This window comes from Pirellulales bacterium (assembly GCA_019694435.1).
GTDB lineage: Bacteria > Planctomycetota > Planctomycetia > Pirellulales > JAEUIK01 > JAIBBZ01.
In genome coordinates this window covers 1-57,671 of record JAIBBZ010000009.1, presented here as the reverse complement: position 1 = coordinate 57,671, position 57,671 = coordinate 1, and the positions used below count along the sequence as shown (strand labels likewise).

Below are 57,671 nucleotides of genomic sequence, written 5' to 3'. Positions count from 1 at the left end.
CGTAACCACGCCAGCGAGGATTTTCATCAGCGTGCTCTTGCCTGCGCCGTTCTCGCCGACGATCGCATGCAGGCTGCCGCGGCGCACGGAGAGCGAAACGTCGTCGAGCGCAACGACGCCGGGATACCGCTTCGTGACGTGCTCGATCTGCAGATGCGGCTCGGCGGTCATGCAACAATTGCCTATCGGGCCGTGCGCGTCAACCGGCGTTCGAGCACCTGCAACCCGACCAGCAGCGCCAGCGCCGCGAGCCCCGCGCCGACGCCCACTTGCAGGCGAAACACGATCGTCGCCACGGCGCCGATGAGCAGCACCAGCGCCACGGTGGCCACGATGCCCAACGCCCCCGGGAACAGACGCTGCCGGGCAGCGATCATCGCCCGCCAGTTGTTGAATGCGACGGCGACCACTACGAGCAGGCCGACGATCAGGCCCTCGTACACCTCGGCGCCGCTGTTGATGATCTTGGCGATGCTATCGACCACGACGCGTAAGAACACGCAGCCCAACACCACACCGAACACGGTGCCTACGCCGCCCTGCAGGCTGCAGCCGCCGACGACGGCCGCGGCGATCGCGTTGAGTTCGTACGCGCGTCCCAGGGTTTGGGGGTCGGCGACGCTCTGGTCGGCGATATAAAGTACCCCGGCCAGCGACGAACAAAGCGCGCCGATGCAGTAGGCCAGCCACTTCAACTGGTCGGTGCGAATGCCGCTGAGCCGCGCGGCCTCTTCATTGCCGCCCAACGCATAGAGGTGGCGGCCCACCACCGTGCGGCTCAGCAGCAGCGCCGCGAGCACGGCCAGCACGGCAAAAATCGCCACTGGAATCCAGACGTTCGTAGCCAACGACCGGAACTGCGGATCGAAAATCTGGATCTGCGTGCTGCGCGCGCCGGCAAACGACTCGGTGACTTTTTCGGCCAACGCCCGGCCCAGGCTGCGCAGCCCCACCAGCGTGGCCAACGTCGCCACAAAGGGCGGCAATCCGACGGCCGAAATGAGCCACGCGTGGAGACTGCCGATCAGAAAACCCACGATCAGCGTGCCCAGCACCGCGACGATGATCACCGCAGGGCCAACCGGCTCGGCCCGCTGCATTTGCTCGGGAGCCATCGCCAGCATCAGAGCGCCGCAGATCGTACCGCTAAAGGCGATCACCGAACCGGCCGACAAGTCGATGCCGCCCGAGATGATGACGATGGCACTGCCCAGGGCAAAGATGCCCAGCAACGACGCGTGACGCGAAACGTCGTGTAGGCTCGAGAGCGGCTCGTGCCAATACACGCGCTCTGAATCGAGCAGCACCGTCCCCAGCAACACGGCCAGGATCGCCACGATCAGGCCCGATTCATGGGCCTTGAACAGTCTGGCCAAAGTACGCATGGGCTCTAAACCGGAAGCGCGATCGGAGCATGCAAGGGGCCGAGCGTCACGATCCCTTCAGGTTGTACTTGTCGAGCCAGGCGCGAAACTCCGACAGCTTGAGAAACTGTGTCTTCGCACCGAACAGCTCGGCTTTGAGCGGTGAGCCCTCGTCGGGCACCACGACCTTCAAGCCCGTGTCGTACAAGTCGCCGTCCGGCTGGCCATGCTGCGGGAGCATGGCCTTGATCGTTTCCTGGTCGTCTTTCACCAAGGCATTCAGCAGCCGCACGCCCTGGTAGCCCATCTCGTACGGGTTCTGTACGACCATCGCGTCGATGTCCCCTGCGGACATCTGCTGGATCGCCAGCGGCTCGGCGTCGAACACGACGACGTTGTATTTCGACCTCGATTGCGTTTCGCGGACGACGTCGACGATGGCGGGGGCGTTGTACGACCAGATACCGACGAGCGTCGTCAGGCCGGGATGGTTGCGGATCGCGTTGCGCACGTTTTCCCGGGCACGCGTGCGGTCATTCTCATCGCCCATCTTGTCGAGTTCTTGAAACTTGTCCCCGGCACCCTCGCAGAAACCGCCGATCCGCTCGATGGCGTTTTGGGCGCCGGTGCGGCCGACGAAGGTGACGAATTGCCCGCCGTCGGGACGGAGATTGCGGGCCGTGATACCGAGTTGCCGGCCGCCTTCCAGATTGTCGGTGCCGATGAAAGCGAACCGCGCGTCGCGATACTTGCTCCGATCGACGTCGGAGTCGATCGTGACAACCTTCACACCCCGGGTCTGGAGCTTCTTGAGCTCGTCGGCGATGGCGGCATTGGCCGCATCAGTCACCGAAACCGCCACGCCCAGGATGTCGTTCTGCGTGTTGTACTGCCGCAGCCGATTGATCTGGCCGCCGGGGGTCGCGTCGTTGTTGTCGAGCGCGGCGTTGACACCGAGTTCCTTTGCCGCGGCTTGAATGCCCACGCGCACGGCGTCCCAAAACGGCGAGTCGCCGTTCATCAGCAGGACGATCCGCCCGCCGGCAGCGGGTGTCGAGGACGCGGAACCCGAATTGGAACCGGTCTCCGACGAACAGCCGGCGCTGGCCAGGCAACCGGCCAGCAACATCAATCCCAGCGTCTGGGCGCGCAACATCACCGGTAGCTCTCCCGTGCGAAGCATGTCACACCAGCGCCGCCGGCGGCTGCTCCCCATGCAGCACGCCTGCCGGGCAGCAACTTATTCCGCGGCGGTCGTGGCCGGCGAAGCAGCAGCCGGAGTCGTGCTCGCGGCGTCGCCCGTCGCGGCCGGGGCCGGCTCTTCGTGCTTGCAGCCCGCTGCGACACACATCCCCGCCAGTACCATCAACGCCAGCAATCCGCGTAGCGATTTCATCGTCTTCTCACCTTTCCGTCGGAGTTCGATCCAAGCTCTGGTGTTTGAGGTAAGCCCCGGATTTTAAAAGCCTTCCAGCCGATTCGCAAGTTGCCCGTAGCTGCAAAGGTGCTCGCCGTTGCTTGCTGGGCGATTGGTACCGGTCAGGCAATTTGTACCCGCTGCGGAACCCATGACAGGGCCCGCGCGCTTCGCCGAAGTCAGTTGACCGAGGTTCCGATAGGTGGAATGACCTCGTCGTGATCCTCACTTCCGGCAAACTCCGCCATGAAACGCAACCGGGCCGGTCGCTCGCCAACGACCAGCGCCGCCGAGGCCGCAGCTTCGCGCAGCCAGCCCTTGCAGGTAGGGAACTGGCTGCTCGAACAACCGCTCGGTGCCGGCGCCTTGGCAACCGTCTACGCGGCACGGCCGTCACAAAGCCCGGGTGCCCCGTTGGCCTATGCGGTCAAGCTGCTGTCGCCGCGCTGGCAAGACGAACCGCGCGCCGTAGCGCTGTTGCGCCGCGAGGCGCTCGTCGGCCGAACGGTGAGCCATCCGAATCTGGTGCCGGTGCTCGCGGCGCACACGCAAGAGCCGCCCCATTTCCTGGTCATGCCGCTGCTGGAAGGCCAATCTCTCGCCGCGCGGATGCGCTCGGATTGGTCGCCGCCCTTGGCGGTGGCGTTGTGGATCGGCCGCCAATTGGCCGAGGCGATTGCCGCGTTGGCCGAGGCCGGTTGGATTCATGGCGACATCAAACCGGCCAACGTGCTGCTATCGCCCCGCGGTCACGCCACACTGATCGATCTGGGATTTGCACGCCGGCCCGACGAAGAACGTTGTGCCGCCGATCGGCCTGTACTGGGCACGACTTCGTACATGGCGCCCGAGGTGTTCAGCTCAAGGCTCCAGGCGGATGAACGCAGCGATCTCTACAGCCTGGGTGTGACACTCTACGAGCTGTTGGCGGGCCGGTTGCCATTTCCGGGCGAATCGGCCGAACAGGTCGTCGCTTGCCAGCGTGGGGTCGCACCGACTTCGTTGCGATCGATCGCCTCGAATGTTCCTGCGGCGGCAGCGGAATTGATTCACGCCTTGCTTGCAAAGGAACCACTGCGGCGACCGCAAACCGCGCGCGAAGTGGCAGACCGGCTGGCTTCCCTGGAAATCGAAACCTTGCTCGACGGCCGACTGAGTTCGAGCCCGACTACGGCGACGCCCCGCGCGACGTCCGGAGCGGTTCGCGGTCCTCATCTGCAGGAAGCCGCCAACCTTGCCGGTTACGATGGCAGCTTCGCGCCCCGGTAGCTCATGTCGAGCACGTCCATCGGATGCAACACCCTCAGCGGGCGACGCTGTGTCCGGGCCTCGCGGGCAATCTGCAATAAGCACCCGGCGTTCGCGGTAATCACCCATTCAGCGCCGGTCGCGTCGATATTGGCCAGTTTGCGGCGTGCCAGGCGCCCGGCCATCTCGGGTTGCGTGAGGTTGTAGGTCCCCGCGGCACCGCAGCACAGCTCGCTCTCGACCAGCTCGCGTAGTTGCAGCCCCGGCACTTGGGCCAGCAGGCGGCGCGGAGCCTCGCGAATCTTCTGGGCATGGGCCAGGTGGCAGGCGTCGTGATAGGTCGCCACCGCGGCGATCTCACCCCGCGGCGCGATCAGACCCAGGCCGTCGAGAAACTCGTTGACGTCCTTGACCTTGGCCGCGAGCTGCTCGCGTCGCGCGGCCTGAGCGTCGTCCCAGGCGTGGCCGTAATCCTTCAACATCGAGCTGCACCCGGCCACATTGACGATCACGGCGTCGACCTCCGGGGCAGCGAAGGCGGCGACGTTGTCATCGGCCAGGGCCCGCGCCGGTTCGGCACTGCCGGCGTGGTAGTAAATCGCGCCGCAGCATTTTTGAGCGCGCGGCACGACCACGTCGCAGCCGTTCTGCTGCAACACCCGGGCCGTGGCCCAGTTCGTACCACGAAACATCACGTCGGCCACGCAGCCTGTGAACAGCGCCACACGCGCGCGGCGCGGGCCGATCGCCGGCAGAAACTCGGGCAGCTCCGGCTCGCTCGCGCCGAGCGGCGGCAGCATCTGCACGAGTTGCCGCAGACGGGGTGGCAACAGCCCGATGAGTCCCAAGCTCTCGGCCAGGCGCATCAGTCCCAGCCGCTGCGCGAGGCGCGCCGGCCAGAGCGCCGCGCGCATCCGCGCCGGATGCGGAAACATGCCGAACAAGATCCAGCGATGGAACCAGTCGGACGACTTGGGCGGCAGGTCACCGCCTTGTTCCATCGCGGCCCGAAACGGCTCGATCAAGCGGCCATATTGCACGCCCGATGGGCAGGCCGTCTCGCAATTGCGGCAATCGAGACACAGGTCCAAGTGGCCGCGCACCTCGGGAGACAATTCGAGGCGTCCATCGGTCACGGCCCGCATCAGATAGATGCGTCCGCGCGGGCTGTCGTTCTCGTTGCCCGTCTCGAGAAACGTCGGGCACGACGCGGTGCACAAGCCGCAATGCACGCAATCGAGGAAGTACTCGTAGTCGATTCCCGCGCCGGGATTCTTGCACGGTGCCGGGGATGCGAATTGCGGTGCGGTCATCGCTGCAGGGGCATGTGGGGCGTGACGTCGTTCATGAATTAGTACACAAATCGTCCCGGGTTGAGCAGACCCCGAGGGTCGAACTGTTGCTTGACGGCGGTCATCAAGTGCCGCGCCGCGTCCGGTGGCCCCCAAACCAGCTCGGGCGTGCGCAAATGATCGTCGGCCGATGCGAGCACGACCGCGTGCCCGGAGGCGCGCTGCACTTGTGGCCAGAGGAATTCGCGCCACAAGGCCGGCCCTGGGGCCAGCGCAGTCTGCGGCAGCCGCACGACGCAGATGCCGTTGCCCGCGTGGGCCTGGATCGAAGCATCCGGCATGCGCCCGCGAATCGCCGCCACGAGTTCGACGAGTCGGCTGGGTAAGACGGACAGTTTGACGACGGCTGCCGCGCCGCGGTCCAGCGCGCTAGCGGCCTCGGGAAAATCGGTCAGGCGCTGCCAGCATCCCGGCACCTGCTGCTCGGCAACGACAGTCGCCGCCCCGACGCCAGCGGAACGCCACTCACGATCGATCTGCTCGAGCTGCCAGGCAACCTCGACGTGGGTACCCTCGAAGCCGAGCACGACGCGTGCCGGTAGAGTCGCGTCGAGCCCCGCCAGCGCCGGATCGTCCAGCCAGTCGGGTCCGGCCAGGAGTTCGACAGCCACAGGCGTAGTCTGCGAAGTGGTCAGCCCGCCTAGCACGCGCTCGGCCTGCTGCCAATCGGCCACGCAGCAAGCGGCCAGCGCCGAGGCCTCTACCTGCGGACGGACCTTGAACGTGACCTGAGTGATGATGCCCAGTGTCCCCAGCGAGCCGGTCAACAATTTACAGAAGTCATAGCCGGCGACATTCTTGACCACGCGGCCGCCGCCCTTGAACGCCACGCCCCGGCCGTCGACCGCCGAGATTCCGATTACATAATCGCGTAGCGTGCCGTAACCGAATCGCCGCGGCCCGGCAGTATTCGTCGCGATCGCACCGCCGAGCGTGGCCTGCTCCGAGCGCGGTACGTCGATCGGCAGCCGCTGCCCCTGGGCCGCCAATGTCGTCGCCAGCGTGGCACAGGAAATCCCCGCCTCGACGGTGATCGTCATGTCCCGGGCGGGGTAATCGACGATGCGTTGCAAACGGTCGAGCCGCAGCCCGAGCCCCGGACGACCCGCCTTTGCGCCAAACTCTAGGCTCGTGCCGCCACCGATCGGGTAGATCGCCGTATCGTCGTGATAGGCGCGCTCGACGATCGCGGTCACCTCGGCCGTGTCGGCCGGGTGCAGCGTCGAAGTCAGCGGTATATGTCCAGCGGTGTCGTGCAAGGTAAGGCTGGCGAAAGATTGGAAGCAGATCAGTGTAGCTACCCAAGTCGCCGTGGACAGCGACCCCAGGCAGGAGAGGGTAGTAATCGCAGCCCGACCCAGCGCTCGATTAAACGGCCGCGCGCCGGCCTGGATGCATCTGCTCCATGCCACATGCTCCGGCCGTGGGCAGCATCTTCTTGGGGCTCAGGCGGCCGAGCGGATTGAAGGCCTGGCGCAGTCGCTCCATCGTCGCCAGGTCATCGGCCGTGAACAATTTGGGCATGAAATTGAGCTTTTCGACGCCGATGCCGTGCTCGCCGGTGACGCTGCCACCACAGGCGATGCAAGCCTCGAGGATTTCCTCGCTGGCCGCGAGCACGCGGCGCACCTGGTCCTCGTCGCGCTCGTCGAACAACAAGATGGGATGCAAGTTGCCGTCGCCCGCGTGGAACACGTTGACGATCCGGATGGCGTGGCGGCGGCCGATTTCGCTGATCGTGGCCAGGATTTCCGGCAGCTTCGTCCGCGGCACGACGCCGTCTTGCGTGCAATAGCTCGGGCTCAGCCGACCAACGGCTCCGAAGGCCTGTTTCCGCGATTTCCACAGCAGTTGGCGCTGTTGGATCGTTTCGGCCTGGCGTACTTCGCGCGCGCCGTTGCTCATGCACAGCGAGCTGATCCGGTCGCGCTGCTGGTCGAGGCCCGCTTCGAGCCCGTCGACCTCGATCAGCAAAATCGCCTGGGCATCGAGCGGAAACCCGAAATGAAACGCGGCCTCGACCGCTTCGAGGATGCCCTGGTCCATCATTTCGAGTGCCGCCGGAATGATCCCCGCCGCGATGATCGCGCTAATGGCGTTTGTCGCGTCGGTCACGCTGTCGAACACGCCAAGCATCGTGCGATAGCCTTGCGGATCGCGGGTCAAGCGCACCCAGACCCGGGTCGCGATGGCCAAGGTGCCTTCGCTGCCGACCATGATGCCTGGCATGTCGAGTCCCGCGGCGTCTTCGGCTGGCCCGCCCAACTGGACGATCGATCCGTCGGCCAGCACGCATTCGACCCCCAGCACGTGATTGACGGTCACGCCGTATTTGAGCGTGTGCGGTCCGCCGGAGTTCGTGGCGACATTACCGCCGATCGTGCAGGCACCCTGGCTCGAGGGATCGGGGGCATAGTGGTAGCCCGTGCCCTTGAGCTTCTGCGTCAGCCATACGTTGACCACGCCGGGTTCGACGATTGCGTACCGGTCGCGCAGTTGAATGTCGAGGATGCGGTTCATCTTCGTGAGCACGATCATCACCCCGCCGTCGACCGGCAGACAGCCTCCGGCGAGGCTGGTGCCGGCGCCCCGGGGCAGAAACGGCACGTCGTATTCGTTGCAAAGCTTCACAATCGCAGAGACTTCCGCGGTGCTGGCCGGAAACACCACGGCGTCCGGGCAATTCTTTTCGATCACGAAGCCGTCGCACTCGTAGACCAACAGCTCGGCATGGTTCGCCAGCACGCGCTCGCGGCCCAACAATTCACGCAACTCGTCGATCAGCTTCGGCAGACGCAGGGCAATCATCGGCAACCGGTTTTGACAGGTAATTCTCGAGTCGAACCAGGCAAGGCGGATTGTAAATGCCAACCTGCTAGCAGGCCAGTTGCCGAGGTTCGTACCCCGGCGGCAGCAATGCCAGCAACCTGGCGTGCTTGCAGAAGCACGCGATTTCGTCTGGGGTCCGCGGGCGGCCCTGGAGTAAACTCCGCGAACCATTGGGGGAACCGCCCTGCCTGCCCCGTCCGCGCGTCATCGCCCGATCATGTTCGCTACCAGGACACTCCTGCTGATCGTGGCCTGCGCGGGAATCGCCGCAGCGGCCAACGCATCGCCGCCGCCGGATGCGTTGAACGTCGCCGCGGGCGAGTTGACGGTCGAAGAGCCGCTGGTGATCGATGGCGATGCCTACCGGGTACCTGGCTACGGCGAGCCGCAGCAGCATTTCTGGCCTGGCCCCTATTTCCCGCAGGGATTTGCCGGGCCCACGCCCGCGGTGCGCAGCCCCTGGCAGTGGACGTTGCTGCCCGACGGACTGTTGTACCGGTCGTACCTGGCCGGCCCGAACGAGCCTCGCTTTGGCGGCGTGTTTCAGCACACCGAGGGCGTGGGCAATTTTTGGGACATCACCCTGGGCGGCCGCGCGGGCATCGTGCGTTACGGCAACAACAGCCTCGAAGCTCCGGAAGGCTGGCAATTGGATATCGAGGGCGCCGCCTTGCCGCGGCTCGATCTGACCAGCGAGCGCGATCTGCAGTCGGTCGACTTTCGCTTCGGCGTGCCGATCACCTATGCGGTGGGCGCCTATCAAGCCAAGGTGGCCTACTATCACCTCAGCTCGCACTTGGGCGACGAGCTGCTCGAGGACGACCCGACGTTGGTGCGAGACAATTACAGCCGCGACGTGCTTGTACTCGGTCAGGGCTACTTCCTGACGCCCGATGTGCGGCTCTACGGCGAAGTCGGCTATGCGTTCTACACCTCGGGCACTGCCGAAGCCTGGGAGACGCAGTTCGGGGCCGAATTCAGCCCCGCCTGGCCCACCGGCATCGCCGGGGCGCCGTTTGCGGCCGTTAACGGCTACCTCCACCAGGAGTTAGACTGGGGAGGCAGCTTTGTCGCCCAGGTGGGCTGGCAATGGAGGGGCGACTATAACCGGCATTTGTTCCGGCTCGGTTTCCAGTATTTCTACGGGCACAGCAATCAATTCCAGTTCCTGACGCGTATAGAACAGCAATACGGATTCGGGATCTGGTACGACTACTGAGCGGTGGCTCCCGGCCTGCCGGGGTTGAACTGCAAGGAACGCACACGCATGCGGCGAGCATGGGCCAACCACCGGGTATTCTTCCAGGAATTCCGCAGAAACTTTCACACTACCGGGGCCGTGCTGCCGAGCGGCAAGAAACTTGCCCAGGCGTTGACGCGGCATTTGCACCCCGGCGCCGACCAGCACGCCACAGCTCCTGCGCGCCGGCTGCTCGAAGTGGGGCCCGGCACAGGCGCCGTGACCGAAACGATCATCGGGCAAATGGGCCAGGCCGACACCTTGCACCTGGTCGAATTGAACGAGGCGTTCGTCGAGCGGTTGCACCACCGCTTCGAACACGAACCGCATTTTCGCCGCGTGGCGCCGCGCGCCCAGGTGTTCCACTGCGCGGTCGAACATTTGCCTACTGAGCCGACGTACGACGCGATCGTCTCGGGATTGCCCTTCAACAACTTCGAGCCGGAACTGGTCGAACAGTTGCTGGCCAGTATGTGTTCGTTGCTGCGTCCGGGCGGAACGCTGTCATTCTTTCAATACGTCGGCGTCCGTCCCGCACGCTCGTTCGTAAGCAATGCTCGCCAGCGTGCGCGGCTCGCCGGTATTGGCCGGGCTTTGGAGCGCGCGCTCGACCAGCACGAAGTTCAGCGCGAGCTGGTCTGGTCGAACGTACCGCCGGCATGGGTGCATCACATGCGCGTCGAATCGGCGCTGCGGAGCTAGCCGCGCCGTCGCCGGCGAGCCAGGCTCGCCCAGCCCAACAGGGCCATGCCCGTGGACAGCAGCGTCAGGCTCGTGGGCTCGGGCACGATCTCGTTCGTCAAGTTGAACGCCAACGATTTGTTCGACTGAAAGAAGCTGCCGTTGGCGACCGAGTATTGATGCGCATTGCCGCCGGAATTGGCGCTTTGTGCCCAGGCCCAGTCGTTGCCCCCTGAATTATTCGAGATGCCCAACCAATAGGTGGTGCTGGCCGTCAGGGCCACGTCGGCGACAACCGCGTCGTACAAGTACAGCATGCGGCCGGAAAATGTCGTGCCGGTGGCGGTCCGCGTCAGGTTGAGAAGATTGAGCGTCGTGTTGACCGTGCCGGGGGCGGCAGCGTTGTTGTTGTAGACCTGGATCGTAAATGCGTCGGCCGCGGGGACCGTGCCGGTGTTGTAGATGCCCCACCAGTGCACATCGCGAATCACGTTCTGACCTGCGCCGAGGCTGAAATTCTCAGCGGCCTCAGTGAAGCTCACGTGGTTGGCGTCGGCGAACAACGCCCCCTGGGCTGGGGTCGGCACCAGTTGCGGTGTGCCGTTATTGAAAATCACTGCGCCTCGCGCCGCGGGCAGAACCATGACCAGGAATCCCAGCACCAGGAGCGCCGGGCCGCACTGGACGAAGCCGTCGTGACAAATCGAACTCATTCGCAAGGGAGCCAGCATCCGTTGATTCCTCTCTTAGCAGTGGTTCGTGAAACACCAAGCCCGACGAGCAGGACGAGCAGAATGAAACAACCGACTGGCGCTACTCGCGCACAGGCCTGCGCCAACGAATCGGTCGGCAAGATGAACGAGAGAGTGAGCCCGGCGAATTACCGTGTTGCCCGGAGCAACAGGGGCGATCGCGCGATTCCGAACCGGCGCGACCGAAGACTCACTTGTTCCGACGCACTAGCGATACTCGAAGTCCTGCGAAAATCACCGTGCAATGAGCGTTATCTTCTCGATTGCGCCTGCCGATGCAAGTCAAATCGAGACCCAGGCAAGACGCGCAGCCCGCCCCGGAGCGCGAGGGTTGATTGTCTGGTGCGGAATGCGAGGACAAAGCTTGTTTGACCGCGACGCGAGGCCTATACTTCATCGATAACTCGTGTCATGGTTGACAGTTGCGCCGAGGCTTGGCGGACCACGGCGCCGGCGTGCCCGGCAATCGCCCGGCCCCGCGGCGTTTCAAGACGGAGGCATATCGTGCGGAAGCGACTCGTAAGCTGCGTCGTGTTGGCGGGCCTGTTGCTCGGATTCTCGCTGCCGTCCGGCGTTCTGGCCGATCCTGCGGCGGCCCCCGCGGCCGATGCGGCCGCCGCCTCGCAGGATGAGTACTACGAGCTCTACAAAGTGCTCGTCGACACGATGGATCAAGTCGAACGGAACTATGTCCAGGACATCAGCCGCCGCGAGCTGATCGAAGCCGCGATCCAAGGTGTGCTCCAAAAGCTCGACCCGTATTCGAGCTATATCAGCCGCGAGGAGATGAGCAGGTTTCGCGACAGCGTCGAAAGTCGTTTCGGCGGCATCGGCATTCAAGTCGGCATCGAAGACGGACACCTGATCATCCACACCCCGTTGGTCGGCACGCCGGCCTACCGCGCGGGCCTCCGCTCGGGCGATCGAATTACGGCCATCGAGGGTGAAAGCACCGAAGGCATCACGATCGATCAGGCGGTCCAGCGGCTCAAGGGCGAGGCCGGCACCGAGGTGCACATCACCGTGCTGCATCCCGGCGATGAAGAGACCGAAGAGGTTGCGCTCAAACGCGAAGTGATCGAGGTCGAGACCGTGCTCGGCGATCACCGCAACGAAGACGACTCGTGGAACTTCCTGCTGGATGAAGAACGGAAGATCGGCTACGTCCGCATCACAGCCTTCAGCCGCGAAACGGCCGACGAATTGCACCAGGCCATGGACAGCTTAACCAAGCAGGGACTGCGCGGCTTGATCCTCGACTTGCGGTTTAATCCCGGCGGACTGCTCACTTCCGCCATCGAGGTCAGCGATATGTTCATTGCCGATGGCCGGATCGTCAGCACCAAGGGACGCAACACCGACGAGCGCGTCTGGGACGCGGAAAAACCCGGAACTTACGAAGGTTTTCCCATGGTCGTGCTCGTCAACCAATATAGCGCGAGCGCCAGCGAGATCGTCTCGGCCTGCCTGCAAGACCACGGCCGGGCCATCATCGTCGGCCAGCGCACCTGGGGTAAAGGCAGCGTACAGAACGTCGTCGAGCTCGAAGGCGGACTCAGCGCCTTGAAGCTCACCACGGCGAGCTACCAGCGCCCTAACGGACATAACATTCACCGCTTCCCGGATGCCAAGGAATCGGACGAATGGGGCGTGAAGCCGAATGACGGATTCGAAGTCAAGCTCGACGACGAGCAATTGCTGGCCATGGTCGAGCACCGGCGGCAGCGCGACGTCGTCCAGAGACACGGCAAACCCGGCCAGGACGCCACCCAGCAAGCGGGCGACGAGGCCGGCAAGACGGAGGCCGACGATCCGGCCTCGGCCGATCCGCAATTGCGAAAGGCGCTCGAGTATCTCCGCAGTCAGATGAGCGCCGACCAGTCGTGACACGCCGTTTGCTGGCGCTGGAATCGACCTGCGACGAAACGGCCGCCGCGGTGGTGGCCGAAGATCTGGCCGTCCTGGGCGCGGCCGTCGCCACCCAACACGAGTTACATGCCCGCTTTACCGGCGTCGTGCCCGAAATCGCCTCGCGGGCACACGTCGAGTCGATGCTCCCGGTGATCGATCAGGCGCTGCGGCAAGCACAGTGCACGCTGGCCGAGATCGATGCCGTGGCCGTGGCGACGACCCCCGGTCTGGCCGGTTCGCTGGTCGTAGGACTGGCGGCAGCCAAGGCGCTGTGCGTGGCGCTCGATGTGCCCCTGCTGGCCGTCGATCACTTGCAGGCTCACATCTACGCCTGCCGCATCGCCGCCGGGCGCGAGGTCTTTCCCTGCGTGGGTCTGATTGTCAGCGGCGGTCACACGAGCCTGTATCGCTGCGACGGGCCGCTCGATTTTCACTTGCTGGGCTCAACCATCGACGATGCCGCAGGCGAAGCGTTCGACAAGGTGGCCAGCATGCTCGGGCTCGGATTTCCGGGCGGGCCGGCCATCGAACGGGCAGCGACAAACGGCGACCCGCGCGCTTACGACCTGCCTCGACCGATGCTCCACGAGCCCCATCTGCAATTCAGCTTTAGCGGGCTGAAGACCGCGGTGCGTTACGCCATCGCCGGCCCGGGACGGATTGATTTTTCCGCGTTGCGCCTGCCCTCGGAAGACGTGGCCAACCTGGCGGCCAGCTTTCAAGCCGCGGTCGTCGAAGTGCTGGTGGGCAAAGCGCTCGCCGCACTGCGCAAAACTGGTCACGGGCGGCTCTGCGTGGGCGGCGGCGTGGCGGCGAATCGCTTGTTCCGCGAACAGCTTCGTGACGCGTGCAATCGGCAGCAAGTCGAGCTGCATATCGCGCCGCCCGAGCTGTGCACGGACAACGCCGTGATGGGCGCGATTGCTTTCGAGCGCCTGCGGGCCGGGCTCGTCGAGCCACTCGACATCGACATCCAGCCGGGCCTGCTGCGCCCGACCGTTTCCAACTGATGCGGTGCACATGCCGTCGAACGAAAACGCCGCCGACATTGGCTGCCGGCGGCGTCGAGTTGTCGTGCCACTGCGGGTGCGCTGCGCGGACTAGAAGGTGCCGCCGCCGGTACCGCCCCCCGAGCTGCCGGTGCCGCCACCAAAGCCACCCCCACTGAAGCCCTGCCCGCCGGTGCCGCCCGAGCCCGAGGAGGTCTGCCCCGTGGCAAAGTTGAACACGTTCACCTCGCCGACGCCGGAGAAGATTGGCGCCCCGCTGAAACGCACATACCGGCGATCCGCGGAAATGACGGCCCGAGCAAACAACCGCGCGCCTTCGGGCAAGGTCACGATCACCGGTTGATAGCCTACGGCACTGTTGCCGATGTTTCGGGCGGCCAGGTTGCGAGCCACGGCCAGGTCGCGCAGCGACGAAGAGTTTTGAGAACCCAGGGCGTTAATCTGCTGGTTCAACAGTTCTTGCCGAATCTGCAACTGCTCGCCGGCCGCGGTGGCCACAATCTGATCAGACAGCGACTCGGTGCGCCGTCCATCGGCAACCTGAAACTTCACGACGGCGTCCGACTCGTCGACCGGAATCTGTTCGCGGTGGACCGTCTGATTCTTGGCGCCATAGTGATTGTAGACCTCGACGGTCACCTTGCCGGCAGTGACCTTGCCCCAGACGCGCCGCAACAACATCCGGTATTCGCCCGGGAAAGCCTTGGCGCAAATGTAGACTTCGCGGAGCGATCCCTGCGTCGTATCGCCTTGTTGTGGAATCGCGTCACCCAGCAGGGTGCCACCCGCGGTCGTCCGCGGATTGCGGAACGAGCAGACCGTGCCGGCCGGCTCTTCGACCATCACATCGACGTCGGCATCGCCAGTCCAAGAGACGACGACGACGACGTCGCGTGACACGGCATCGTCGAGCTGGGCCAGATAGGCGTCGGCCGCCTCCTTCTTCCCGTCGTTCTCGAGCTTGTCGAGCGTGGCGGCCGCAACGCGGTGGGCTTCGTCCCACAAGGGCGCGTCGGCGCCCGTCAGCACCATACCCAGCAGATTGGTCGTGGCCCATTCGATCGCATCGACGTCGTTCAGACGTTGAGCCAATTGCAGTCCCAGTGCATAGGGTTCGTGCCGGCCCGGCAGCGATTCGGCTGCCTTGCGGAACAGGGCCAAGGCGCGAGCTTCGTGTCCGGTGCGGCCGAGGTAGGATGCCACGTACAGCAGGTCCATGGCGTTGTCGCTGAAATCAACCGCCGACATGAGCGACCGTTCGATATCGGCCGCGGGCTTGCCGGCGGCCTCCATCGCGATCCCCAAAGCTTCGTACATCCATGGTTGCGGATGGCCGTGCGTGAGCGCCGAGTTGATCAGGGCCACGACGTGCTCGAAGCGTTGAGCCTTCATCAAGCGCCGCGCCGCGTCGCGCACGGCGAAGTCGGTCGGATTGTGCTGGCCGAAGTATTCATTCCACGCGACCGCCGGATCGGCACCCTCGGCAACGGTCAATTCAATCTTGGGAACGCGCTGCTCGCCCGGCTCGCCGGCAGCCGGCTGCGCGTCGGCGCGCGTGGCCGGCGCGGTCGCGCTCGCGGCGTCCGAAGCCGTCTCGTCGCTGGTCCCGGCTGCATTGGCCGCGGCCGGTCTGTCGCCCGATAGGCGCAACTCGTCCTCGACGGCAAACGCCTGGAAGCCGTTGCCGTTGGCAGGCAGCAAATTGCGGAGGGCGTTGTTGCGCAGCAGGTTGTTGCCGACGTTGAACTGACCGCCGCCGCCAAAACCGCCACCACCACCACCGAAACCACCGCCACCGCCGCCGAAGCCGCCGCCACCGCCACCGAAGCCACCACCGCCGCCGCCACCGCCGAAACCGCCGCTGGCACCGCCACCGAAACCGCCGGCGCCGCCGACGTTGATCGGCCTCACGGGCACCACCAGATCGGCCACCGGATAGACCTTGGTCACCAGCCGCGTTTCGGCGTCTTCCTTGCTCGTGATCAGCAACACCTCGTTGTCGATCACGTAGGTCAGCTCGAGGTCGGTGAGAATCAGTTTCAGGGCGTTGCGCAACGTAACCCCCTGCAGCGAACGATTGATCGGCGTATCGGACCCGATGGCCGCGTCGTCGAGGGCCCGTTGGTTGATTTCAATCTCGATCTCATGTCGATCGCCGAGGTAGTTGAGCACGTCGGTCAGCGGCGTATCGACGAATTCCAACTCGGTCGGCGAATCCAGCTCGCGCTGAATCTTCTTCTCGGCCTCATTGGTGCTCGACAAGTCGACCGAGGCGAACTGCTTGCGCCGCTCGGTCAGCAGCCGCCAGACTTCCGGATCGGGATAGACAATCGGCGGTTCATCGGATGTTGGCACGTGCGATCGTTCGACTGCTTCCAGGGCGTCGACCACCGCGTACCAGCGCTGCACGCGCAGCTTGTAAGCAATATCGATCGCACCGCCCATCGCGGCAAAATGCGCCGCCTGGGCCGCGATCCGCCCGCGAGTATCGATATCGCGGGCCTGCAACGCCACGGCGCGGGCATCCTTGAATCGCTCCTCATCCATCAAGGCATTGAATCGGGCGATCATCTGGGTGAGCTGCTGTTCCCGGACGTACAGCGCCTGGTTGATGCGTTCGCGCTCACGGGCTGCCGCTTCGAGGGCCTGCTGATTGATCACCTGTTCGGTGCTGACGACTTGTTGTGCGGCCGCCTGGCGCAGGCCCGTTTCGATCAGCGCCAGCAACTGCTCGCGGAGCTCCGGATCGAGTGCCGGCGCCTGCCGGACTTGTTCCTGCATCAGCGTGAGGCTGCTCTTGGCCACGTCGGGCTCTCGAGCCATGATCGCGCGGGCGTTGTTCAAGGCCTGTTGCACCTGGGCCTGAACGGCCTCGTTCAAGATGCGATTTTCCTCTTCGACTTCATTGAGGAACTCGCCGCTGTCGTCGGCCAAACCAGGATCTTCCGTGACGACATCGCCTTCGCGCACGGTGCCGGGCACGACTTCTTCGACCGGCGCCGGCGGTGCCTGCCGCGCGAGCCGCAGGTCACCCGGCTGCCCGGCGGCGGGCTGGGCCGCGGTTCGATTGCCACGCTGCATCGAGGTCCCTTGCTTGCGGGCGCGCGTCACGGCTCCCACCAGGGCCATGGTCTCGGGATCCGTCGGCGAAATCCGCTTCGCCTCGGCGGCCAATTGCTCGGCCTGATCCAAATCGCCGGTGGCGATCGCCTGCTGGCCGAGTTCACGCAGATCGCTGACCTGCCGATTCATCATCTGACGCACTTCGGCCAACCCGGCGACACCCAGGGTCGGAACGCTCAGCCCGCCATCGTGCGAGGCACGCTCCACCAGCTTGGGAAGAAACGACATATCGTCATTGGCCGGCGTCGGAGTCACCGTCCAGTTCAGGGCATGCGCTTCGCCGCGCTGTTCGCCGGCGATCTCCAGTTCAAATGGCTCGCTCGCGCCGCCGACACCGTACAGCACGGTTTCGCGATCAGCTCGCAACGGCAGTATCTCCGCCGGATAAACGGTCTGGAACGATTCGGGCAGTCGCACACTGCCGGGCCACATGACCGGCTCGGTCGTTGCAGCCGCGAGGAACTGGCCCGCTTCGGCGGCGGTCGTCTGAGGCACGTCGATCGAGAGCATGCCGCCGGTTAGATTCGCGAGCACGGCCAGCAATTGATTGTCGGTCTTGGGGCCAATCGCCAGGCTCGACACCGGAGCACGTTGCGCGACGAATTCGCGCGTCAGCCGCTGCATTTCGTCGGTGCCGACGAAAGTCCCCACGCTCATGCCATCGCCGATGTAAACCACCGCGCGATCATGTTCGGCTTGTTGTGCCGCGGATACCGCTTTCGCAAGCACCACGCCCATGTCGGTCGAACCCAGCGGCGCGCGGCCGGCGAGCTTGTTCAGCGCGGCGGTCATCTCGTCGCCCGCAGCCGGTACGAACCCTTCGCAAAGCGGCACCGCATCAAGATCGACCGCCATCAGGTGCACGCGGTCTTCCGGCCCTAGCGCCGCAAGGTAGGCACGCAATGCGGCCAAGGCCTTGTCGCGGACGACGCCGGTCTGACTGGCCGACGTGTCGAACAGCACGACCACATCGTGCGCTGCAGCCGCCGCCGGGCGCTCTTGCGGACGCAAGGCAAGCACGAAATACGATTGGCCATCGTCGTTGACGAATTGACCCAAGCGAGCCGCCTCTTGGCTCGCGGGCGCAGGCTCAGCGGCCTGGGCCGTGGCCCACGCGCAGCAAGCCGCGAGGCCCAAGAAGAATGCAGAATTGCGAATGACTTGCGCCATGACTGGAGAACTCCGTGTGAGATCTCGCCCGGGGCGCGCCGTCGTGTTCCGCGCGACGACGCAGTCGGCTGGGTGTGCGAGCTGATCAACAGCCGGGCTAAGCGAACTTCGCCTATTCTATTCAGCCGTAAAGCTTTCCACCAAGGAAAATCCACCCCAGACCGCGGTTCCGCAGCGGTCCCGGAGCCCGTCTGGCCGCTACGATCGGCGCGGCTGCTCTAACAAGGCCCAGCGACGGGTCCGGCCGTAGGCCGCAGCCGCCGTGCCATGGCCGCCGGCCGGGGCCAAGAATTCGGCTACCTGCGGGGAACCGTCCGTTGAATTGCCTTGGCAATGGCGACAATTCCGCGGGAAGGCAGGGGCGGTACCCACGATCAACGAAAAACAGGGTGAGCGAACCGCTGCAGCGGCCCGCCCACCCTGTCGAGGATGAGGTCGGTTCGTTGATTGGTGGTCCCGTCGGCCGGGTGCCAGCGGCCGACGACGACCGGCGTGTTACAGTCCCAGGTGCAGGTCTTCGGGCATCACCGCTGCCTGCTGAGCGGCCTCAACCGCGTCAGGGGCCGGACGATGAGGCTTCAGAACCCGCGCCAGATCAACCAGGCTACCCCCCAGGTGCTCGAGAATGACTGCCGTGGCATCGAGCAACTGCTGCGCACCTCGCGCGGCCAGCGCACGCTGCTCTTCAACGGAGAGCGGCGGTCGAGCGGGGGCGGCCACGGTGCGAGGGAAGCTGGCGGTTTCCCGCGCGACGAGACCAAGATCGGCCGCATCGAAGGCCGCTGCCGGGGCCGGACGGACCCAGACGCCCGTCACCGGCATGCCTAAACCGCCGCAATCACTTGGCACGACGCCATTGAGCCAGGAATTGGCGTAGAAATCGCCGATCGGCGCGAATCGATCTGTCGCGGGCTGAGCAACGCTTGTGCTGCCCTCGCGATGGTTGATTGCCAGGCAATCGTCATTTCCCAGGCTGTGCCGGGGATCGGCCGCGAGCTCCACCGAGTCGCCCACGCGCGGTTCGTCAGCAGCGACAGGAGCCTCGTTGTCGCCGCGCGAATAGCCGTAGGCAAATCCAAAGTCCATGCTCCAGGCCGCCGATTCCATCGCAGCCACATAGTCGGCATAAAACCGCTGAACGAGCTGCCCCCCCACCGTGTCGGCCGCCAGCGCCAGAATCACTTCGAGCGGGCTGCCAAACGCCGTGCAGCCGAGCGTGTCACGCGGCGCGGGGGTTTGGTCCTCGAACTCGGCCGAGGGGATGAATTGGGCCGCCACCTCGGGTTCGGCCGCAACAGGTTCGCCAACGTGCCAGTTGGCCTGGCCGCTCAACAGCACAATCGTTCCGAGGGCCTGCACCTCGCTCCACTCGAGCGGGTACATGACTTGACCGGCCGTCACCGGAATTGCCGTCATGACCTGTGCACTTGCGGGCACGGCCTGTGCTCCCAGGCAAAGGAGCACCGCCGCGACCGGAGCACCAATCAATCTCGACCACCGCATTGCCTCATCCTCCCTTGGTCGGTTTCGTTTGGCGTTCGGACGCAAGCGGCCGGGGCCGTGTAGCTCACGCTGTGCCACTCGACGCCCTGGCTGCTAGCAAAAAATATCGGAGCACCAAAGCTGGGGGCATTAGGCAAACAGCAGCCATTGCGCAAACCTGACCGCTCGCGAAAAGCGTGCGTTGCGCGCCGATTTTTTCTCAACTCGCCGCAAGCACGGCGCACCAGCTTCCTGGCGCCGCATCGGCTTTGCACGAATCGCGATGAGCGAGCTATCGCTCTCCGCGCGGCCGCGCGGTTTGCATATGTTTGGCTACGTAGACGCGAATTTGCGGAATTGCTGGGAGCCGACGCGATGACTCAAAAGACACTAATGGCCTGCGGCGCATCGGCATGTGCCGGTGCGCTCGTCGTGCTGCTGTTGGGCGGGCAGATCGATTGGCGATCGGAAGTCCGCGCACAGGCCCCGCAAGCGGCGCGTCCGCAGCAAGGACGCTTTGCGCCGCCCCCCTCGGCGCCGCTGGAAGCGATTCGCTCGGACGAACTGGCGGCGATCGACGCCGACCCGAACTTGACCTCGGAAGAGCGCATCTTCGTCCGCGTGTATGAGATGGCCAATCGCAGTGTGGTGAACATCAACACCCGGGTCACCAAGACCGACGCGTTCTTGCTGTTTGATATCCCGGCCGAAGGCGCCGGCTCGGGCATCGTGATCGACAAGCAGGGCCATGTGCTGACGAACTTTCACGTTGTCGACGAGGCCGAAACCATCCAGGTAACGCTCTTCGACGGCCACGAGTATGAAGCCAAACGCGTTGGCGGCGATGCGGCGAGCGACATCGCCGTGCTGAAGATCGAAGCCCCGCCGGAGTCGCTTTTTCCCGTGGTTTTTGCCGATGCCTCGAACCTTCGCGTCGGCCAACGGGTGTTCGCGATCGGCAACCCCTTCGGACTGGAAAGGACTTTTACGACGGGCGTGATCTCGAGCCTCAATCGCACGCTACCCACGCGCAGCGGCCGGACGCTCAAGTCGATCATTCAGCTCGACGCGGCCATCAACCCGGGCAACTCGGGAGGACCGCTGCTCAACACGCAAGGCCGGCTAATCGGCATGAACACGGCCATCGCCAGCAAGACCGGCCAGAACACCGGCGTGGGCTTTGCGATCCCGACGACGATCATCGAGCGGATCGTGCCGCAACTGATCGCGCGGGGCCGCGTGATCCGCCCCGACGTGGGTATTGCCCGCGTGTTCGAAACGGAGAAGGGCCTGCTAATCGCCGCGTTGACGCCGGGCGGCCCCGCCGAGCGTGCCGGCCTGCGCGGCCCCAAGGTCGAGCGCAAGCAGCGCGGCCCGTTCGTGTACGAACGCATCGATCGCGGCGCGGCCGACCTGATCGTGCAAGTCGACGAGACTCCCGTGACTTCGGCCGACGAATTCCTGACGGCCGTCGAACGGCACGAGCCGGGCGAAGAGGTTCTGTTGCTCTTCATGCGTGACGGCCAGCGCATGCAAGTGCGAATTCGGCTGGCGTCGAGCGAGAACTAACGGGTGCCGAACTGCGTAGAATTCGGTGCTTTCTGGCTGCAAGTAGGCGGTCGCGCAGCCGGGCAAAAAAGTTTTTCGAGTTCTCGCAAAAGCGTGCTTGACGGCTAACGCGCGATCGATATACTTCAGGGCTCGCCAGTGAGGTTATGTGCTAGCGGGAATCGCGGCAACGCGAGGACCAACAGCACCTCAGCTCACGGGCGAGACCGGCGGCTCAGCCGTCGGTTCTGCTCTTTGGCAATTCGGTAGTGGCCCCAAGAAAAATCAGCCAAGACGGCGATGGTTCTGTGCTGGGCGGGCGTCAGCCTGCTTGGCCTGGACCGCAAAGTCGGGGAGCTATGGGCGCGTACACGACGTGCTCCAGAGCGGCCCCAACAAACCTTTCGGTGGCTCATAACCTCAACCCGCCCTTTCGGGGGAGGGTTGAGATGCAGTCAAATTTTTGAAGGGTTTGATCCTGGCTCAGAATGAATGTTGGCGGCGTGGATTAGGCATGCAAGTCGCGCGAGAAGCCCGCAAGGGTGGAAAGCGGCGAAAGGGAGAGTAACGCGTGGATATCTGCCCCCCGGACCGGGATAGCTGCGGGAAACTGCAGGTAATACCGGATGATGTCTCCGGACCAAAGGTGTGACTCCGCCAGGGGATGAGTCCGCGTCCTATTAGCTTGTTGGTGGGGTAACGGCCTACCAAGGCGATGATGGGTACTGGGTGTGAGAGCACGACCCAGCTCACTGGGACTGAGACACTGCCCAGACACCTACGGGTGGCTGCAGTCGAGAATCTTCGGCAATGGGCGCAAGCCTGACCGAGCGACGCCGCGTGCGGGATGAAGGCCCTCGGGTTGTAAACCGCTGTCAGAGGGGATGAAATGCGCGGAGGTACTCCTCCGTGTTTGACATATCCTCAGAGGAAGTACGGGCTAAGTTCGTGCCAGCAGCCGCGGTAATACGAACCGTACAAACATTATTCGGAATCACTGGGCTTAAAGGGTGCGTAGGCGGCGCGGAAAGTTGGGTGTGAAATCCCTCGGCTCAACCGAGGAACTGCGCCCAAAACTACCGTGCTTGAGGGAGACAGAGGTGAGCGGAACTTAGGGTGGAGCGGTGAAATGCGTTGATATCCTAAGGAACACCGGTGGCGAAAGCGGCTCACTGGGTCTTTTCTGACGCTGAGGCACGAAAGCTAGGGGAGCGAACGGGATTAGATACCCCGGTAGTCCTAGCTGTAAACGCTGAGCACTGGATTGGAGAGTCTTCCATAACTTTCCGATCGTAGCGAAAGTGTTAAGTGCTCCGCCTGGGGAGTATGGTCGCAAGGCTGAAACTCAAAGGAATTGACGGGGGCTCACACAAGCGGTGGAGGATGTGGCTTAATTCGAGGCTACGCGAAGAACCTTATCCTAGTCTTGACATGCACGGATTAACCCTGTGAAAGCAGGGCCACGCCTTCGGGTGGAACGTGCACAGGTGCTGCATGGCTGTCGTCAGCTCGTGTCGTGAGATGTCGGGTTAAGTCCCTTAACGAGCGAAACCCTTGTCACTAGTTACCAGCGGGTCATGCCGGGGACTCTAGTGAGACTGCCGGTGTTAAACCGGAGGAAGGTGGGGATGACGTCAAGTCCTCATGGCCTTTATGACTAGGGCTGCACACGTCCTACAATGGCATGCACAAAGGGACGCAAAGTCGCGAGACCAAGCAAATCCCAAAAAACATGCCCCAGTTCGGATTGCAGGCTGCAACTCGCCTGCATGAAGCCGGAATCGCTAGTAATCGCGGGTCAGCATACCGCGGTGAATGTGTTCCTGAGCCTTGTACACACCGCCCGTCAAGCCACGAAAGTGGTGGGTATCCGAAGTCGCTGAGGTAACCGCAAGGAGCTAAGCGCCGAAGATAAACGCCGCGATTGGGACTAAGTCGTAACAAGGTAGCCGTAGGGGAACCTGCGGCTGGATCACCTCCTTTCTAAGGATGATTACCGCTTCGATGGTGACATCGTTGCGGAACCATGGACGCTGTTCTTGGCAAACTTGTGGCCCGTCACTCACCAACCTCGGTTGGGCCGTGACAAACTACCGAATCAACCAAAAAAAGGCCCCCGGGAGGCTAGCCAGCTCCCGGGGGTTCTTTTTTTCTCCGCTACCGGCCTAGGCCGTTCGCCCGGATCGAAGAAATCTTCGTCAACTGACCGCGCAGCAATCGCCAGGCGCGGGTAGGTTTGTGACGCTGTGCCCCGCGCGACGCGATTTTTCGGCTTTCCGGACCAATCGGACGTTGCAAGCGGACGCCTCTTGCGCCTATCGGCTAGGGCCGACCGAACGCCGGCCCAAAAGCTAGCCGGAGGGATTCACTCATGTGCCGTCGTCGATTGCGATTGCTGCCGGGTTTTGAAGCGGTTGTGCTGACCGTTGCGCTCGTACTCTTGGCCGGGACCCCGGGCCGGGCCGAAGACCTGGCTGCCCGGCGGCTGCGCCTCAAGGCAGAACTGAGCTCTGCGCTCGACGCCCAGGACGACTATCTCTCGGTGGGGCCGCACGGTCCCGGCTGGAAGGCCTGGCTCGAAACTGAGGAGCTGCGAGCCCAGCTTGCTTCGCCGGCCGGCCCCGACCTGATCACGCTTTACGAGCATGACTCGCGTTACCACGAGCGGCTGCCGGTCTTGTGGCATCCGCCCATTTCCCGGGTTCGCGGCTCGCTCGCCGGCTTGTTACAAAATTCGCCCGAACCGACCGCCGGCGAACTGGCGGCCCGAATCACCGAAACGGCCAGCGCAACGCCCTTGCCACCGCTGCCGCTCGACGCGCAGCATCTGCAGCTCGAAGCCGCGCTTGCTGCCCTGGATCGCCACCTCGCTGGATTAGCGCGACCGGGTGCCGATTGGCGCACGTATCTCGAGCTCGATGCTCTACACGCGGAACTGCAGCGCGGCACCGAAGCGCGGCTCGAAGTGCTGGAGGAAGCCCTCGGCCGGTTCACAGCCGGCCACGCGGGGCTGGAGCGCAGCCAACTCGCGGCGGTGCGCGTCGCGCTGGCCGACTACTGCCGCTCGCTGCGTGCGTTCAACCTGCCCGACCGTGAATTGCAGGTGCGCAGTCAGCTTGCCAGGCTCGCCAAGTATCTCGAACGGGCCGAAGCCCGCCGGCGCGGCAATCCGCAGCGCGATATCGGCGAATGCCTCGCCTGGCTCGATCGGCACGGCGTGCGCACCGCGGAGATGCGTGCCGTCGAACGCCGGTTCTTGCGGCCGAACGTCTATGTGCAAATCGCCGACGAAGTATTTCTCAGCCGATTCGAACGCCAGTTGAGCGAACAGATTCCGCTCCGCGAATCGAGCGGCGGCGCAGTCATCACGGGCCAAGGACACCTGGCCGGCCGCGTGGCCATGCAATTGGTGCCCAATGACAGCGTCGCGGCGTTCCGGATGCAGTTCACCGGCACGCTCGACACCAGCCTCGACGGCCGTAGCGGTCCGGTCGGGTTCTCCGGGCACGGCCGCACCCAACTCACTGGCGAAACGCAGTTGATCGCCGACGGCGAAGTCGTCCGTGCCTTGCCGACGCAAACACATGCCGACACGCAACTGGCGATCGACGGTGTGTGGTCGAGTTTCCGCGGCCCCTTGCGCGACCGAATCGCGCGGCGAATCGGGTGGCAGCGGTTGGTCGAAAGCCGCCCCGGCAGCGAGCAGCGCACGTCGCGGAAAGCCGCCGACGATCTCCGCCGACGATTCACCGAGGAAGGCACCCGGCTCGTGGCGGGCATGAACGAGCAACTGGCCCGCGATCTGCGCGCACCGCTGACCAAGGAACGGATCTACCCGCGCGACGTGCGGCTGTCGACCACCGCCGCGCATTTGTGTATGCAAGGAACACTCGCCTCGCCCGCGCAGTTGGCCGCCGATAGCTGGCCCCCGGCATTCGACGACACGGCGGCGCTGTGCCTGGCGATGCATGAATCGGCGGTCAACAACCTCTGCAATACGACGCTGGCCGACCGTACGATCCAATCGCACGAACTGTCCGGCGTGCTCGACCAGGTCTTGGGCGAATCGCCTCAGGGCTTCGAAAACGTCGCAGGCGTACCGTGGTCGCTGACCGCGGCTCCGGCCGACCCGCTCGAGGTGGACGTCGCCGCGGACGGCGTGAAAATCACGGTCCGCTGCGTCAAGATCACGGCCGGTGCGGAAGAGATGAACATCCCATTGGCGGTTTCGGCCCGCTATCGACTCCAACTCGACGGCGACGCGGTCCTGATGCAGCGGCAGGGGCCGCTGGAATTCCGCGGGCCGGGCATCGCCTTCGGCGACCGCAATGCGGAACTCACCGACTCGGAAACCGCGGTCATCGAGCGGTTCGAGATGCTGTTCCAGGAACAGTTGCGATTCACCATGGCGCAACTGCCCATCGATCGGAAGCTGACCGAGAACTTCGTGCCCAAGTCACTCGACTATGGCGACGGCTGGGTCGTGCTGTCGTTCGATTACCGCGAGGGCGCACCGGTACAGCCCCCGGCGAGCACGACGACTGCCGCGGTGCGCTAAGCTTCTGCCCTACCCGGCCGCAAACGGCCGCTCCTTCAGCCGGACGACGACGGGTGCCGTGTCCGGCGGCGGAACGTGACCAGCGACACAAGCCCCAGCGCCGCCAGTACAAACGTCGACGGTTCGGGGCAGAGTTCGCAGTCGACGAGCGTCACGTTGTAACGGTCGAGGTCTTCCGCACCGTAAACCTTGTCCAGCGAATCGATCCAGCCTTGCGTCGGCGCGCTCAGCCAGTTGAACGTCGACTTGGTAATGTCGAAGTCGTTGAGCGTGTCGCCCGGCGGCGGCAGATCGCTCAAGTACGAGCCGGTGTAGCCCCAAGTGAAGCCCAGCAGCGGGGCCACGACATAGCTGTCGTCCGAGGCCAAGGTGTCGTTCGCACCGAGATTCTCTTCGCAGACGCAGACGAGCCAGGTCTCGAACTCGACGCTGACGATCTCGTTGTCTTTGATCGTGAACAGGCTGGTCGACGGCTGATCGAAGAACGTGGGGAATTCGCCTTCGTCGTAGTAGACCAGGTAGTCGAACGCATTGTTCGGCCCGACGTAGCCTCCTGGAGGCGTATCGACGTACGGCGCATCGACGATCGTGATGCCGTCGCCCCGCCAGGCCAAAGGATCGTCGTCAAACACGATCGCCTGGATCCAATGCAGCTTCCAGCCGTCGGCCGCGCCGGCGAACTGGCCGTCGATCTGCACGCCCCCCGTCGCGTTCGCGGCATCCTTGTACGAACGGTAGTGATCGATCTCGATGCGGCCGAGATGGCGCGTATCGCAAAACACATTGGCCGCGTACGAATCGTCCGTGCCGAAGATCGGCGCCGCGACCGATTCCTGGAGCAACCAAGAGCCGAGCAACCCCACGCACAGCACCGCCCACACGCAGCGTTTCATGAGCTCACTCCTTGGCCGGGGAGTCAGGGCGCGCTACATACCGTTCGGCGTCCGGCGACGTTCGAGCCAGAATCCCTGCGCCAAGCGGAAAGCGCCCGTATTTCTACGGCTTGTACCACTACCGAGGGGCGTCCGCAAGAAAAATCTGTCAACGAGAATACCCACACAACGGGTGGGGCGACTGCGTGCGGCAGAGTTGCCGCCTGCGCCTCCGGCGATCAACCGGCCCGATCCCAGGCCGTGGCCAGCTCGGCGTAGTTTGCCGCCAGCGGTTGTCGCCGCGTGTAGAGCCCTAGATGCTGCTCGAGGATCGCCGCAACCGGTGCCCTGCCGGCTCGGCGCGCCAAGTCGGCGCCGTCGCGGGCCGTGCGAATGGCGTCGTCGAACCGGGCAGTCGCGGCTAGGGCCATGGCCAAGGCGTCGAGTGCCGCCGGGTCGCGCTGGCCGGTCATTCGCGCAAGCCGCTCGGCCAGGGCCAGCGCCTGTTCCGGGTTGCGCACCTCTGGCCGGGGATCGGCCGCAAAAATCCACACCAGGCGCATCAACATCGCCGGTGGCAACGCCCCGAGCTGGCTGGCGCGTCCGAAGTCGGCCACCGCCTCGGGCGCCTTGCCCTGGCGCGCCAATGCATCGGCGCGTAGCGCATAGCTCTCGCCAAACTTTGCATCGCGCGCGAGGACCTCGGTCGTCACGGTAATCGCGCCGTCCAGATCACCCTGCGCAAGCATGGTGCGGGCCAGGTTGCCGCGGTCGAGCAAGTTGTCGGGCTCAATGGTCAGAATCGAGCGAAACATCGCCACCGCTTCCTCGAAGCGGCGTTGCTGAGCAAAGAACACGGCAAAGTTTCGTCGCACCGGGACATTGTCGGGATCTGCATCGACGGCCGCGCGGAACTCCGCTTCGGCCTCCGCCATCTGGTCGCGACCGGCCAGCCCCAGGGCGAGATTCATGCGATTGATCGCTGCCTGCGGAGCCAGTTCGACCGCCTTGCGCAGCCAACTGAGCGCCTCGTCGTGTTCGCCCACGCGATCCAGCGCCAGCCCCAAGTTCGACGCGGCCGCGGCATTGTAAGGGTGAATCGCCAGGGCCCGCCGGCAATCGGCAATCGCGTCGGTGAACCGTTGTTCGTCCATGGCGCGCCGCGCCCGGTTGGTCAGCGCCACGTAGTTGTCCGGATCGACGGCCAGCGCGTGTTCGATCAATCGCTCGTCGTCGTGCCAGTAGGAGGCTTGCTGATAACTGACCGCACCTAGTGCGCCGAACACGGCCACGCACGCGGCAACCACCGGCTCGCGCGCGGCGGGGACGCGCGCAACCAACTCGGCCAGCGCATAGGCCAACAGCGCGTAGATGCCGATCATCGGGACATCGGCATAGCGGTCGGCCATACGGTGCCCGCCAATCTGGACGAGGCCAATCACCGGGAGCAACGTACCAAGAAACCACAACCAGCCCACAAGCGCAAAGGGCCGGCGGCGAACCTGGAGCACGCAGACCACCGTCACGGCGAGCAACGCCATCGCCGCCACGGCAGCCGCGACGGGCGAGACTGCATTGCCGGGATGGCGATAGAAGAACGACAGTCCCGCAGGCAGCACGAATTTGGCCAGGTAGAGCCAGTAGACGATGACCGCGTTTTCAACGCGGCTGGCGAGCGTCAGCTGGGGAATCCAATCGAGCGCGCCGAACTCCTGCTCGGCCAATACGGCCACACCGCTGGCGGCGGCGACGATGGCAAACAGCGGCAGTTTCTCCAACAGCAGCGCCGGCAACGAACGCTGGGCCAGCGGCGGATCGGCGACGAGGTACGGACCGCGCGCACTCAAATCCGGCGGCGTCCAGGGCTTCCAGCGGCCCAGCGGCCAGAGGTCTAAGAGCAACAACGCGCAAGGAAACGTCACGAGCGTGGGTTTGCAAAGCAAGCCTGCGGCCATGCAACCGGCGACCAGCGCATAGCGCGCCCACGACGGCCGGCGAGCATACTCCGCATAGGCCCAGAGCCCCAGCATCCAGAACAACGTGGCCAACAGGCCCTTGCGCTCGGCGACCCAGGCCACGCTTTCGGCGCGCAACGGATGTACGAGCAACAGCCCGGCAATGAGCGCGGCCGGCCAGACTTTTCCCGTCAGCCGGTACCAGGCCATCAGTGCCGCGAGAATTCCGGCCAGGTGATAGATCACGTTGCTGACGTGGTGGCCAGCGGGTCGGTTGCCGTAGAGCTGCCAATCCAATTGATGCGACATCCAAGTCAGCGGATGCCAGAACGCCCGGACGCTGGTCCAAGCCCAGGCGAGGCCTGACCAGCTCAGCCCTTCGTGGACGTGGCGATTGTTGACGACGTAGAACGGATCGTCGTAGCCGAGAAAGCGGAACGTTGCGGTTTGGCCATAGATGGCCGTTGCGACCGCGAGGAACAGGACAGCAATCGCCGCCAGGCGGCGGAGGTCAGCGCTGCGGGACGACTCGTGCTGACGCGACGCGCGGGGCAAGGTTTGCTGCCGGTTATTTCGCCAAAAGTGCTGCGTTTCGAACCATGAGCGGGGCATTCTAGCCCCCCGCGCCGGGACCCTCAATTGGCGACGTGCTAGCGGCGACTCGTCCGGCGCGCGTGTTGCCTGGTCAAGTCGCTCAGGCAGCACTTCCGATGAGGGAAAAGTGCCGGTGACGAGGGCGGCGGGCCCTCTGCAATCACCTCTCGGAAAGCGGACGCCGGATGAGCGACGACGAAACGCTGCTGATCAAGGAGCTGGCCAAGGCCGGCGCCCAAGGAGCGAAACTGGGCGGCGCCCTCGCCGGCGCGCCGGCCCTCGACAAGATCTCCGAAGCGGCCATGACCTGGGCGATGCGTCACACGGCCCGGTTCATGCCCACCGAGCGTCTCGAGCGGGAATTGGTGTTGCAGGCGTCGGCCGCCGCCCTTCTGGCCAAGGCCCGCAATGTGCTCAAGGCCGACGGCCGTCTTTACGACGGCGAGGTCATCGACCCGGGCGCACGCCAACTGGTGCGCGGTGTGCTGATGGTGGGCCTGCTCAACATGACGCCCGCCGTAGTCACCGTGGAAGTGTTGGAAATGCAGGGCTACACGTCGCGCGTCCAGATTCGGACGTTGGCCAAGGAAGGGCTGTGGTTCAAACAGCGCATCGCCGCCAAGGCCCTGACGCGGATGGAGCAGGAACTGCACGACGCGTTTGCGTTCGGCGTGCTGTTGGCCGAAGCCGCGTAGCCGCGGCGCGGCAGGCGGCCGGTACTCACTGCGGGACGATCACGAAGTCGCTAAACATGACTTCGTCGAGGACCGGCTTCGAAAAGCACGAATTCAGCGCCTCGAGCGTCTGGCCCTTCAGCGAGCGCAATTCCGGCTCGCTGAGATCTTCCAGCTTGGCGCCGCGAAACAACACCAGCACCTTCTCACGAATGCGGTGCTTGTTGTTCTCGAACTGGCTGGTGAACTTGCCCTCGCGCTTCGAATCGATCAGCGCATAAAGGTGGAAGCTGACAAACATCGTCTGCCCGCGCGATTCGTGGTAGGCCGACACGCTGAACTCACCGAGATCGACCTCGATCCTGCCGGGCGGGGCTTCGCCGTGACCGCCGTGGCCCCCGTGTTCGCCGCCGTCGTCGACGCCTTCCTCTTCCTCCATTTCCTCCTCACCGTGGGCGTCGGCGGCATGGGCGTCGCCGTGCTCATCCTCGGCGGGCTCTTCGTGCTTGCCGCCGTGGTCGTCGTGCGCTGCAGTGCCGTGCGCGTCGCCATGGCCGTCAGCGTGGGCATCGCCGTGCTCTGCCGGGACCGGCTCTTTTACGGCAGGCACCGAGCCGCTGCTCTCGGCAAACAGCAGGAAGTACGTGCCTGCCACGCCGCCTTGCACAACCAGGATGCTCGCCATGATCAACAAGGCGAGTCGCTTGCGAAAGCGGCCTTGCGAGCTGGCGGGGGCGGCGACAGAGGCTTCGGGCGTGCTCATGGTGATTCTTTTCGTCAGGAGTGATCTGGGCTATTTTCGGATTCCGCCGCTGCGCTCGGCGAGCCCTCGGGCAGATCGACCGGCAGCACTTCGTTGAGCAAGAAGACGTCCACACGGCAGTCGTGACTCAGCAGCATCCGGTCGCTGGCCGCCGTGCCCGGTCCCGGCCGCGCCGCGACGCGCAATTGAATCCGCTCTTGCTCGATCCCCCGGGCCACCAGGTAATCGGCCGCCAGCTTGGCGACGTGATAAGCCAAGGCGTAGTGGTCCTCGAAGCCGGAGTCGGGCGGGAGCGGACGCCGGCTGGCCTGGGCGCGAATTTCGACCAGGTGACGCTTGCCCGCCAAGACCTCGACGGCCATGTCGAGCTGCAGCCGGTCCTCGTCGTCGAGTTGCTGCTGATCGACCTTGTAATACATCGTGCCGCCGGCGGCGGTCGATTCGCGCGATTGAAACGTCTTGACCGAGTTGGTTGGCTGCGACGAGCCACGCTCGGGCGCGGTGGTCGTGCGCTGCGAATGCATGTCGGGCCCGGGCCCGCGAAAACCGCCCAGCCAGATGCGCAGTGAACGCACCACGGCCTCGGCCTTCTTCTCGTCGGTCTTGCCGGCCATCGAGTACATGACCACGAAGAACGCCATGAGAATGGTGATCATGTCGGCATAGGACATGATCCATTCCGGCAAGCCTTCTTCGGGACATTCAGGACAGTTGGCCATGGCAATGCGTGTTCTTTAATGCGCGATCGTCATTCTGCGGGGCGTCGACCGCTAGGCGGCCTTCTTATCCTTGTGATCCTTGTGTGCGGCGTGACCCAGGTAAGTGCTGAGCTTTTGCTCGACCACGCGCGGGTTGTCGCCGGCCTGAATCGCCAGGATGCCGTCGAGGATGATGTGCTGGGCGCTGATCGCTTCCTTGCCGTAGTAGGCCACTTTTTCGGCCAACGGCATGCAGATCATGTTCGCCATCGCGGCCCCGTAGAGCGTGCCCACGAGCGCCATGGCCATCGTCGGGCCGATCGAGTCGGGATCGCTGAGGTTACCCAACATCAAGATCAGCCCGAGCAGCGTGGCGATCATCCCGAACGCCGGACCGCACTTGCCCATGATCTCGAACATCTTCTTTTCGACGTGCATGTGGTGTTCAGCCACCTCGATCGTCTTGTGCATGATCTCGGTGATGACCTCGGGCCGGGTACCGTCGACGGCCATCTGAATGGTCGACACGAGCGTGGCGCTCTTGATGTCGGCGATTTTGCGTTCGAGCGCCAGGAGTCCCTCGCGGCGGGCGACTTCAGCCAGCTCGACGATTTCGGCAACCAGACCCGGCAGGTTTTCGCGCTTGGGCATGATCACACCCATGATGGCCTTGGGCAGACCGAGGAACACGCCCATCGGCACGCTGGTCATCACGACGCACAAGCCACCGCCGAGCACCATGATCGCGGCCGGCGGGTCGACGAACTGTGTCAGCGAAACGCCGCCGCCGTGGCTGCCGGCGATGAACAAGGCGACCAGCATCAAGACGAAGCCGCCGATGATGCCTGCAATCGTTGCAATATCCATGGTGGTGTCCGCGAGGCAGGAGAAGCAGGGAGGGAGGTTCCGGGCCCACGCCGACGGACGGCCATCGGCGTCCGCGGAGCGCGCAGTCTTGGCAGGAACGAACCTTGCGCACACGGCGCAGGGGTCGCACGAGGAACCATAGCTTTGCCATGGCGGTGCGGCAAAAACGCGACAACCGCGTAGGGCGCGAATTCCAAAGAATCGTGCTGCCAATTCCGGAACGACGGCGCAGCGCCTGCGCAATCGCTACGACCAGACCTGCGCACGCTCAGCCAGACGGCGGACCGTCGTCACCGGCCGGCTCGTCTTCCTCGCCCGCCAGCTTGATCGGCGGCAAATCGGGCACATGCGGTCCATAGCGCGGAGCGTTTGCCGGTCCCCCGGGACGTCCCGACGACTCAGGCGTGCCCACCCCCATCGTGAGTGTGCGTCCCCCGCCGTCGGGCTTGCCGAGAGTCGACGCGGCCTGCCGCCGCGCCGCTTTCAGCTCGTCCATTGCCATTTCGGCTAAGCGGTGCGTCGGGGCATAGATGAACAGTTCGCCCTGATCGAGCACCATGTCCGGACAGTGCAATCCATCGGCATGTTCCGGACAGGTCGAGATCAGCAGACGGACGTCTTCCTCCCAGCTCTTCAGGAAGATGGTCGCCACGCCGCCGACCACCGCCAGCAAGGCAATCCAGAACAGGGCACTTGAGCCAAACAGCCACGAGAGAAACAGCAAAAACAGCGCCGCGCCGGCCGTCATGGCGATCACCATCAGCGGGTACTCGAATCCGCGGACCGTGCGCCGATACTCGCGCGATCGCAACGCCTCGGTGCTTCCGCACGACCAGCATTGTTGGGGTAGCACGATGACCCAGGTGGTACCCTCCTGCGATTCGCGCGCCCAATAGCGAATCTGTCGGGCGCGGTCCGCCGGGTTCAGAAAGAACGGGGCCCAGACCCGGAAATTCAGCCAGGCCTGCTGCAGACGGGGGCGCAAAGCCCCGCGAACGCGTTGGAACAACGTCGCGGCACCCGCGGCCGCGGCACGCCCGGGCGAACGCTCGGTTGGGGTCGATGGTTCGGTTTCGCTCATAGCCCTGATCGTACCAGCGAGGGGCCCGGCGTGCAGTTCGGTCGGCTCGCCCCACGGCTCCATCGCGCCGGCACCCGGAGATTCGATCAGGGAAACGTCGGGTGCCACTGGGGCGGCAACGGTATCGGCGGCTGCGGCAATCCGGACCTCGCACCGCGATTTGTGCGGCCAAGCGGCTTCGGGCCCAAGACAAGTTCGGGGGGTGGGAGACGTTCGACTCGCCTGCCGCTCGACGCGGTACGAGGCGCCTCGATCGGGCCCTGGCCCGAAGTGGCCGTGGGGACCGACGACGCCATCGAATTGAAGCCGGCAGCCGGTGTCTCGCTTGCCGCGGGGCGCGCGGTAGCCGATGCAAAATCGACCGGTTCAAGTGGCCCAAGGAGTTGTGCGCCACTGGTTAATTCAGCTACGGGCGCAAGCTCGTTCGGCGCAGCCGGTTCACCAGTGTCCGATGCGGCCATGGCCCCGTCTGGCGACGCACCTGGCGACGAAAGCTCGTCGGTCGCCAACCGTTCGGTGCGCACCGCAATGGTCGTATTCGGATCGAGAGACGGCGGGCCAGCAAACTGGAGCTCGTCTGGCAATTGCGGCTGCGGCGCGTTCGCTGCCGCAGCGCTCAGCGTGTCGACCGTGGCGAGCGGCTCTTCGAGAGCCGCGGGCTCGGTCACCGTCGGCGGATCGTCGGCCACGGCAGCTTGTTCCGCGAAAACGCCCGCGGGCAAATCCGCTGCGGCTTGCACCGCGACGTTGGCGCCCGGTTTTTGGCCACAGCCTGCTACTAGCAATGACGCGGCAGGCAAGGAAACGATCGCCAACTTGCGCAACATCAATATCGTTTCCGCGCACCAGCACCACGAGACGCGGCGGCCCCCGAAAAATCTAGCTCACAAACCGCTGCCCATGCCGCGATTGCTGCCGATTTTCAGCGCAAAGGTCCGGCCCGGCGCGTTGCAACCGAACCAGCCGGAATCGAGCGCCTCAGAGCAGTTCGATTTGCGCCAAGATCCAGCGGATTGCCCGAGCGGAAACCGCTGCCGGCAGCGCGGGATCCTTCGCTCCACTAGCCGCCACCTGGCTCAGCTCCAGCGGCAAATGCACGAACAGCGAACGCGTCTGCGGACTCTGCTGTTCGGTGAGCAGCAACGACCAGTAATAGATGGCGTTGCACAGATACGTGCCTGCGTGGAACGAAACCTCGGCCGGCAGCCCTTGGACATTGAGCCCGTTGGTCCAGGCCGCGATCGGCAGGCTGGTCTGCAGCGCGAGCGGCCCCTGGGGTTCGAGCGGGATGCTGCCACTGATCGTTTCCCCGCCATCGCTGGCCAGATTGAGCGCCACGGCCTCCAGGCGCAGGCGCGCAGAGCCGGGGGCCTGTCCCAGGTGAACCGCGTAATCGAATCCGCCCGCCAGATCGCGCTCGAGCCGCCGACGAGTTTCCGAGAAATCGACCGGATACAAACGCGTGGTCAAGTGCGGTGCATCAGGGAGCTCGCGGGTCAACTCCTGCACGCACAACCAACTGGCGTTCGAGTCCCAGGCACCGTAAGGAGCAAACGCCGTGAGCAAGACCCGTTTCATGCTGCCAACCTGTCAGACGGGAAACCGGGTAACGATCGGGCCCCGCTCGAGCAAGGCGGCGTCGATCGCCGCAAGTTGCTCCGAGCTCAACGACCAGCCGGCGCCGCCGGCATTCTCGCGAATCTGCTCGGGCCGTTTGGCACCGACCAGGGCGGTGGTGATGCCGGGCTGGTGAATCGTCCAGCACAGCACCAATTGGGCCACACTGCGGCCAGCATCGTCAGCGATTCTTTGCAGCGCCGCAACAAATTCGAGGTTGCGTTCGAATTCCGGACTCTGAAACATCGGGTATTTCGCCCGCCCGTCACCGGGGCGGAAGACAAAATCCGGCGTCATCCGTCCGGCCAGCAGCCCCTTGAGCAACGGCCAATAGACGGCCACGGCCACACCCCGCTCGCGGCACCAAGGCAGCATGTCGAGCTCGATCTCGCGCTGCAAGAGGTTGTAGGCCGGCTGATGGACGTCGATCGGGCAGACGGCATGAAACTCCGCCAATTGATCGACGTCGAGATTCGAAGTTCCCACCGCACGGATGCGACCGGCAGCCTTCAACTCGGCGAAACATCCGGCCGTTTCGGCCAACGGTACGGCCGGATCCGGGGCATGCAAGAACAGCACGTCGACCTGGTCGGTCCCGAGCCGCCGCAGGCTTTCATCCAGCGAGCGGCGCAGCGTCTCCGGCCGGGCGTCGCGCACCTGCCGGCGGTCGGAGGTCCAGAGCAGTCCCGCCTTGGTGGCGATCAGGATTTCGTTGCGCCGGTGACCGAGCGCGCGGGCGATCAGCCGTTCGCTTTCGCCGTTCTGGCCGTAGTTGTAGGCCGTGTCGAAGAAATTGACCCCACAATCCACGGCCGCTTCGAGCGTGGCCACGCTGGCGTCGTCGCTCACGTCGACGCTCGACATCCCCGAGATCGGCCAACAGCCCATCGCGATGGCCGAAACACGCAGGCCCGATCGCCCAAGTTCGCGGTATTCCATGCGCGAATAACTCAGGAGCCCTTACGCGGCCGCATCATGGCCTGCAGCGCGTCCCATTCGTTGCTCGACACCTTTTCCAAGGCGTTGAACATGCCCGCACCGCGAACCCATTCACCGCCGTCGATGGTGACGCAATCGCCGGTCATGTAGGCCGAGTAGTCGGACAGCAGGAACGAGGCCAGGTTGGCCAATTCCTGGTGCTCGCCGTTCCGGCCCAGCGGAATCTTCGTCGCCGCATCGAACTTGTCGGCAACCTGCTCGGGCATCAATCGCGACCAGGCGCCTTCGGTCGGGAACGGCCCGGGCGCGATGCAGTTGAGGCGAATGTTGTACTTGCCCCATTCCGAGGCCAAAGAGCGCGACAGCATCAGCACGCCGGCCTTGGCGACGGCCGACGGCACCACATAGCCCGAGCCCGTCCAGGCATACGTGGCGATGATGCTCAGGAACACGCCCGGAGTGCCTTCGGCAATCCACCGCCTGCCCATGGCCAACGTGCAGTTCGCAGTGCCCTTGAGCACGATGTCGACCACCGCGTTGAAGCCGTTGTACGACAGCCGCTCGGTCGGACAAATGAAATTGCCCGCGGCATTATTGATCCAGCCGTGGATCGTGCCCAACTTGTCGGTCGCCGCGGCGATCAGCGCTTCGACTTGCTCGGGATCGCGGACATCGCATCGCTGATAGAACACCTCGCCACCGGTGTCGCGCATCATTTCGCTGGCCGCCTGGGTGATCACCTCCTCGCGGCGACCGCAAATCACCAGCTTCGCGCCGAGCCGCAGCAGGCATTCGCCCATCGAGCGGCCCAGCCCCGTTCCGCCGCCGGTGATGGCGATCGTCTTGCCGGCAAAGGCGCCGTCCCGCAGCATCAGATCTGTCCGCGGTACAGTGGGCATGGTGGTTCTCCCAAGGTCGTGTTGGATGGCGCGGGGGCGCCGAGCAAGCCAGGACAGGATGCACGGACGAACCCTGGTGTGTCGGGCCGGATTATCAGGCCCCCGGAGGGCGAGTCAAGCAATCGCGCAACCGGTTGCAGCAGGCGCACGGCTCAGGACCGCGGGTGCGCTTCGATGGCGGCCCAGAGTTCGGCGACCCCCTGCCCCGACGCCGCGGTCGTGGCAAGCACCGGCGTCGGGCGATCCGTCGGCACCAATTGCAGGGCGCCGGTCAATTGCTGCCGCACGCGCTCGGCCCCAGGCAGGTCCGACTTATTCACCACCACCAGATCGGCCACCTCGATCAGGCCGGCCTTTTCCCATTGCACCTCGTCCCCCGTATTCGGCGTGACCAGCAACACCAGCGTGTCGACCAGCGGACGGACCGCGGCCTGATCCTGCCCAACGCCCACGGTCTCGACGATGATTACATCGAAGCCGTAGGCCTTGAGCCAGGCCAGCGCCGGGGCGACCGACTGGGAGATTCCGCCGTACGCGCCGCGCGTCGACATGCTACGGAAGAACAGGCCCTCGTCCGTGGCCGGCAGATCCACACGAATGCGGTCTCCGAGCAGGGCCCCTCCCGACAAGGGACTCTGCGGATCGCACGCCAGCACGGCCACGCGCTTGCCCAGCCCTCGCAGGTGCTTGATGAGCGCCCCGACCAGGGTGCTCTTGCCTGCGCCGCCGCTGCCGGTGATGCCGACGACGTGCGCCAAGCCGCGCGGAGGCGGCGCCGCCGGGGCCGTGCCATCCTCGACCAGCGAAATCAGCTCGGCCAAGGCGCGGCGGCTGCCGGCGGCAAACTCGGGAATCAAGATGTCCAGTGGTCGGGCCATGCCCGTGCGATGATAGCCCGAGTGTCCGGCACGGGAAAAGCGCCCCTTAATCGCCCGAGCCGGCAAGATTACGATGGGCAGTGCAGCGAGAGCGAAAGATACGGTTGGAAAGCGACCTTCGGAGCATCAGGCCATGCGCCACGCATACATCCTCGGCGGCTGTCGGACGCCGATCGGCAAGTTTCTGGGGGGGCTGGCGTCGTTGCCGGCTCCGCGGCTGGGCGCCCTGTGCATTGCCGAGGCGCTCAAACGCACGGGCATCCCGGGCGACGCGGTCGACGAGGTAATCTTGGGCAACATCTTGTCAGCCGGACTAGGCCAGGCCCCTGCCCGGCAGGCAGCCTTGTTCGCCGGGCTCCCGCCCACGGTCGCCGCGCTGACGATCAACAAAATGTGCGGCTCGGGGCTGAAGGCCGCGATGCTTGCCGACCAGGTGATCCGCGCCGGCGATGCCCAATGCGTCGTAGCCGGTGGTATGGAAAGCATGAGCCGCTCGCCTCATCTGCTGGTCGGCTCGCGCGAGGGCTACAAGTACGGCCACCAGCAGATCGTCGATTCGATGATCCAAGACGGACTGTGGTGCGCGTTTGAGGACATGGCAATGGGTGCCGAGGCCGACTACATCGCCGCCACGCGGGGCGTCAACCGGGCCGATCAGGACGCCTTCGCGTGCGAAAGCCATCGCCGGGCGGTCGCCGCCACGAACTCCGGCGCCTTCGACACCGAGATCGTGCCGGTTGTAATTCCAGGGCGCAAAGGCGACACGATCGTCAAGCACGACGAAGGGCCCCGGCCCGATACGAGCATCGAGGGCCTCGCCAAGCTGAAGCCGGCCTTCGGGGCCGACGGCACCGTAACGGCCGGCAACGCCTCGCAGCTTTCGGACGGCGCGGCCGCTGTGGTCGTGGTCTCCGAGAAACTGGCCGCCGAAAGCCGCTCGCCGCTCAAGGCGCGGATCGTCGCGACGGCCACCTCCGGCGTACCGCCGAAGGAGATCTTCATCGCCCCGGTCACCGCGATGGATGCAGCGCTCAAAAAGGCCGGCTTGCGGGTAGCAGATATCGATCTGTTCGAACTGAACGAGGCTTTCGCTGCCCAGGCCGTGGCCTGCTGCCGCCCGCTGGATATCCCGGCCGACAAGGTCAACGTCCACGGCGGAGCGGTCGCCCTGGGACACCCCATCGGCGCCAGCGGTGCCCGCGTGCTGGTCACTCTGATCCATGCCCTGGCCGCCAGGGGCCTAAAACGCGGTTTGGCCTCGCTGTGCCTGGGCGGTGGCAATGCGGTGGCGATGATCGTCGAACGCGTATAACTCTGCGGCGAACTGGTCGCGACTGCCGGGGCTGGCTCCAGGTACAATTTACCGTCCGCGGCCACGCGGTTGCGGGATCGAAATCCGACGGAATGTACCCCACATCATGGCCACACACCCGGAAATTGCCTCCGAAGCCCAAGACGCCTGGCGCGAATCCTTGGCCCGCGCGCCCCAGCGCGATTACAGCCTGACCACGCTCAGCGGCGAGCCGGTCGAGCCGCTGTATCTGCCGGCCGAGCCGGATGCCGAGTACGAAGCCAAGTTGGGGTACCCAGGGCAATACCCCTTCACGCGCGGGGTGCAGGCCAATCTCTATCGCGGCCGCCTGTGGACGATGCGGCAGTTCGCCGGCTTCGGCATGCCCGAGGACACGAACGCGCGGTTCAAGTTCCTGCTCGAAAAGGGCCAGACTGGCCTGAGCACGGCGTTCGACCTGCCGACGCTGATGGGCCTCGACAGCGATCATCCCAGTTCGCTGGGCGAAGTCGGCCGCCTGGGCACGGCGATCTGTTCGTTACCCGATTTCGAACGCACCTTCCAGGACATCAACCTGGGCAAGGTGTCGGTGTCGATGACGATCAACGCGCCTGCGGCCGTGATTCTGGCCTACTACCTGGTCACTGCCGAGCGCCAAGGCGTCCCTTGGGACCAATTGCGCGGCACGCTGCAAAACGACATCCTGAAGGAATATCACGCCCAGAACGAGTACGTCTTTCCGCCGGCGCCGAGCGTGAAGCTGGTTGTCGACACGATCGAGTTCTGTGCGAACCACGTGCCGCAATTCAACCCTGTGTCGATCAGCGGCTACCACATTCGCGAAGCCGGCGCGACGGCGGCCGAAGAACTCGCCTTCACCTTGGCCGACGGTCTGCATTACGTCGAGCAATCGATCGCCCGTGGTCTGCCGGTCGACCGCTTTGCTCCGCGGCTGTCGTTCTTCTTCAACTCGCATAGCGACTTCTTCGAGGAGATCGCCAAGTTTCGGGCCGCGCGTCGCATTTGGAGCCGGCACCTCCGTCAGCGCTTCGGTGCGACCGATCCGAGAAGCTGGGCGCTGCGTTTCCACGCCCAAACCTCCGGCGTGAGCTTGCAGGCCCAGCAGCCCGAGGTGAACGTGATCCGCGTGGCGTATCAGGCAATGGCCGCAGTGCTGGGTGGCTGCCAGTCGCTGCATACCAACAGCCGCGACGAGACGCTGTCGCTGCCGACCGAAGAGGCCGTCACGATTGCCCTGCGCACGCAGCAGGTGCTGGCCTACGAGACGGGCGTGGTCAACTCGGTCGACCCGCTGGGCGGCAGCTACCAGGTCGAGCAGTTTACCGATCAAATCGAGGCCGCTGCCGAAGAGATCTTCGCCGAGATCGATCGCCAGGGAGGCATGCTCGCGGCGATCGAGAACGGCTATTTCCGCCGGCGGATCGCGGAGAGCGCCTACCAGTTCCAGCGCCAGCTCGAATCGGGTCAGAAGTGGATCGTGGGCGTCAATGCCTTTACCGACAACCAACCGCTGCGCATCGACACGCTGGCGATCGACCCCTCGATCGAAGCCCGGCAAAAGGACCAGCTCGCGGCGTTTCGCGCCGGCCGCGACCAGGCTGCCTGGCAAACGGCCATCGACGCGCTCCGGGCCGACGCCGCGGCAGACAAGAACGTGATGCCGGCCCTGATCAATGCGGCCCGCGCAGGCGTGACCGTGGGCGAGGCCGTCGTGGCTCTGGCCGACGTGTTGGGCCGCTATCATCCCGCCAACTTCGTGTGAGCTTCCGAGTATGTCGGCTGCGACCGCTTCGACTTCGATTCCGAGCACGCGCCCGATTCGCGTCGTGTTGGCAAAGATCGGCCTCGACGGACACGATCGAGGCGTACAGGTCGTGGCCCGGGTGCTGCGCGACGCGGGTATGGAAGTCATCTACACCGGGCTGTGGCAAACCTGCGAGGCCGTCGTGCGGGCCGTCGAAGATGAAGATGCCGACGTCCTGGGCATCAGCATTCTTTCCGGGGCGCACATGGCCCTGGTGCCGCAACTGGTCGCCCTGCTGCGCGCGGGCAAGCTCGATCACGTGCGGCTGGTCGTCGGTGGGATCATTCCCGAGACGGATATCCCGGCACTCGAAGCGGCAGGCGTGAGCCGGGTGTTTACCCCGGGCGCCGCTTTGGGCGAGATCGCCTCGTCGATTCATACCCTCGTGGGGCGATAGCCAGACGGCTAAGCCCTGGCCGGACGTTGCGGCGCCGGGCAGCAGCCCTCGGGGCACGCATCGGCCCGGGGCCCATACTGTCCGCAAGCCAATCGCGGAGCTGCCGCATCGAGGCGCTCGACGATCAGTTCGCGAATCATCCTCACAAATCGCGGGTGCGAACCGACGGTGCCGGCGCGCACCAGGTTGAGCCCGAGCTGCTCGCAGACGCCGCGCGCCTCGGTATCGAGATCGTAGAGCACCTCCATGTGGTCCGACAGAAACCCGATCGGCACCACCACCGCATCCGTCGCCCCGCGCGCATGCACGTCGCGCAATTCGTCGACCACGTCGGGCTCGAGCCAGGGCTGCTGAGGCGGCCCACTGCGGCTTTGGTAGACGAGCTTCCAATCGGCGCGTCCGACCCCCTGGGCCACTAGTCGCGATGCTTCGACAAGTTGTCGCTCGTAATCGCATCCCGCGGCCATGGCCGCGGGGATGCTATGCGCGGTGAATAGCAAGACGGCGCGTTCGCGGCGATCGGCCGGCACTTGCGCGAGCGCCGTCTGGAGCCGCTCGATCATCGGCTCGATGAACCCCGGATGGTTGTAGTAGGTTCGCAGCTTGTCGATGTGCGGGGCCCCGGGACCGGCCGCGGTCTGCGCTGCCGCCACGTTTTCGCGATATTGCCGGCAGCCCGAGTAGGAGCTGAAGGCCGACGTGAAAAACGCCAGCGCCCGGCGCACACCGTCGGCCTGCATCTGACGCACGGTGTCGGGCAGCAGCGGGGTCCAATTGCGGTTGCCCCAGTAGACCGGCAGTTGCGGACCGTGCGTCTCGAGCTCGCGGCGCAAGGCCCCGATCAGCTCGCGCACCTGGCCGTTGATCGGGCTGACGCCGCCAAAATGGTGGTAGTGCTCGGCGACCTCGAGCATTCGTTCGCGCGGCACGTTGCGCCCCCGCAGGACGTTCTCCAAGAAAGGCAGCACGTCGTCGGGCCCTTCGGGACCGCCGAAGGATACAATGAGCAGGGCATCGTAACCGGCATTCAAGGCGGCACCGCTTCGTAGTTGCGCGAAACGTAAGATAGCTTGATCATCTTATCGTCCGCAGGTGCAGCAGTGGCGTCGGCTTGACCGGCTGCCCCCAATCGCGGGGCTCGGCACGCTAGCAACGCATTCGGCGCATGTCTGGCCGGCAGTCCCGGGGCGGTTTGCTTAGCGCGCCGGTGGCCTCCGGTCGATGCAAACACAAGCGCCACAGGGCGTGCTCTCCGGTTGCCACCGCGGAAACGGGACGGGCATCCCTAGGCGACACCAGGGCATAGCATGGCAGGCCCTTCCAGTGCTGCAGTTGAACTGCTTCGTCGCTCGGCCCTGTGCCAGGGCCTGAGCCCGGCCGAGCTCCAGTACCTCGCCGAAATCGTCCGGCCCATTCGTCTGAGCCGCGGCGAGACGCTCTACCTGCAGCATGCTCGCGGCGACAGCATGTTCTTTGTCGCGCGGGGGCGCGTCCGGGCGACGATCGAGGGCGGCGGCCGGGCGAGCCCGATGGTCGAGTACTTCGGCAAGGGGGAACACTTCGGCGACCTCGACCTGCTGACGGGCGGTTCGCGAACCGCGACAATCGACGCCATGCTCGATGCGGAACTGCTCGAGTTGGAACAGGGCCGATTTCAAAAGCTGATGCTCACGGTGCCGCGATTCGCGGTCAACCTGAGCCATTGGCTGGGGCATCGTCTCCGCTGGCACACCACCGGACGCATCCGGCGTCACCGGCCGGCAATCATCGGGCTGGTCAATTCCACGCTGCGCACGCAGGCGCTGATCCGGCCGCTTTGCCGAGAACTGATCGCCGCCGGGGAGTCGGTCACGGTGCTCACCGAACGCGCGGAGAAATGGCCGGCCGATGGTGGCTATCTGATCGAACGCATTCCGCAGGGTCGCAGCGCCGTCGATCGCGCCGCGGCTGTGCACGGGCGGATCGGCCAAATGCTCGAACACCATCATCGGGTGCTTATCGACCTGACGCTCCGCGGTCTGACCGACGAATTGCCCCTGCTGCTGCGGCAATGCGAGGCCATCTGGTGGCTGGTCGATCCGCAGTACGTCGATTCGACGCGGCGGACGCTGACCACCCTGATCGAGGCCCAGCCCGAGCTCGCCTCACGGTTGCACGTCGTGTGGATCTTGCGCTCGTTCCAACGGATGGCGCCCACGGGGCTGCAAGATCTGCGTCTGGCGCGTCCGGACTTCAAAGTGGTGCTCGACGACCGCGCTGAAACCAACAGCCGCGTTCAACAGCGCACGCTGGGCCGGCTGGTGCGGCAGATCCGTGGGCCGCGCTTGGGATTGGCGCTCGGCGGCGGCGGAGCGCGAGGGCTGGCCCATCTCGGAGTATTAAGGGCCTTTGAAGCCGCAGGGCTCGACTTTGATCTCGTCTCCGGCACGAGCATCGGCGCGCTGATCGGCACTGCCTATGCCGGTGGCTGGGAAGCCCAGGAGGCGCTCGACTACTTCTGCCAGGAGCTAGCGCCCCCGTGGCTCGTGCGCCAATTGCCCAAGGGCAATTCCTGGTACATGTGGCTGATGTTCCAGCTTCAGGGTTGGGATCGCCGGCTGCGCCGCTACCTGGGCCAGGCACGGATCGAACAGTTTCAGGTGCCGCTGTTTACGGTGGCCGTCGACCTGGTGACGGGCAACCTGGTGATCCGCGATTCGGGCGACGCGGCCAATGCAATTCTGGAGAGCATCAATCTGCCTGGCGTGGCACGGCCGATTCTGCGCGACGGCATGGTGCTCGTCGACGGCGGCATTCTCAACAACCTGCCGGGCGACGTGCTGTTCCCTCGGGGGGCCGATTTCGTCGTCGGCGTCGACGTCGTCTCGCGGCTCGCTCCGCGCTATGTCGGCAAGGCGCCGGGCCGGAACTCGGTGACCATGCACCGTCCAGGCCCCATCGATACGCTGCTGCGGGTGCACGAAGTGCAGGACCACGGGCTGAACGCGTTTCGCATCGACGCGGTCGATTTCCGCATCGCGCCCGATACGTCGCGCTTCGAATTCGCCGACTTTGCTCGCGCCCATGAACTGGCCGCCGTCGGCGAGCGCGCCGCGAGCGAAGCACTACCGCAGCTCAAAAAGCTGCTGGCCGAATTCAACCGGGCCGAGGCCGAGCCTTGGCCTGCGAGGGCAGAGCCTGCGAGGGCAGAGCCTGCGAGGGCAGAGCCTGCGAGGGCAGAGCCTACGGGGGCACCACTCGACCTGCGCCTCGGAGACCGGGGGCCGGTCGATCAACTACCCACCCAACCTTGAGTGACCCCGACGGGATTTGAACCCGTGTTGCAGGCGTGAAAGGCCTGTGTCCTAGACCTGGCTAGACGACGGGGCCGCCAGACTCGTGCAAACTTTGAACGCCGCGTGGGCGCAAGCTCCACGGCCCACGGTGTTTTTACGCACGCCCCGACGATCGTCAAGGGCAAAGATCGCCCGGCGCCAAAGGGGATGTCCGGCGCGAGGGCAGGCAAAAATGCCGGCAACGCAGTATCTGGCAACCTGTTACAGTGCCGGAATACGAATGAGTGCGGTGCGAAGCTTCACTCAGGCAAAAACGATCGCGGCTTAACCGTCCGACGAAGCGGAACCGGTCGACTCGGCCGTTTCGGCCGGCTTGTCGAGGCCACCTTCATTGCGGCGAATTGCTTCATACACCTCGCGACGGTGGACGGGTACTTCTTTGGGCGCTTCCACGCCCAGGCGTACCTTGTCGCCGCGGATTTCTACCACCACGATCGTAATGTCATTGTTGATGACAATACTCTCGTTCTTCTTCCGAGATAGAACCAACATCTGCCATTCCTTCGCTTAGGTGCCTGAGGCGTCCCGGTTCCTGCATCTAACCGCCCCCACGATGAGACCCCACCTCTCCCCCGAAAGGTCGCGGTCCCTTGGCCGGACGCCGTTTCCTGGCGGCGCTCCGTATCGCAAAGGCGACGTAAATAGGCACTTTCTTCAACATTCACTCTACGTGCTGGTATTCCAGAGTCAAGCAATCGTGGCGGCCTAACCTCCCTTTTCCAGTACGATTTCCGACTATTCGACGCATCGCCGCTACGAACGGTTCGGTCGAACAGGACAGACTATTCCGTTTCCAGATTGATTAGGAGGCAAATCACCCCTCTATTGGCCAGATCGAACCTGGGGCTTCTTCTCGATTGGGGGGGAAGTGACCAACGGCGAATCGGATAATGTCGTGACCAGCGATCCCCCCCGGCGGCGCGGACCGGCTGCCGGATGGCGCTCCTAAGTTTCCCGTCGATCGCTGCGGACATTTCGCGGTCGCGGTCGAGGCGGTCGCACTCCGCCGAAGTCGCGAAAACGACAGCCGATGCTCCTTTACAACCCTGCTCGGGGTCCGGCCGTGCGCGCCGGGTTCATTGCGAGAGACCCCTTCGAGCCTATAATCGCAGTGCGGTGTAATCCCGCGATCCATCGCGTCGTTCGACGCACAGCGGAGATTCACCACCTGGTGGAAAGACGGCCCTCGATCGTCTCCAACCGAGGGCCCGGAGCGAGGCACCATGACCGACGGCAGCCCTGCAGCACCGCGCAAGCTTTTCACGATCGACGAAGCCAACGCCATGTTGCCCCTGGTCCGGGCGATCGTGCAAGACATGGCCCGTCTCTCGCGCGAGGTCATCGAGCGCCGCGAGCGCCTGATGACGCTCCAAAGCCATCGCCGCAAACAAGGGCTCGATCAGTACAGCGAAGAATTGGCGCAAATCGAAGAGGAATTGCAGCGCGACAGCGCATCGCTTCAGGAGTATGTCGAAGAGCTCTTGGAGCTGGGCGTCGAACCGAAGAACGGCCCCGAAGGCCTCGTCGACTTTCCCTCGTTGATGGACGATCGGATCGTCTACCTCTGCTGGAAACTGGGCGAACCCCAGGTGCGGTTCTGGCACGAACTCGATGCCGGATTCGCCGGCCGCCAGCCGCTCCCCAAGGGTGGGCCGGTGACGCCGACGTGTTAGGTTCGCGCGCCGGCTGAAGGCCATGTGCGGCGACCGTGCCAGGACGCGCGGCGTACGCCGATCTACGGATCGGCCGACGATTGATCGCCACGGCCACGCGCACCGCGAGCGCCGTTTCGAGCTGCGGCCCCTGCGAGTTCGCAACACATCAATTGACACGCGCCGCACAACTTCGCAGATTAGCGGTTTCGAAACACCTTCGGGGGTGCACCGCTGATCGAGATCCGCCACAAAGCCACAGGGGCCGTGCTGCATCAGCTCAGCGAAATCTCGCTGAGCGGTGCCCAACTCGACCAGGCACAGCTTCGCGAGGCGAATCTGGCCCGGTGGACGCTCGAACGCGCCAAGTTGCGAAACGCCGACCTGCAAGGGGCCGATTTGTCGTTCGCCAACTTCAACGGCGCCGATCTGCAGGGGGCCAACTTGAGCCAGGCCTGCCTGCGCGGCGTCGCCCTGATGAACGCCAAAATGTCGGGCGCCGACCTCTCGTCGGCCAACCTGCATCATGCCAGCCTGTTCCAGGCTGATCTGACCGGGGCCCGGCTCGTCGGCACGCGCCTGACAGGCACCGATTTGATCAACACCAAACTCGAGGGCGCCGACCTGACGGGAGCAATCTTCGATCGGCTGACCCGGTGGCCGCAGGGTTTCGATCCGGTTGCCCGCGGTGCCGCAGCGCCGCCCGCTGCGCCATGAACGGGCCCGGGAACTGATTTTGGCCATGCACTTGTTCGACACGCACTGCCATCTGGACCAGGAGGAATTCGACGTCGACCGTGAAGCGGTGATTCGCCGGGCCCAACAGCAAGGCGTATCCGGCGTGGTCACGATCGGCGTCAACGCGGCTTCGAGCCAGTCAGCCGTGCGGCTCGCCGAGCAGTACGCGGGCGTCTATGCCGCGGTGGGCATTCACCCGAATTACTGCGCGCAGGTCGCTCCGGACGAATGGGACACCATCGCGCAACTCGCCCGGCATCCTCGCGTCGTAGCCCTCGGCGAGACGGGACTCGATTACTTTCGCGATTACGCGCCGGCCGCCACGCAAGAAGACTACTTTGATCGCCACCTGCGTTTGTCGCAGCTCACCGGATTACCGTTCATTGTCCATACGCGGACAAGCGAACAGCGGGTGATGGAAATGCTGCAGGCCGCGGCGGCGCGAGGTCCCCTGCACGGCATCATGCATTCCTTCACCGGCGACGCCGTGATGGCGGAGCGCTGCCTCGGCCTGGGCCTGTTCATCAGCTTTGCCGGGATGGTCACTTTCAAGAAATCCGAAGATCTGCGGGCCGTGGCTCGATCGATCCCGGACGAGCGACTATTGATCGAGACCGATGCTCCTTACCTGGCGCCGCAACCGGTTCGCGGTAAGCGCAACGAACCGGCGAACCTTGCCTATACGGCCGAATGCCTGGCCCAGGTTCGCGGCTGTTCGCCCGACGAGCTTGCCGCGCAGACGACGGCCAACGCCCGTCGTGTCTTCCGCCTTGACCCGGCGCAGTGAGGCACGCGCCTCGCTGGCAGGCGCTCCCTCGATATGCGACACTGCGTCGGCGTGAGTGGCGCACAGCGCATCGCAATCGAGTTCTTGGCGAGGGTTTTCCCGATGGTTCAAACACCCAGCACGATGCTTCCCTTGGGAACCGCGGCACCCGATTTCGCGCTGCCGAGCACTGACGGTCGCACGGTTTCGCTGTCCGATTTTCGTGACCGGCAGGCCCTGCTGGTCATGTTCATCTGCAATCACTGCCCGTTCGTCAAACACATCGCCGACGAATTGGCGCGGCTGGGGCGCGATTATCAAAGCCGTGGCGTCGGCGTGGTGGCGATCAGTTCGAACGACGCGGCCAATTATCCCGACGACGCCCCGGACAAGATGGCCGCCGAGGTCCGGGCCCGTGGCTACACGTTTCCTTACCTGTACGACGAATCACAGGACGTGGCCAAGGCGTATCACGCCGCATGCACGCCCGACTTTTTCCTGTTCGACGGTCAGCAGCGGCTCGTCTACCGCGGTCAGCTCGACAATAGCCGGCCGAGCAATGGGCGTCCCGTGACGGGACAAGACCTGCGGGCGGCGCTCGATGCCGTGCTGGCCGGCCAACCCGTGGCGGCGTTGCAGCAGCCGAGCATCGGCTGCAACATCAAATGGAAGCCCGGCCTCGAGCCGGACTATTTCAAATAGCGCGCTCGTTCAAATAGCGCTCTCGGCCGCGCGGATCATCAGCGCTCAGTGGATTCACTGGCTCAGTCGATGAATTCCGGCACGGCGAGGTGGGGGATCACGCCGGCTTCGTACCCGCGGCGGAGCAACAGGGCCACCGCTTCGCGCCCGCGCGGCCCAAAATCAAGCGTCCAATCATTGACGTACATCCCCACGAATTCGTCCGCCTTCTGGCGGTCGAGATCGCGGCCGTAGACCTGGGCATAGTCGAGCGCTTCCTTGCGATGCTCCAGCCCGTAGCGAATGCTCTCGCGCAGCAGCCGCGTGATTTCCTTCATCGCCGCGGGGCCCAGGTCCTTGCGAATTCCATTGGCCCCCAGCGGCAGGGGCAATCCAGTTGTTTCCAGCCACCACTTGCCCGTATCGACGACCAACGCCAGATTGCGATCGCCATAGGTGAGCTGGCCCTCGTGAATGATCAGTCCGGCGTCGACCGCTTGGCCTGCGTACTCTCCTGCCTCGACCGCGTCCAAGATTTGGTCGAATGGCACGACCACGTGCGGGAAATCGTAGCCGAGGCACAGCCGCAGCGCCAGGTAGGCCGTGGTCAGCGTGCCGGGCACGGCAATCGTCTTACCCTGCAGGTCTGCAATGCTCATCGGCTGCCGGGCCACGACCATGGGGCCATAGCCGTCGCCCATGCTCGCGCCACAGGCGCAAATCGCATACTTGTCGGTGAGATAGGCGTAGCCGTGGAGGCTGAGCGCCGTCAACTCGAGTTCGGCCGCAAAAGCGCGCCGATTGAGCGTCTCGATGTCGACCAGCTCGTGGCGAAACTCGTAGTCGCCCGTGTCGAGCTTGTCGTTGGCCAGGGCGTGGAACATGAACGCGTCGTCAGGATCAGGACTATGGCCGACGCGAATTAGCTGCTTGGTCGCGGTCAACGTTCGCTCCTGCAGGAGATCAAGGCGCTGGATCACGAAGTTGTGATCTTAGAAGTCGCCGGCGCAGTTCGTCAAAGGGCTGTGTGACGCGCGGCGGGTTTTTGGATCGTGGCCGACGCGGCCGGTGCGTGCTCAGCCTAGGTCCGCACAACGTTGATGGCACGGGGTCCCTTGCCGTCGGGCCCTTGTTGCACGTCGTATTGGACTGCGTCGCCCACGCCCAGGTCTTCGATCTTGGTCTCGCCGGTCGCACTGTGATGAAAAAACACGTCCCCACCACCTTCGTCGGGCCGGATAAAACCGTAACCCTTTTCCAACACAATCTTCTTGATCTTTCCCGTTGGCATGGCGAAGTCCCCACTGCCGAGCCTGGTGCGCTATCCCCCCTTGCGTGCGGTCAACAGTTTGCCGACCGTCAAGTCCGTGGTCAAGCAATCATTCCACCCAATGGCTGGATGGCGCGCGGGCAGGCCGGCGTGAATCGCCGTGGCAGGCGCGAAGGCGGCGGCAGAGCGGCCGGAGATTCAGCCTTCGAGCGACAAGCCCTGGCTGGATGGCATCGAGAACGGGCCATAGCCAGGAGCCAAACTCTGAGCCGGCCAGTTGGGCCGGGCCGGGGCGGCGGCTGGGGCAGCAGCCGCGGCGGGCGATTCGGCCACCTGCGGCGGCGCCGCTGGCGAGGTTTGCTCGGCCGCCTGGGGGCGTACCGGGGCCTCGGGCAACTGCTCGCAGACCAGGGCCCAGGTCTGCCGTTCCTCGGTCAGAATCCGCACCGCGTCCTCGGCCGATTGGACCTCGCGGCGGAGATGCGCGTTGACCAACGAGCGGAAGACGAACATGTAGATGCCGGCCAGGCGACGCGCCAGATTTCGGTCGGCCTCGGGATTCAGATTGCTCAGCAGTTCGGTGACGATCTGCTGGGCACGGATGACCGCCTCGCCGGCCTCCTCGTCGCGTTCAGATTGCCAGCCTTCAATCGCCAGCCTGGTTTGCCGCAAGGCGGCGTCGATCAGCAGCAGGTGCAGCTTCTGGGGCGTGGCCGTCATGACCTGGGTCGTCAGGTAACTATCCCGTGCCGTGGGCTGCATATCAGGGCGACTCCGTTCGTAATGACTTGAAGGACTAGGCTCGCGTCGAGCCCGAGCCCGAGACCGAGACGGACGCCAAGGACGCCAATTGACTGACGACCGAAATGTTGGCCTGCAATTTCGAGAGCGTGGCCTCGAGATTGTTGAACTGCTTGGTCAACAGATCGCGGCGTTTCTCCAGTCGCTTATCCCAATCGGAGATCCGCGACTCGTAGTTCAGCCGCTTGGTCTCCAGGGCCGCCAGGCGTCCGGCCAAGAGCGAGTTTCCTTCGCCGGCGAGCTTGTTGAGCAGATCCTCGAGTTTATCGGCAAATCCGAGCTTGTCGGCCGTGAAGAATTCCTTCACCGCGTCAGGGTCGTCGGCAAACCGGCTTTCCAACTCGGCCTGGTTGAACACCAGCTTGCCTTTATCGTCCAGTTCCAAGCCCAGCGACTGCAACGACTGAAATTTGCCTACGCCAAAGAACCGGCGGGAAAGCAGCGCCCCCAGATCGTTTTCGACGCGCAGCGCATTGCCGTCGCCCAGCAAGATTCCCGCGGATTTGTCCTGCTCGTTGTAGGCGGTCAGCGTGCCGATGGCATCGACGATCTTGTTGTAGTTGTCGACGAACGCCGTGACGCCGGCTGCGAGGCTGGTCGTGGTTTCGTTGACGCTGATCGTGGCCGTCGCTTGCGATTCGTTGACAATCGTCAAGCTCACGCCTGGCAGGACGTCGTTGAACTTGTTGCTGGTCGAGGCGGTCGTGACGCCACCGCTGGCATAGGTTCCCTGCAGCAGTACGGCGTCCTGCGCCCGGGCCGCTTCGGTGAAACCAATCCCGAGCCCGCCGGCGTTGACCCGCAGCCCACCCGCCGCGCCGAACGCCTGGCTCGTCAGCGACAGGCGGAAAGGATTGGTCGTCGAGCCGTCGTTGAATTTCGTGGCGGTGACGCCCGCTTTGAGATCGTTGATCTTCGCGATCAGCGTGTCGAGGCTGTCCGAGGCACCGAGCGTGATCGTTTGCGTCGTCGTGGCGTTGATCGCCACCTTGGTCTCGTTGCCGATCACCGTCGACTTGGCCGCATTGGTCAGACGCAGATCGGCCGCGCCCGTGCCCGTAATGTCGGTCACGCGCAATACGTTGTTGCCGCCGCCGGTGTCGACCAGCAGCAGCCCGTCACCTTCGTCGTTGATCCGCACGTCGATGTTCAGGCCCGCCCCGTCGATGGCATCGATCACGTCGCCGACGGTCTGAATGTCGTCGCGGCCCAGATTGATCGTGGTCGAGAGCCCCTTGGTATCGAACACCTTGATCAAGCCGCGGGAAATGCCTTGCCCGCCGCGCAGCGAATCCAGCTTGGTGTTTTCGCTGAGCACGCGGCGTTTGAGGTCGGCGCCGACGATCTGGCTGGTGGCTGCGTTGGCCGCGATTCCCAGCTTGGCGGCCGTGTTCGTGGCGTCGCCGTTGGCGACGATCAAATGGCTGGCCGATTGTCCGGTCGTGTCGACGATGGTCAGGCCGTCGCGCGCGTCGCTCACCTGCGCCCGCAAGCCCAGCCCGGCGCCGTTAATGGCGTCGATCACCTGCTGCAGCGTGTCGTAGCCGGCCAGGTTCACCGTGGCCGCAGCGCCGCTGCGATCGGTCAGCGACAATTGCCCCAGGGTACCGAGCCCCTTGGTGCCGTTGAGGTCGTTCAGCAGCGTCGTCTTGATGCCGGCAAACACGCGTTTGCCGGTGAGCGTGGCGCCCACGGCCGTTCCGATCAGACCCAAATCGGCGGCCGCCTGCGTGTTGAACAACGACGCGACGGCAAACGTGCCCCCGTTGTCGGACGTCAGATCGGTGAGCACAATGCGATCGCCATCGGGCCCGATTTCGGCTTTCAATCGGGCCGGGTCGGCCGCGTTGATCGTGGCCAACACGTCGCCGATCGTTTGTTCGTTACCATCGGGAGTCGAGGCTTGGCCACCGGCGAGCACGGCCGAGTCGTCGACCGTGAGCAGGCCGGCACCATTGCTACCGCTGGGCAAGGCCGCGGTGAACGTCTCGCCGACGACGGCATTCTCCTGCAATGCGGCCACGGCATCGGCGGCCGTCGAATGACCGGCGTCGATCCGGAAGGTCAATCGCTTGGTTTGCGCGTCGTAGCTGACCTGCTCGTTGCCCTGGGTGATGAACGGGTCGTCCTGAAAGGCCACGGTTACGCCGTTCAAGTCGGTCCCGGCCGATTTCGCCGAGATTTTCACCTGCGCCGTAGCACCGTTGGTCGCCGAGGTCGTGCCATTGGCCAGCGCACCCGGGTCGCCCAACTTGTGGAAGTCGATGGTCAGTGGCGCGCTGCCATCGCGAAACGAGACTTGTAGCTCGGGCAACGCATCGTGGAAGCGCACGCCGTTGCCGCTGTTGAGCTGGCCAAGCCCGAGCCCATCAAACAGCCGGACGATGTCCTGGCCTTGGCCCTGGCTGGCGGCCACGTCGATGCCGGCCAGGCCCAGCGATGCGGCCGTCTGCCCGCCGATTTCCTGCACCTTGAGGTTCGACGCCGACTGGCCGGTATTGTCGCGCAAAACCAAGCGGTCGCCGTCGGCCTCGAGCGTGACGTTCACGCCGGCATTGTCGTTCACGGCCCGCAACACGTCGTCGACCGTGCGGGCATAGCGGAGGTCGATTTCGGCGCTGGCGCCGCTGCGGTCGGTAATGCGGATCTTGCCGCGCGACAACCCGGCACCGCCGCCAAGCACTTCCAAAGGTGTGTCGCCGTCGAGGTAACCGCCGAAACGGAAGCTAAACGTTCCCCCGCCGAGCCCTTCCGTGGCACTGGCCACGCCGCTGCTCAGCACCTGATGGCGCTGGGCCTTTTGGAGGGGGGTGAATTGGTAAGATCCCGCCGCGGGCTGACCGGTGACCGTTGCCGCGAGGATATCCGAATTGCTCGACGAGACCGTGCGCTGCTGATAGAGGGTGTCTTTGCCGAGGTTGCGGGCCTGAAACTGCAGGCTGAGCAACATCGCGGCCAGGTTGGTAACCGCGGTTTGCTCCGACTCGGTTTGCTTGGAAAGCTGCTTGAGCAGCGACTGCGGCCGTGCCTGGATCGCAATCAGTTGATCGATCGTTTTTTGATAGTCGATCCCCGAGATCAGGCCGGTTGATGCAGTGATGCTGGCCATGGTCGTGCGGCGCAGGGGGAGGATCGGGGCGAAACGGCGTGGGTCGCGTCGAGTCCGGGCGCATCGTCCTCATCGGCGCGCACGGGCACTTCTCCGGTCTCTTATCGGTCGGCGAGCGCGTCTGACTTGACCGATTCCTGGGACTGATCCGTCTGGGCAAGCCAGGCAATCAACCCAGGTCATGGCCGGCACGAAAAAAAACCGCCGGCCTTCCTCGCGTGGAAGAAGGCCGGCGGGCTGATGAAGCTTTTTGGCCGAACGTCCGGTCTTACCGCAGCAGCGACAGGACGTTTTGCGGGTTCTGGTTGGCGATGGCCAACACCGAGGTACCCGATTGCACCAGGATCTGGGCCCGAGTCAGCTTGGCGCTTTCCGCGGCGAAGTCGGCGTCGCGGATCGAGCTTTCGGCCTCGGTCAGGTTTTCCAGGGTGTCGTTGAGGGTGAAGATGTTGGTTTCCAAGGTCGTCCGTTGGAAGGCACCGAGGCGACCACGCAACTGAGTGATCTCCTTGATGGCCTCTTCCACGACCGAGGCCGCACTCGTCGCGTCCGACGACAGCGACTTCGTGCCACCCGAGCGGAGTTCGAACAGCTTGCCGCTCGGGCCACCGAGGCGAGCCGTGCTCACGGCACGGATGCCGAGGCGAGCTTGCTGGTTCGAGACCACGTCCGGACCGATCTGGAACCGGGCACCGCCACCGATGACCGAGAAGTCCAGCGTCGTGTTGTCGATCACCGTAGTGCTCAGGGTGAACGTCAGGTCGAGCGACGTCGTGTTGATCGACGCCCGCAGACCGCTGCCGACCGCCTTGATACCGTTGACGCGAGCTTGCACGTCGGTGCCGTTGCTGCGACCGGAGGTGCTGATCGCGCCCGTCGAGTCTTTCAGCGAGAAGGCGGCCCCGTTGAGCACCTTGACCGACACGAAGGCGTCGGACCCGTACTCGGAAGAGACCAGCTTGAGGCCGGTGTTGGTCGAGTCGGAGTTGCCGATCAGGGCCACGCCGTCCTCGCTGCCGTTGTCGACCTGGCCGCCGCTCGTCGCGCCACCGTCGAAGGTGGTCAGCGTGTCGTTCGCGGCACCACCACCACCCGTGACGAAGGCCGCGGTGAAGAACTGGTTCGCCGTGGCATCGTTGTTGAGCAGGTTGCGGACGGCCGTCGCGTCGGTCACGCCCGATTCGATCGAGAACGTGAGCGTCTTCTGGTCCTCGTCGTAGACGACCGTCTCGTTGCCCGAGGTGGCCGTATCTTCGAAGAGCACCCGGACGCCGTCGAAGGCCTTGCCGCTTTGCACCGCGGTGAAGGTCAGCCGGGCATTGATGCCGTTGACCGCGTCGATCGTGACCGAAGCATTAGCGTCTTCGAGCTGAGTGCCCGAGGTCGCGAAGGCCAGGTCGCTAGTCGTGGCCGACAGCAGGCCCGTGCCGTCGCTGCCGCCAGCGTTGCTGACGCTGATGCCCAGGCCGCTCAGCGCCGAGGCATTGGCCGGGGCGTTGAAGAAGTCGATCAGGTCGTTGGCCGTGGTCTTCACCAGACCGTTGGCATCGGTTTCGAGATTGACGATCAGCGTGCCTTCGCTGGAGACACCGCCCGACGTCACCGCACGGTTGGCCGCGGCGTCGTCGTTGGCCGTGATCACGCCCGAGCCGTTGCTATTGCCCGTGTAGCTCACGGTGAAGAACTGGCTGGCGTAGGCGTCGCTGTCGAGAATCGTCTTGATATTAGCGGCCGTCGTCACGCCATGGGTGACGTCGAAGGTCAGCGTCTTGCCTTCCGGATCGTACACGACGGTGTTGGTGCCGCCGTTCGTGTAGCGGATCGTCACGCCGTCGAACTCGCTGCCCTTGGTTCGGGCCGTGAAAGTCAGGCTGGCGTTAGCGTTGACCGCCTTGGTCGTGGCCGTGGCGAAGTCGGTCACCTGCGGGTCAGTCGTCAGGTCGATGCCCAGCGTTTGCCCGGCGTTGGCGACGAAGCGGACGTTACGGCTGCCTTCCGGACCCAGGAACTGGAGGCGGTTGTTGGCCTCGGCCTGACCAAAGTAGGCGAATTCCTGGAACGCGCTGGCCACCGTAGAACCGGTGTTGTCGTCGGCCAAGGCGGCAGTCAGACGCGCGTTGACCGCGGCCGTGTTGTTCAGCAGCGAGACAATGTCGCTGGCCGTCGAGGTCACCGCACCACCGTCGATGCCGCCGGCCAGCGTGCCGTAGCTTGTGCCGCCCACGGCCGCGTCGAGCGTGCCGGCGCCGGTGCTGTCGGCCGGATCGGTGATGGTGAACAAGGCGTTGGCGGCGGCATTCGCCGGAGCGGCCAGCGCGGCAATCAAGCCGTTGACCGTCGTGGCACCGTCGTCGATGGTGATCGTCAGCCGGCCGTTCGACCCGAGGGTCGGATCGTAGACAAACGTCTCGTTACCGGCAGCCGGAGCACCGCCATCCACGAAGCGGATATCGAGGCCGTTGAAGAAGTCACCCTTGACCTTCGACGTGATCGTAAAGGTGTTGTTGGTGCCCGCCCGGTCGAACGTGGCCGAAGCGGCGACGTAGGCCTGGGTGGCCAACTGGATGTTCAGCGTGTCGGGATCGTCCGACGACGTTCCGTTGGTGAAGGTCGCCGTGAGCGAACCGCCTGGCGTGTCCGACGTCGTGTACTTGACGCGAATGTTGCCCGGATCGAAACCGGCCGTCTTCGACGTCAGGACAATGTCGTTGTTGCTGCCGAAGCTCGAAATGGTCGCGCTGCCAGGGGTGGCCGCGCTTTCCAGCTCGGCCTGGACGCCCGTGGCGTCCGACACCAGGTTCACGGCCGCGGCGATGTCGGCGATGGTGCTGCCCGAGGCGAAGTTGAAAGCCTCGGTGCCGTTCTTGCCGCCGAGTTCGAGCACCAGGTCCGAAGCGATCGCGCTAAAGCCGTAGTTCAGCTCGGCTTTCGTGGCCTGCTTCTCGACGTTGACCGAGACGCCGATCGTGGTCAGCGTGCCGAAGTTGGCCTGGTCGATCTTCAGGTCGTTGATCTTGCTCGTGTCGACCGAGCTGGTGATGAAGTCGAGGCTGCCGTCCAGCAGACGACGACCTTGGAACGACGTGATCTGGGCGATACGGTCGATGGCTTCCAGCGACGAATCAACTTGGAGCTGGTTGGCTTCGACCTGCTCGTCGCTCAAGGCACCCGTGTTGGCCGATTCCGACACCAGGCCGCGGATGTCATTCAGCAGGGCGCTCACCTGGCCCAAGGCGCTGTCGGCGGTGCCGATGACCTGGTTGGCCCGCTCGCTGTTGGTGATCGCCTTCTGGACGCTGGTGATGTCGCTGCGGAGCAATTCGCTGGCGATCAAACCGGCCGGATCGTCTTTCCCCTTGTTGATCCGCAAACCGGTGCTCAACCGCGTCAGGGCCGACTGCAAGTCCGAGTTGGACCGGGTCAGGGTCTTCTGGGCGACCAGAGAGCTGACATTCGTATTAATCCGAGTCATGCCGCATTACCCCTTCATGTAGTGGGTAGGTTTCCAGCCGCGCCACGCCCATTGGGGAGGCTCATGGCGTGTCGAGGTCTGGTCGCGGGCCGCTTGAGCCCGCCGTGGTTCAGGTGTTGGTTAAGGTTCCCGTTACGCAAGCCGTGGCATCGTGCCCAGTGACGCTTCGCCTCGGACCGCTATGCGTAGTTCCGGCTCACCCGAGCCTGCGCCCAACGGAACCCGCCCACCGCGTGAAACTCATGCGGAGGTCCTGTGCCCACTCACTTCGTGCCCAAGGGGTGGCGCGACTATGAGTGCTCACGGGCATCATCGACTTGTTAAAATGGGGTCTTTAGTGAAATTCGAGAATTCTCGATTTCGAATCGAGAACCCCCTGTTTGTCTCACTTCGGAAGTTGTTTGTTTTCACGTAAGCCAAACCATCAGCTAGGTTTACGGTTCAGTTTCCGACTTGCCGTTGCAACCGATACCACCGATATGGTCGGCGAAATCCGTTGCTGCTAGCTCCGTTTCATTCGGGGTGCGCTGTCGGGCGTGCGTCCAAGCTCAGCGGTTTCGCCGGGCTCAAGACGTGAGGCTTTAACGTTCTCGCGCTGAATCGCTTCGTAGACCTCGCGCCGATGGACGGGGATCTCGGGCGGCGCGGTAATGCCGAGTCGGACTTTGTCGCCGCGGATGTCGACGATGGTCACGACGATGTTGTCGGCAATGATGATGCTTTCGTCGCGCTGTCTCGACAGAACCAGCATCGGGGGGCTACTTCCTGTCGCGGGCAGTCCTGCACACTGTTCGCGGCGGCGCGCGGCAGCG

At 64.6% G+C, this 57,671-nt stretch carries 44 protein-coding genes, 1 tRNA gene and 1 rRNA gene (1 of these 46 running past the window's edge); 17 read left to right on the top strand and 29 right to left on the bottom strand.

Annotated elements, in window-relative coordinates:
• The 4 genes in view from K1X74_09480 to K1X74_09465 are tightly spaced (at most 57 nt apart) and all read right to left on the bottom strand, a layout consistent with a single transcriptional unit that may run on beyond the window.
• A protein-coding gene (locus K1X74_09480) for a sugar ABC transporter ATP-binding protein (protein ID MBX7166563.1) crosses the window boundary here: on the bottom strand, positions 1-171 show its beginning. 1,359 nt of this gene lie to the left of the window's left edge; the window shows 171 of its 1,530 coding nt (coding positions 1-171); it begins with the start codon at positions 169-171; its stop codon lies off the left edge, out of view.
• An 11-nt stretch (positions 172-182) separates the two neighbouring features.
• Positions 183-1,385: an ABC transporter permease gene (locus tag K1X74_09475; protein MBX7166562.1), complete on the bottom strand. Its 1,203-nt coding sequence runs from the start codon at positions 1,383-1,385 to the stop codon at positions 183-185.
• A gap of 46 nt (positions 1,386-1,431) precedes the next feature.
• A complete protein-coding gene (locus K1X74_09470; GenBank protein ID MBX7166561.1) occupies positions 1,432-2,547 on the bottom strand; it encodes a substrate-binding domain-containing protein in 1,116 nt (371 codons plus the stop codon).
• Between the two features lie 57 nt (positions 2,548-2,604).
• On the bottom strand, positions 2,605-2,760 hold the full coding sequence (locus K1X74_09465; GenBank protein MBX7166560.1) for a hypothetical protein: 156 nt from the start codon (positions 2,758-2,760) through the stop codon (positions 2,605-2,607).
• 267 nt (positions 2,761-3,027) lie between these two features.
• Here K1X74_09465 and K1X74_09460 point away from each other — a divergent pair, with 267 nt between their 5' ends.
• Positions 3,028-4,050 carry a serine/threonine protein kinase gene (locus tag K1X74_09460; GenBank protein MBX7166559.1) on the top strand — a complete coding sequence of 341 codons (1,023 nt, stop codon included), beginning with the start codon at positions 3,028-3,030 and terminating at the stop codon, positions 4,048-4,050.
• Here K1X74_09460 and K1X74_09455 read toward each other — a convergent pair.
• The 3 genes from K1X74_09455 to K1X74_09445 all read right to left on the bottom strand — a co-directional run bounded on the left by K1X74_09455 (position 4,023) and on the right by K1X74_09445 (position 8,189).
• On the bottom strand, positions 4,023-5,342 hold the full coding sequence (locus K1X74_09455) for a 4Fe-4S dicluster domain-containing protein (GenBank protein MBX7166558.1): 1,320 nt from the start codon (positions 5,340-5,342) through the stop codon (positions 4,023-4,025). The two genes, K1X74_09460 and K1X74_09455, sit on opposite strands and share 28 nt — an antisense overlap.
• A gap of 38 nt (positions 5,343-5,380) precedes the next feature.
• A complete protein-coding gene (locus K1X74_09450; protein MBX7166557.1) occupies positions 5,381-6,640 on the bottom strand; it encodes an FAD-binding oxidoreductase in 1,260 nt (419 codons plus the stop codon).
• Between the two features lie 109 nt (positions 6,641-6,749).
• A complete protein-coding gene (locus tag K1X74_09445) occupies positions 6,750-8,189 on the bottom strand; it encodes an FAD-binding protein (GenBank protein ID MBX7166556.1) in 1,440 nt (479 codons plus the stop codon).
• A gap of 238 nt (positions 8,190-8,427) precedes the next feature.
• Between K1X74_09445 and K1X74_09440 the strand changes: the two genes are divergently transcribed.
• Complete coding sequence (locus K1X74_09440; GenBank protein MBX7166555.1) at positions 8,428-9,429, top strand: DUF1207 domain-containing protein; 1,002 nt, start codon at positions 8,428-8,430, stop codon at positions 9,427-9,429.
• A 48-nt stretch (positions 9,430-9,477) separates the two neighbouring features.
• Positions 9,478-10,152: a methyltransferase domain-containing protein gene (locus K1X74_09435; GenBank protein MBX7166554.1), complete on the top strand. Its 675-nt coding sequence runs from the start codon at positions 9,478-9,480 to the stop codon at positions 10,150-10,152.
• On the opposite strand, the gene K1X74_09430 is transcribed toward K1X74_09435, so the two are convergent.
• Positions 10,149-10,862 (bottom strand): PEP-CTERM sorting domain-containing protein, encoded by a 714-nt coding sequence (locus tag K1X74_09430; protein MBX7166553.1) that lies wholly within the window; start codon positions 10,860-10,862, stop codon positions 10,149-10,151. The genes K1X74_09435 and K1X74_09430 overlap by 4 nt on opposite strands.
• Before the next feature lie 525 nt (positions 10,863-11,387).
• Here K1X74_09430 and K1X74_09425 point away from each other — a divergent pair.
• Together K1X74_09425 and tsaD are read left to right on the top strand one after the other, a co-directional pair.
• Positions 11,388-12,770, top strand: coding sequence for a S41 family peptidase (locus K1X74_09425; GenBank protein ID MBX7166552.1), 1,383 nt, complete (start codon positions 11,388-11,390; stop codon positions 12,768-12,770).
• Positions 12,767-13,804: a tRNA (adenosine(37)-N6)-threonylcarbamoyltransferase complex transferase subunit TsaD gene (gene tsaD, locus K1X74_09420; protein MBX7166551.1), complete on the top strand. Its 1,038-nt coding sequence runs from the start codon at positions 12,767-12,769 to the stop codon at positions 13,802-13,804. Before K1X74_09425 ends, tsaD begins: the two co-directional genes overlap by 4 nt.
• Before the next feature lie 90 nt (positions 13,805-13,894).
• Here the strand turns inward: tsaD and K1X74_09415 are convergent, their stop codons facing one another.
• Together K1X74_09415 and K1X74_09410 are read right to left on the bottom strand one after the other, a co-directional pair.
• On the bottom strand, positions 13,895-18,097 hold the full coding sequence (locus tag K1X74_09415) for a hypothetical protein (GenBank protein MBX7166550.1): 4,203 nt from the start codon (positions 18,095-18,097) through the stop codon (positions 13,895-13,897).
• Between the two features lie 495 nt (positions 18,098-18,592).
• Entirely contained in the window at positions 18,593-19,534 is a 942-nt protein-coding gene (locus tag K1X74_09410; protein ID MBX7166549.1) for a hypothetical protein, read from the bottom strand.
• A 420-nt stretch (positions 19,535-19,954) separates the two neighbouring features.
• Between K1X74_09410 and K1X74_09405 the strand changes: the two genes are divergently transcribed.
• From K1X74_09405 to K1X74_09395, 3 genes are all read left to right on the top strand, one after another.
• Positions 19,955-21,148: a trypsin-like peptidase domain-containing protein gene (locus K1X74_09405; GenBank protein ID MBX7166548.1), complete on the top strand. Its 1,194-nt coding sequence runs from the start codon at positions 19,955-19,957 to the stop codon at positions 21,146-21,148.
• Between the two features lie 439 nt (positions 21,149-21,587).
• A 16S ribosomal RNA gene (locus tag K1X74_09400) occupies positions 21,588-23,110 on the top strand.
• Between the two features lie 388 nt (positions 23,111-23,498).
• On the top strand, positions 23,499-25,685 hold the full coding sequence (locus K1X74_09395) for a hypothetical protein (protein MBX7166547.1): 2,187 nt from the start codon (positions 23,499-23,501) through the stop codon (positions 25,683-25,685).
• A gap of 35 nt (positions 25,686-25,720) precedes the next feature.
• Here K1X74_09395 and K1X74_09390 read toward each other — a convergent pair whose 3' ends face one another.
• Complete coding sequence (locus K1X74_09390; protein ID MBX7166546.1) at positions 25,721-26,578, bottom strand: PEP-CTERM sorting domain-containing protein; 858 nt, start codon at positions 26,576-26,578, stop codon at positions 25,721-25,723.
• A 218-nt stretch (positions 26,579-26,796) separates the two neighbouring features.
• On the bottom strand, positions 26,797-29,067 hold the full coding sequence (locus K1X74_09385; GenBank protein ID MBX7166545.1) for a tetratricopeptide repeat protein: 2,271 nt from the start codon (positions 29,065-29,067) through the stop codon (positions 26,797-26,799).
• Between the two features lie 224 nt (positions 29,068-29,291).
• On the opposite strand from K1X74_09385, the gene K1X74_09380 reads away from it, so the two are divergent.
• Complete coding sequence (locus K1X74_09380) at positions 29,292-29,801, top strand: hypothetical protein (GenBank protein ID MBX7166544.1); 510 nt, start codon at positions 29,292-29,294, stop codon at positions 29,799-29,801.
• Between the two features lie 25 nt (positions 29,802-29,826).
• Here K1X74_09380 and K1X74_09375 read toward each other — a convergent pair whose 3' ends face one another.
• The 8 genes from K1X74_09375 to meaB form a co-directional block, all read right to left on the bottom strand.
• Positions 29,827-30,543: a flagellar basal body-associated FliL family protein gene (locus K1X74_09375; GenBank protein ID MBX7166543.1), complete on the bottom strand. Its 717-nt coding sequence runs from the start codon at positions 30,541-30,543 to the stop codon at positions 29,827-29,829.
• Positions 30,544-30,557: 14 nt separating this feature from the next.
• Positions 30,558-31,262: a hypothetical protein gene (locus tag K1X74_09370; GenBank protein MBX7166542.1), complete on the bottom strand. Its 705-nt coding sequence runs from the start codon at positions 31,260-31,262 to the stop codon at positions 30,558-30,560.
• A gap of 51 nt (positions 31,263-31,313) precedes the next feature.
• On the bottom strand, positions 31,314-32,108 hold the full coding sequence (locus K1X74_09365) for a MotA/TolQ/ExbB proton channel family protein (protein MBX7166541.1): 795 nt from the start codon (positions 32,106-32,108) through the stop codon (positions 31,314-31,316).
• 268 nt (positions 32,109-32,376) lie between these two features.
• The gene (locus K1X74_09360; protein MBX7166540.1) at positions 32,377-33,189 is read right to left on the bottom strand and encodes a hypothetical protein; all 813 of its coding nucleotides are present in this window, start codon (positions 33,187-33,189) and stop codon (positions 32,377-32,379) included.
• A gap of 978 nt (positions 33,190-34,167) precedes the next feature.
• Positions 34,168-34,767: a pyroglutamyl-peptidase I gene (locus K1X74_09355; GenBank protein ID MBX7166539.1), complete on the bottom strand. Its 600-nt coding sequence runs from the start codon at positions 34,765-34,767 to the stop codon at positions 34,168-34,170.
• Positions 34,768-34,779: 12 nt separating this feature from the next.
• Positions 34,780-35,745 carry an aldo/keto reductase gene (locus tag K1X74_09350; protein MBX7166538.1) on the bottom strand — a complete coding sequence of 322 codons (966 nt, stop codon included), beginning with the start codon at positions 35,743-35,745 and terminating at the stop codon, positions 34,780-34,782.
• An 11-nt stretch (positions 35,746-35,756) separates the two neighbouring features.
• Positions 35,757-36,644 carry an SDR family oxidoreductase gene (locus tag K1X74_09345; GenBank protein MBX7166537.1) on the bottom strand — a complete coding sequence of 296 codons (888 nt, stop codon included), beginning with the start codon at positions 36,642-36,644 and terminating at the stop codon, positions 35,757-35,759.
• Positions 36,645-36,796: 152 nt separating this feature from the next.
• Complete coding sequence (gene meaB, locus K1X74_09340) at positions 36,797-37,522, bottom strand: methylmalonyl Co-A mutase-associated GTPase MeaB (protein MBX7166536.1); 726 nt, start codon at positions 37,520-37,522, stop codon at positions 36,797-36,799.
• 133 nt (positions 37,523-37,655) lie between these two features.
• On the opposite strand from meaB, the gene K1X74_09335 reads away from it, so the two are divergent.
• From K1X74_09335 to K1X74_09325, 3 genes are all read left to right on the top strand, one after another.
• Positions 37,656-38,834 (top strand): acetyl-CoA C-acetyltransferase, encoded by a 1,179-nt coding sequence (locus K1X74_09335; GenBank protein MBX7166535.1) that lies wholly within the window; start codon positions 37,656-37,658, stop codon positions 38,832-38,834.
• Between the two features lie 106 nt (positions 38,835-38,940).
• Positions 38,941-40,596 carry a methylmalonyl-CoA mutase gene (locus K1X74_09330; protein MBX7166534.1) on the top strand — a complete coding sequence of 552 codons (1,656 nt, stop codon included), beginning with the start codon at positions 38,941-38,943 and terminating at the stop codon, positions 40,594-40,596.
• Positions 40,597-40,606: 10 nt separating this feature from the next.
• The gene (locus K1X74_09325; protein ID MBX7166533.1) at positions 40,607-41,035 is read left to right on the top strand and encodes a cobalamin B12-binding domain-containing protein; all 429 of its coding nucleotides are present in this window, start codon (positions 40,607-40,609) and stop codon (positions 41,033-41,035) included.
• A gap of 8 nt (positions 41,036-41,043) precedes the next feature.
• Here K1X74_09325 and K1X74_09320 read toward each other — a convergent pair whose 3' ends face one another.
• The gene (locus tag K1X74_09320) at positions 41,044-42,066 is read right to left on the bottom strand and encodes a ferrochelatase (GenBank protein ID MBX7166532.1); all 1,023 of its coding nucleotides are present in this window, start codon (positions 42,064-42,066) and stop codon (positions 41,044-41,046) included.
• Positions 42,067-42,342: 276 nt separating this feature from the next.
• Between K1X74_09320 and K1X74_09315 the strand changes: the two genes are divergently transcribed.
• Positions 42,343-44,328, top strand: a complete 1,986-nt coding sequence (locus K1X74_09315) for a patatin-like phospholipase family protein (protein ID MBX7166531.1) — start codon at positions 42,343-42,345, stop codon at positions 44,326-44,328.
• Between the two features lies 1 nt (position 44,329).
• Here the strand turns inward: K1X74_09315 and K1X74_09310 are convergent.
• Positions 44,330-44,404, bottom strand: a tRNA-Glu gene (locus K1X74_09310).
• A 230-nt stretch (positions 44,405-44,634) separates the two neighbouring features.
• Positions 44,635-44,862: a carbon storage regulator CsrA gene (csrA, locus tag K1X74_09305; protein ID MBX7166530.1), complete on the bottom strand. Its 228-nt coding sequence runs from the start codon at positions 44,860-44,862 to the stop codon at positions 44,635-44,637.
• A gap of 731 nt (positions 44,863-45,593) precedes the next feature.
• Between csrA (K1X74_09305) and K1X74_09300 the strand changes: the two genes are divergently transcribed.
• The 4 genes from K1X74_09300 to K1X74_09285 all read left to right on the top strand — a co-directional run bounded on the left by K1X74_09300 (position 45,594) and on the right by K1X74_09285 (position 48,228).
• On the top strand, positions 45,594-46,043 hold the full coding sequence (locus tag K1X74_09300) for a DUF2203 domain-containing protein (GenBank protein MBX7166529.1): 450 nt from the start codon (positions 45,594-45,596) through the stop codon (positions 46,041-46,043).
• A gap of 246 nt (positions 46,044-46,289) precedes the next feature.
• On the top strand, positions 46,290-46,739 hold the full coding sequence (locus K1X74_09295; GenBank protein MBX7166528.1) for a pentapeptide repeat-containing protein: 450 nt from the start codon (positions 46,290-46,292) through the stop codon (positions 46,737-46,739).
• A gap of 25 nt (positions 46,740-46,764) precedes the next feature.
• Positions 46,765-47,547, top strand: a complete 783-nt coding sequence (locus K1X74_09290; GenBank protein ID MBX7166527.1) for a TatD family hydrolase — start codon at positions 46,765-46,767, stop codon at positions 47,545-47,547.
• Between the two features lie 102 nt (positions 47,548-47,649).
• Positions 47,650-48,228 carry a thioredoxin family protein gene (locus K1X74_09285; protein MBX7166526.1) on the top strand — a complete coding sequence of 193 codons (579 nt, stop codon included), beginning with the start codon at positions 47,650-47,652 and terminating at the stop codon, positions 48,226-48,228.
• Between the two features lie 62 nt (positions 48,229-48,290).
• Here K1X74_09285 and K1X74_09280 read toward each other — a convergent pair whose 3' ends face one another.
• From K1X74_09280 to csrA (K1X74_09255), 6 genes are all read right to left on the bottom strand, one after another.
• Positions 48,291-49,151 (bottom strand): ABC transporter substrate-binding protein, encoded by an 861-nt coding sequence (locus K1X74_09280; protein ID MBX7166525.1) that lies wholly within the window; start codon positions 49,149-49,151, stop codon positions 48,291-48,293.
• Between the two features lie 137 nt (positions 49,152-49,288).
• Positions 49,289-49,498: a cold shock domain-containing protein gene (locus K1X74_09275; GenBank protein MBX7166524.1), complete on the bottom strand. Its 210-nt coding sequence runs from the start codon at positions 49,496-49,498 to the stop codon at positions 49,289-49,291.
• Positions 49,499-49,675: 177 nt separating this feature from the next.
• Positions 49,676-50,239, bottom strand: a complete 564-nt coding sequence (gene fliS / locus K1X74_09270) for a flagellar export chaperone FliS (GenBank protein ID MBX7166523.1) — start codon at positions 50,237-50,239, stop codon at positions 49,676-49,678.
• 34 nt (positions 50,240-50,273) lie between these two features.
• A complete protein-coding gene (gene fliD / locus K1X74_09265) occupies positions 50,274-53,387 on the bottom strand; it encodes a flagellar filament capping protein FliD (GenBank protein ID MBX7166522.1) in 3,114 nt (1,037 codons plus the stop codon).
• Between the two features lie 268 nt (positions 53,388-53,655).
• Entirely contained in the window at positions 53,656-56,859 is a 3,204-nt protein-coding gene (locus tag K1X74_09260) for a flagellin (protein ID MBX7166521.1), read from the bottom strand.
• 502 nt (positions 56,860-57,361) lie between these two features.
• Positions 57,362-57,610 (bottom strand): carbon storage regulator CsrA, encoded by a 249-nt coding sequence (csrA, locus tag K1X74_09255; protein ID MBX7166520.1) that lies wholly within the window; start codon positions 57,608-57,610, stop codon positions 57,362-57,364.
• Between the last annotated feature and the right edge of the window lie 61 nt (positions 57,611-57,671).

What these genes read in the sequence shown, in the direction of transcription:
- K1X74_09475 (MBX7166562.1), bottom strand. Translation starts at nt 1,385, where the DNA reads ATGCGTACTTTGGCCAGACTGTTCAAGGCCCATGAATCGGGCCTGATC.
- K1X74_09470 (MBX7166561.1), bottom strand. Translation starts at nt 2,547, where the DNA reads ATGCTTCGCACGGGAGAGCTACCGGTGATGTTGCGCGCCCAGACGCTG.
- K1X74_09465 (MBX7166560.1), bottom strand. Translation starts at nt 2,760, where the DNA reads ATGAAATCGCTACGCGGATTGCTGGCGTTGATGGTACTGGCGGGGATG.
- K1X74_09460 (MBX7166559.1), top strand. Translation starts at nt 3,028, where the DNA reads ATGAAACGCAACCGGGCCGGTCGCTCGCCAACGACCAGCGCCGCCGAG.
- K1X74_09455 (MBX7166558.1), bottom strand. Translation starts at nt 5,342, where the DNA reads ATGACCGCACCGCAATTCGCATCCCCGGCACCGTGCAAGAATCCCGGC.
- K1X74_09445 (MBX7166556.1), bottom strand. Translation starts at nt 8,189, where the DNA reads ATGATTGCCCTGCGTCTGCCGAAGCTGATCGACGAGTTGCGTGAATTG.
- K1X74_09440 (MBX7166555.1), top strand. Translation starts at nt 8,428, where the DNA reads ATGTTCGCTACCAGGACACTCCTGCTGATCGTGGCCTGCGCGGGAATC.
- K1X74_09435 (MBX7166554.1), top strand. Translation starts at nt 9,478, where the DNA reads ATGCGGCGAGCATGGGCCAACCACCGGGTATTCTTCCAGGAATTCCGC.
- K1X74_09430 (MBX7166553.1), bottom strand. Translation starts at nt 10,862, where the DNA reads ATGCTGGCTCCCTTGCGAATGAGTTCGATTTGTCACGACGGCTTCGTC.
- K1X74_09415 (MBX7166550.1), bottom strand. Translation starts at nt 18,097, where the DNA reads ATGGCGCAAGTCATTCGCAATTCTGCATTCTTCTTGGGCCTCGCGGCT.
- K1X74_09405 (MBX7166548.1), top strand. Translation starts at nt 19,955, where the DNA reads ATGACTCAAAAGACACTAATGGCCTGCGGCGCATCGGCATGTGCCGGT.
- K1X74_09395 (MBX7166547.1), top strand. Translation starts at nt 23,499, where the DNA reads ATGTGCCGTCGTCGATTGCGATTGCTGCCGGGTTTTGAAGCGGTTGTG.
- K1X74_09390 (MBX7166546.1), bottom strand. Translation starts at nt 26,578, where the DNA reads ATGAAACGCTGCGTGTGGGCGGTGCTGTGCGTGGGGTTGCTCGGCTCT.
- K1X74_09380 (MBX7166544.1), top strand. Translation starts at nt 29,292, where the DNA reads ATGAGCGACGACGAAACGCTGCTGATCAAGGAGCTGGCCAAGGCCGGC.
- K1X74_09375 (MBX7166543.1), bottom strand. Translation starts at nt 30,543, where the DNA reads ATGAGCACGCCCGAAGCCTCTGTCGCCGCCCCCGCCAGCTCGCAAGGC.
- K1X74_09370 (MBX7166542.1), bottom strand. Translation starts at nt 31,262, where the DNA reads ATGGCCAACTGTCCTGAATGTCCCGAAGAAGGCTTGCCGGAATGGATC.
- K1X74_09365 (MBX7166541.1), bottom strand. Translation starts at nt 32,108, where the DNA reads ATGGATATTGCAACGATTGCAGGCATCATCGGCGGCTTCGTCTTGATG.
- K1X74_09360 (MBX7166540.1), bottom strand. Translation starts at nt 33,189, where the DNA reads ATGAGCGAAACCGAACCATCGACCCCAACCGAGCGTTCGCCCGGGCGT.
- K1X74_09355 (MBX7166539.1), bottom strand. Translation starts at nt 34,767, where the DNA reads ATGAAACGGGTCTTGCTCACGGCGTTTGCTCCTTACGGTGCCTGGGAC.
- K1X74_09350 (MBX7166538.1), bottom strand. Translation starts at nt 35,745, where the DNA reads ATGGAATACCGCGAACTTGGGCGATCGGGCCTGCGTGTTTCGGCCATC.
- K1X74_09345 (MBX7166537.1), bottom strand. Translation starts at nt 36,644, where the DNA reads ATGCCCACTGTACCGCGGACAGATCTGATGCTGCGGGACGGCGCCTTT.
- meaB (MBX7166536.1), bottom strand. Translation starts at nt 37,522, where the DNA reads ATGGCCCGACCACTGGACATCTTGATTCCCGAGTTTGCCGCCGGCAGC.
- K1X74_09335 (MBX7166535.1), top strand. Translation starts at nt 37,656, where the DNA reads ATGCGCCACGCATACATCCTCGGCGGCTGTCGGACGCCGATCGGCAAG.
- K1X74_09330 (MBX7166534.1), top strand. Translation starts at nt 38,941, where the DNA reads ATGGCCACACACCCGGAAATTGCCTCCGAAGCCCAAGACGCCTGGCGC.
- K1X74_09325 (MBX7166533.1), top strand. Translation starts at nt 40,607, where the DNA reads ATGTCGGCTGCGACCGCTTCGACTTCGATTCCGAGCACGCGCCCGATT.
- K1X74_09315 (MBX7166531.1), top strand. Translation starts at nt 42,343, where the DNA reads ATGGCAGGCCCTTCCAGTGCTGCAGTTGAACTGCTTCGTCGCTCGGCC.
- csrA (MBX7166530.1), bottom strand. Translation starts at nt 44,862, where the DNA reads ATGTTGGTTCTATCTCGGAAGAAGAACGAGAGTATTGTCATCAACAAT.
- K1X74_09300 (MBX7166529.1), top strand. Translation starts at nt 45,594, where the DNA reads ATGACCGACGGCAGCCCTGCAGCACCGCGCAAGCTTTTCACGATCGAC.
- K1X74_09290 (MBX7166527.1), top strand. Translation starts at nt 46,765, where the DNA reads ATGCACTTGTTCGACACGCACTGCCATCTGGACCAGGAGGAATTCGAC.
- K1X74_09285 (MBX7166526.1), top strand. Translation starts at nt 47,650, where the DNA reads ATGGTTCAAACACCCAGCACGATGCTTCCCTTGGGAACCGCGGCACCC.
- K1X74_09275 (MBX7166524.1), bottom strand. Translation starts at nt 49,498, where the DNA reads ATGCCAACGGGAAAGATCAAGAAGATTGTGTTGGAAAAGGGTTACGGT.
- fliS (MBX7166523.1), bottom strand. Translation starts at nt 50,239, where the DNA reads ATGCAGCCCACGGCACGGGATAGTTACCTGACGACCCAGGTCATGACG.
- fliD (MBX7166522.1), bottom strand. Translation starts at nt 53,387, where the DNA reads ATGGCCAGCATCACTGCATCAACCGGCCTGATCTCGGGGATCGACTAT.
- K1X74_09260 (MBX7166521.1), bottom strand. Translation starts at nt 56,859, where the DNA reads ATGACTCGGATTAATACGAATGTCAGCTCTCTGGTCGCCCAGAAGACC.
- csrA (MBX7166520.1), bottom strand. Translation starts at nt 57,610, where the DNA reads ATGCTGGTTCTGTCGAGACAGCGCGACGAAAGCATCATCATTGCCGAC.